This window comes from Mesorhizobium sp. M1403, from assembly GCF_040317695.1.
Lineage (GTDB): Bacteria > Pseudomonadota > Alphaproteobacteria > Rhizobiales > Rhizobiaceae > Mesorhizobium.
In genome coordinates this window covers 1-56,387 of record NZ_JAMYKY010000012.1, presented here as the reverse complement: position 1 = coordinate 56,387, position 56,387 = coordinate 1, and the positions used below count along the sequence as shown (strand labels likewise).

Below are 56,387 nucleotides of genomic sequence, written 5' to 3'. Positions count from 1 at the left end.
TAGCCGTGCACCGCGTCGGCTGCGTCCTTGAGCAGCCGGGGTCGATCGTCGCTGTCGCCATTCTCGCGCAGCCTCGTCAGTGTTTTCTCGACGCGCCGGCCGGCGCGGCCGAGCACTGCCGCCTTTTCGCCGAGGATTTCATGGCCAAGCAGATCCAACGCGCTCTCCTGCGCGCCGGACCGTCCAAAATTCGATGGCAATCTCACCGCCATGATTTCACTCCGGTCTATGGAAAACTACTCCGCCGGCCGGGTCTCGGCCAACGCGCTCTCTTCGTTGAACAGGAAGCCGCCGGACTGCCGTTTCCACAGCCGTGCATACAGCCCGTCGAGCGCAACCAGTTCGTCATGCGTGCCTTGTTCGACGATGCGGCCCTCGTCGAGCACCACCAGCCGGTCGAGTGCCGCGATGGTCGACAGCCGGTGCGCGATGGCGATGACTGTCTTGCCTTCCATCAGCCTTGCCAGATTCTCCTGGATTGCCGCCTCGATGTCGGAATCGAGCGCCGAGGTCGCCTCATCGAGCACCAGGATCGGTGCGTCCTTGAGGAAGACGCGGGCGATCGCCACGCGCTGGCGCTGGCCGCCCGAGAGCTTGACGCCGCGCTCGCCGACAAAGGCTTCATAGCCAGTACGATCGCGACTGTCGCGCAGGCCGAGGATGAACTCCTGCGCCTCGGCCTTCTCCGCTGCCGCGATCACCTCGGCGTCGGTTGCTTCCGACATGCCGAGCTTGATGTTGTCGCGCAAGGAACGGTGGAAAAGTGCCGTATCCTGGCTGACGACGCCGATATTGGCGCGCAGCGAATTCTGCGTGACCCTGGAGACGTCCTGCCCGTCAATGGTGATCTTGCCGCTCTCGAGGTCGTAGAGGCGCAGGATCAGGTTGACCAGCGTCGTCTTGCCTGCGCCGGACGGCCCGACCAGTCCGACCTTTTCACCCGGCCGCACCACGAGGTCGATGCCGTTGAGCACGCCGGACCCCTTGCCGTAATGGAACTCGACGTTTCTGACGTCGATGCGCCCACCGCCAACGAGAAGCTCTTTCGCGTCGGGCGCATCGGTCAGGCCGAGCGGCTTCGAGATCAGCGCCTTCGAGTTTTCCAGCACGCCGAGGTTCCGCAAAATACTGTTGAGCTGCATCATCAGCCGGCCGAGCAGCATGTTCAGCCGCAGCACCAAGGACAGCGTGAAGGCGACGGCGCCGACGGTGATCGAGCCTTCGACCCAGAGATAGACGGCAAAGCAGGCGATCGCCGTGATCATGATCCCCGACAGCATGGTCAGCGCCATGCGCACGCCGGTCAGCCGGCGGGTGAACGGGCGCAGCGCGTCGAGATAGATGTCGAAGCCGTTCCTGATATAGCGGTCGTCGCCATCGGCCGAGAACAGCTTCAGCGTCTGCACGTTCGAATAGGAATCGACGATGCGGCCGGTGATCATCGAGCCGGCTTCGGCGGTGGCCTCGGCATGCTTGCGGATCGCCGGCAAATAGCGTCTGGCCAGCAGGCCGAAGGCTGAGATCCAGATCACCACCAGCACCGCCAGCCTGAGATCGAGCCCGGCGACCAGCGCCAGCGTCGTCACCGTATAGACGACCATGAACCAGACGACCTCGATGAAGCTTTCCATCAGATCGCCGGTCGCCTGCCCCGCCTGCCAGACCTTGGTCGCGATACGTCCGGCAAAATCGTTCTGGAAGAAGGCGTAGGACTGGCGCGACACATGGCGATGCGCCTGCCAGCGCACCAGATTATAGAAACCCGGCGTGATCGTCTGCTCGTCGACCAGCGCCGACAGGCCGACGACGATGGTGCGGATGACCAGCACCACGGCGATCATGAAGACAAGTTCGGGGCCGGCGGCAGTCCACAAGGCATGCCAGCTGCGTTCGCCAGGAAGCTGGTCGAGGATGTCGACCAGCCGCCCGACGAAGTAGAACAGTCCGGCCTCGACCAACGGCGCGATGCCGCCGATCACCAGCATGGCGAAGAAAGCGATCTTCGCCTGCCCGACATAGTGCCAGAGGAAACCCCTGACGCCGGCAGGTGGCCGAAGGTCCGCGGGCTCCCGGAACGGATAGACCCAGTTCTCGAACCAGCGGTAGATGGCAGTCATCATTCGGCGGCTTCACCCTTGGCGAGTGCATCGTTGGCGGCTGCATCGTTGGCAGAGGGGCCGTCGTCGAGCAGGAAGCCGCCCGACTGGCGCTGCCAGAGCTGGGCGTAGAGCCCGCCGCTGGCAACGAGTTCCTCATGCGAACCTTCTTCGATGACGCGGCCCTTGTCCATGACGACGAGCCGGTCCATGGCGGCGATCGTCGACAGCCGGTGCGCGATGGCGATGACGGTCTTGCCTTGCATCAGTTTGTAGAGGTTCTCCTGGATGGCCGCCTCGGCCTCGGAATCGAGCGCGGACGTCGCCTCGTCGAGAATGAGGATCGGCGCGTCCTTCAGCATAACGCGGGCAATGGCAATGCGTTGCCGCTGGCCGCCGGACAATTTGACGCCACGATCGCCGACATGCGCGTCGAAATTCTTGCGGCCACCGGCGTCCGAAAGCCCTGATATGAAATCAAGCGCTTCGGCGCGGCGTGCCGCCTCGACCAGCATCTCGTCACTGGCGTCCGGCCGGCCATAGAGGATGTTCTCGCGCACCGAACGATGCAGCAGCGAGGTGTCCTGCGTGACCATGCCGATCTGGGCGCGCAGCGAGTCCTGCGTCACCGCCGCGATGTCCTGGCCGTCGATCAGGATCTTGCCGCTTTCAAGGTCGTAGAAGCGCAACAGAAGATTGACCAGCGTCGACTTGCCGGCACCCGAACGGCCGACGATGCCGACCTTCTCGCCCGGCTTCACCGTCAGCGACAGGCTTTCGATCACGCCCTTCTGCTTGCCGTAGTGGAAGCGGATGTCCTCAAAACGGATCTCGCCCTTGGTCACGGCAATATCCTTGGCCCCAGGCCTGTCTTCGACGAGGCGGGGCAGCGAGATCGAGCTGATGCCGTCTTGCACCGTGCCGATATTCTCGAACAGCGTGGACATCTCCCACATGATCCATTGCGACATGCCCCACAGCCGAAGCACGAGGCCGATGACTAGGGCGACGGCGCCGATCGTCACGGCCTGGCCGAGCCACAGCCACAGCGAGATCGCCGTGACCGAAAACAACAGCAGCGAATTCAGGATGTAGAGCAGGCCGTAGAGCTGCGTCACCAGCCGCATCGACCGATAGACGGTATCGAGAAAGCCGGCCATGCCTTCCCGGGCGAAGGACGCTTCGCGCCGCGCATGCGAGAACAGCTTGACCGTCTGGATGTTGGAGTAGCTGTCGACGACACGGCCGGTCATGGTCGAGCGCGCATTGGCCTGCTCCTCACCGACCTTGCCCAGCCGCGGGATAAAATAGCGCAAGAGCAGGACATAGCCGGCAAGCCAGACGGCAAGCGGCGCCGCCAGCCGCCAGTCTGCCGAGCCGACGATGAACAGCATGCCGAGAAAATAGACGACGATATAATTGAGCACGTCGATGAGCTTGATGACGCATTCGCGCACCGCGAGCGCAGTCTGCATCAGCTTGGTCGCGATGCGTCCGGCGAACTCGTCCTGATAGAAGCTCATCGACTGCTTGAGCAGATAGCGATGCACCTGCCAGCGGATACGCATCGGATAGTTGCCCATCAGCGTCTGCTGGTTGAGGAGCGAATGGAACCAGACCGTCGCCGGCAGCGCGAAAACCACGATGAAGGCCATGCCGGCCAGCTTCAAGCCTTCGGTCTGCAGGAACGTCTCGCGATTCTGCGCCGACAGCCAGTCGACGATCCGGCCCATGAAGCCGAACATCCACACCTCAGCCAGCGCGATGGCCGTCACCAGCACCGCATCGAGAGCGATGTAGGGCCACGCGCCGCGCGTATAATGCACGCAGAAGGCGATCAGCGTCCTCGGCGGCTCGACCGGTTCCGCAGCCGGAAACGGATCGAGCCTTTTTTCAAACCAGCTAAACATAGTGATGCTCACAATATTGTTTCCGCTCACGCGGCACGGGAACGGACGACGTGCCCAGACCGCATGGCGTCAAGGACCGGCGATACGGAATCGTCCGCCTCGCCGGTCCTGCTTCGCGCTATATAGGTTGTCGCGGGCCTTTCGCCGACAGTTTCGTTTGACGATGCTGACGACGTTTTGACGATCCGGATTTTCGCGCCGGTTTTTGCACCAGGCCGGATCAGCCTGATGATCCGGCGCACCAGCGACGGCCGGCTATAGTCCGGAACGGCATGCGAGAAATCGACGTCCGGCAGCATGCCGCGATGCGGACGCTGGCGGGTCTCGGCGTGAACCGCCGACGAGTAGGTCTCGCCGATTAAAAGCGCCCAAGTCGCGGTTTTGCGCTCGTGCAGGCTTCTTGAGCCGGGTATTCTACAGGGATCGAACATCGGTCCGTCCTCCAGTTGAAGATGCAGATAGAAGGGTGAACCAACCCGGACCGTGGGCACGCGCCGCGCGGCAAGGGTGATATCGGTCGAAGCACGTTCAGGTGGGGCGTTCAGCCCCCTTCGACAGCTTGAAAAACATCGCCGGATTCCTTCGAAGGCCGAAAAAGGTTTCGGCGGGAATCGGTGCGATTGAAGTCTAGAAGTTCAGGAGAATCGTCGTACCGAAACCGCCGTCGGGCTGGTAAGCCCACGAGAGGGGTGGTGGATGTGCATGGCCATCATGAATTACCCCTTCATCGGTTCGGGTTGACAATGCTGGCCGTATAACCGACTTCGCAGAAAATGACCACCCGCCAGTCCAGGAATTTCCAAAACCGCGAGAGCTCTGTGGCTGATCTGCCACTTATTAGAAAGACGCGGAAATGAACGACCGTCTCCGCATTGCGCTCTACCAGCCGGATATCGCCGGCAATACCGGGACTATCCTGCGCTTCGCCGCTTGCCTCGGCCTTGGGGTCGACATCATCGAACCGACCGGCTTCCCGCTCTCCGACCGGGCGCTGAAACGGGCCGGCATGGACTATCTCGAAATGGCGGCGCTGACCCGGCATGTCGACTGGCACGCCTTCGAGGACTGGCGTAAAGGCGAAGCGCGGCGGCTGGTGCTGCTGTCGACCAAAGCCGCGAGCGCCTATACGGATTTCGTCTTCACCGGCGCCGACGTTCTTCTGTTCGGCCGCGAATCCGCAGGCGTTCCGGATCATGTCCACGAGGCGGCGGATGCGCGACTGACCATCCCGATGCAGGGCACCGCGCGCAGCATCAACGTCGCGCTTTCCGTCGCCATGGTGGCTGGCGAGGCGATGCGGCAGCTTGGATAGGATTTGCAGACCGTCGGCGCGCGCGGCGAGTACGGCCGCTTTCTGGTCGACGACTGCGCCCTCTCTTGTCATTCTAACCCAGGCGCACATCGCCTTCTCCTGCGGTTTGCCTATCCAGAATTTCTTCGTTACAAGCTCAACTTAACTTGAGGTCAAGCGGAAAATCGGAGATGGCTGCGGCAACGGAATTGACAGTCGGCCAGGTGGCGATGCGCAGCGGCGTCGCGGTGTCGGCGCTGCATTTCTACGAAGCGCGCGGGCTGATCCGCAGCCACCGTACCGCCGGTAATCAGCGGCGCTACGGCCGCGACGTGCTGAGGCGTGTGGCGATCATAAAGGTGGCGCAGGAGGTCGGCATTTCGTTGGCCGAGATCGGCACAGCACTTCGATCACTGCCTGAAGGCCGAACGCCGACGCGCGAGGACTGGAATCTGCTGTCGACGGCCTGGCGCGACGAGCTCGACCAGAAGATTGCCCAGCTCAAGAAGCTGCGCGACGGGCTGACCGACTGCATCGGCTGCGGCTGCATGTCGATTGACAAATGCCCGCTGCGGAACAAGGGCGACCGGCTGAGCACCCGGGGGCCGGGAGCGAGACGGCTGTTGATCGAGCGTTAATCCGCCGCCGGCAGCCGCCTGATGGTGAATTCGATGACGTCGCCCGGCCGCTCAAACCAGCTCTCGATCTCGGTCCAATAGGCCTGCTTGGGAAAGCGCTCGAACCATTCCTTCGCCTTGAGACGAGCGTCGGAGCGCGGCAGCACGAAGGTCTCGCGCAGAAATCCGTCGCGCGGCATGCGCGCGTTCTCGGCGCGTGAACGGTCGAGCCTCTTCTTCAGGCCATCCAGCGGCGGTCTTGCCGGGGTGCGCACGAAAGAACTCCATTCACACTTGACCCTTGCACCTAAGAGATTAGGGATCGCGGCCGGAAAAGACGAGTCATTTGTCGGGGTACGCCCCGCAACCGGAGACAGGATTTGCAACGACCCGAGATACCGGCGGGGCTGCCAGCCGACATCGAACAGAAGAAGACGAAGGCACGGCTGTGGTTCGAGACGTTGCGCGAGCGCATCTGCGCCAGCTTCGAGCAGATCGAGCAGGACCTGCAGGGGCCGCAGGCCAGCTGGTCGCCCGGTCGCTTCGAAAAGACGCCGTGGCAACGCGATGCCGGCAAGGGCGGCGGCGGCATCATGTCGATGATGCACGGCCGCGTCTTCGAGAAGGTCGGCGTCCACACCTCGACCGTCCATGGCGAGTTCTCGCCCGAATTCAGGAAGCAGATGCCGGGCGCCGAAGAGGACCCGTCCTTCTGGGCGAGCGGCATTTCGCTGATCGCCCATCCGTGGAACCCCAACGTGCCGGCCGTGCATATGAACACGCGCATGGTCGTCACCTCGCGCCAGTGGTTCGGCGGCGGCGCCGACCTGACACCGGTGCTCGACCGCCGCCGCAGCCAGGACGACCCCGACACGATCGCCTTCCACAGGGCGATGCAATTTGCCTGCGAGAAGAACGCGGCGATCGCCGACTACGCGAAATTCAAGGCCTGGTGCGACGAGTACTTCTACCTGCCGCACCGCGACGAGCCACGCGGCACCGGCGGTATCTTCTTCGACTGGCTGCATTCGGGCGAGGACAAAGGCGGCTGGGACGCCGATTTCAACTTCGTCCAGGACGTTGGGCGATCTTTTCTCGTCGTCTACGGACATCTGGTGCGCGCCAACTTCAATGATAACTGGACCGATGGCGACCGTGACGAGCAGCTCATCCGTCGCGGCCGCTATGTCGAATTCAACTTGCTTCACGATCGCGGCACCATCTTCGGGCTGAAGACCGGCGGCAATGTCGCGTCGATCCTGTCCAGCCTGCCGCCTGAGGTGAAATGGCCGTAAAATCTCGGTGAGCGCAACGTGAGCCGCAATCGGGTCCAAATCCCGAGAATTTGACGGCGAATGTGGCGCAACGCGCACCAGAAAATATCTTTTTCGTCTAATATTCTATTGAAAAGATTGGGCTATTTGTCGCGTCGGGCCGGGAAACGCCGGCGGTTCTTTACTCCCGAGCGCCGCGACCCGACGTGACCGGACGGCCCATGATTGAATGGGGCACCTTTCCCAAGCGGGTGCCCGCATTTTCCAGGAGAGCATGCCATGCGCAAGCTTATTATGACCGCAGCCGCTGCTGCCGTTCTCGCCTCTGGTACCGCCGCATTCGCCGCGGTCAAGCACACCACCGGCACGATCAAAAGCTTTGATGGAACGGCGATGAGCCTAGTTCTGGACAACGGAGCCACCTTTACGTTGCCCCAGACCTTCAAGGATCCTGGCCTGAAGGTCGGCGAAAAGGTCCGCGTCACGTGGGATATGAGCGGTAAGGACAAAATTGCCGAGGCAGTCAAGGTCGTGAAGTGATGGCCTGCCCGCTGGAGCAAGACAACGTCTTGCCTCGGAGGTAGCGTAGAGGGCGGAGCAGCGATGCTCCGCCTTTTCGCAAATCCGTACACTAGAACGCCGCTTGTCGGCTTGGACGCGCGGCGCTGTAAGGCAACCAAAACCGTTCGATCGTGTTATGCTTAGCTGGCCAGCGTATAACCCGAATGCCGGAACCCGGTTTCGAGATCATGCGCGAGATCAAAGGTCTGGAGCTGCCGTATCAGTGCGCTGCGCGGCGCTCCAAGGAGGAAATGAGGAGAAGCCGATGAAGGAATTCCATTGCGGGTCGCTCGTACCCGGCTGTGAGTGGCACACACGCGCCGAGGAGGAGGCAGAGGTCATGCGTCGTGCCGTCGAGCATCTGCGCGAGACGCATGGCGAGACGGTGATCCGCGAGACGATGATCGAGGCGATCCGCTCGCGCATCGAAAAGGTCCGCGACGCAGCGTGACGGTTAGGATTGGAGTGCCTCTGCGGCGCGCTTGAGCAGCGCGCCGCGATCAAGCGCAAAACCGGACTCGACCCATTCCTTTTCAAGATTCTTCAACGTTGCACCAAGCTTCGGCCCCGGTGAGGCGCCAAGTGTCGCCAGATCGGCGCCCTTGACCGGAAAAACAGGGCTTTGCCATTTTGCGGCGAAGGCAAGCAGGCGCGAGAAGCCGCCGGCTTCGAGCAGTGCGTCATTGTCTTCGACCGCGCGGGCTCGAGCGGAAGCGAGCGACAGCCGCAACCGATCGACAAAGCCTTGGCGGTCGCCAGAATAGAGCTTTTTCGCCAACTCTCCTTCGGTTGTTTTCGGATCGATGGCAGCTGTCATCGCCCAGTACCGCAGGCGGCTTGCCTCGCTCACGGAAAGCCTCAATCTCTCGGCAAGCGTTTTCATGCGCGCGGCATCCGGCGGCACGATGGCTTCCAGCCTGAGCAGCGGGTCCGGCGCCCAGGCCAGATCCTTCTCGGTCTTGGTCAGCCCGTGGATGGCATCAATGCCCCATTTCTCGCTTTCCGGCAAAACGCCGGTCAGAACGCCGGCCTGGCGCATCCACAGCAGCGCCCGCGACGGATCTGGCGCTGACAGCAATTTCTTCAACTCCCACCAGACGCGCTCGACCGAGAGCTGGTCGAGCCCCTGCTTCAGCCGGGCGCAAGCCTTCAACCCTTCGGCATCCGGCCTGCCGTCCCCATACCAGGCGAAAAAGCGGAAGAAACGCAGGATGCGCAGATAATCCTCGCGGATGCGCGCTTCCGGATCGCCGATGAAGCGCAGCCGCCGCGCTTCGATATCGGCGATACCGCCGACCAGATCGACGACAGTTCCGTCAGCTTCGGCGTAGAGTGCATTGATGGTGAAATCGCGCCGCTCCGCGTCGGCTTTCCAGTCGCGGCCGAACGACACTTTGGCGCGGCGGCCGTCGGTTTCGATATCGGCACGAAGCGTGGTGATTTCATAGGCCTTGCCGTGGGCGACCGCGGTGACGGTGCCATGCTCGATGCCGGTCGGCACCGTCTTGAAGCCTGCCGCCTCGGCGCGCCGGATGGTTTCCTCGGGCACTGTGGTGGTGGCGATGTCGATGTCGGCAACCGGCTGTCCGATAAGCGCATTGCGCACGGCACCGCCGGCGACACGCGCCTCCTCGCCACCGTCAGTCAGCGCGGCGAGCAAGCGCTGCAAGTGGCTTTCGCCGAGCCAGCCGGCCTTGCCCGCGATCGACACCGGATCGCTCACGAATAGAGCCTTTCATAAAGCGTTCGGATGATGCCCGCAGTAACGCCCCAGATGCGCTGGCCGCCATAGGGCATCTCGTAAAAGAACCATTCGAGGTCGTTCCACATGCGGCTGTCCCTGGTGTGGTTGGCGGGGTCCATCAGAAAGCCCAGCGGCACCTCGAAGACGGCATCGACTTCGTCGGAATTCAGCGTCAGGCTGAAACCGGGCCGCACAATCCCGAGCACCGGGGCGATGCGATAGCCGCTGCCGGAGACGTAGTCCGGCATGCGGCCGAGGATCTCGATATAATCCCCATCGAGACCGATCTCCTCGAACGTCTCGCGCAATGCCGCCGCTTCCGGGCTCACATCGGTTGGATCGATGGTTCCGCCGGGGAAAGCCACCTGCCCTGAATGGTTGCGCAGCTTTTCCGCCCGCCGGGTCAAAAGGACCGTGGCCTCGTGGCCATGGTCGACCACCGGGATCAGCACGGCGGCATCGCGCAGCGCCTTGGCCAGCTTCAGCCTGGGATGACCCGGATTGAAGCGGTGGTCGCCAAAATCGTCACCGGCATGCGCCTGCGGCTGCGCCACGACGCGCTGGCGAAACTCGGCGGCGGAAAATGGCACCGGCGTCACCTGATCCATCATAGGCGGTCCATCATGCGCTCAGCCGTTTCAGTTTCTCAGCCGGCATGATCGGATAGACCTCGCCTTTGGAACGGACGGCAAACATCGTCTTGCCGCCGATGTCGATCTCTTGGCCGTGCTCGACCAGCTCGTACATCACCGGCCGTGCCACCAGCGCCTCCAGCCGCCCGCGCACCAGCACATAGGGCTTCAGGCCACCTGTCTCGTCCTCGTCGACAAAGCGCAGCGGATGCTCCGCCCCAGCCTCGACCACATCGCCGACATTGGTGCGAAAGGTGATGATTTGCCCGTCGCCGGCGCCCGACACATCCATCTCGACGGCGATGAAGGGCGCGTCGGCGACGCGGATGCCGACCTTTTCCACCGGCGTCACCAGATAGGTCCTGCCATCGTCATCCTTGCGCAGCACCGAGGAGAAAAGCTGCACCAGCGGCATCCGGCCGATCGGCGTTCCCAGATAGAACCAGGTGCCGTCCTGCCTAATCTCCATGTCGAGATCGCCGCAAAATGCCGGATTCCAGCGTTCCACCGGCGCCGGCCCCTTGCCGGCGCGCGTCGCGCGCGAGACCAGCGCCTCTAGCCCGCGCGCCTCGGTCGCGGCCGTCAGGCTCTCTTCACGATGCACGGCGGCTTCTGTCATGGTCACGAAATAGTCACTGTTGTTCCGCTTGTCAGCCTACGTCTGTGATTTAAGTTCTTTGCAGGCGCCATGCGAGGCCGAATCGCGGCATGCTGCGGCACCCAAGGTGCCAAGCGGTATTTCCAACCAGAAGGATCGATGCTGCATGAGCGTTATGATCAAGGAAAGCCCGATCAGCGAAAAGGACATGGTGGCGCAGGCCGAGAAGGCGCTGGCTGACATTTCGAGGGTCCGCGACGGCGTCGGCCGGGTCATCTTCGGCCAGGAAAGCGTCGTCGAGCGCACGCTCGTCGCATTGCTGGCAGGCGGCCATGCACTGCTGGTCGGCGTGCCCGGCCTTGCCAAGACCAAGCTGGTCGAAACGCTGGGCATCGTGCTCGGCCTCGATTCGCGCCGCATCCAGTTCACGCCCGACCTGATGCCGTCAGACATTCTCGGCTCAGAGGTGATGGAGCAGGATGAATTCGGCAAGCGTTCGTTCCGCTTCATTTCCGGGCCGATCTTCGCGCAACTGCTGATGGCCGACGAGATCAACCGCGCCTCGCCGCGCACCCAGTCGGCGCTGCTGCAGTCGATGCAGGAATACCACGTCACCATTGCCGGCGTACGCCATGACCTGCCGGCTCCGTTCCATGTTCTCGCGACGCAGAACCCGCTGGAGCAGGAGGGCACCTATCCGCTGCCCGAGGCGCAGCTCGACCGCTTCCTGATGCAGGTCGACATCCTCTACCCCGAGATCGAGGCGGAGCGCCGCATCCTGCTGGAAACCACCGGCATCGAGGATGCCAAGGCTGAAAACGTGCTGCAGCCGGCGCGGCTGAAGGACATCCAGACGCTCATCCGCCGCGTGCCGGTGCCTGAAAGCGTCGTCGAGGCGATCCTCAAGCTGGTGCGCTCGGCGCGTCCCGGCCAGGGCAACGCCGATACCGACAAGCACGTCGCCTGGGGCCCGGGCCCGCGCGCCAGTCAGGCGCTGACGCTGTGCGCCCGCGCCCGCGCCCTCTATGACGGCCGGCTGGCGCCGTCGGTCGACGATGTCCGCGCACTGGCCGAGCCGGTGCTGCAGCACCGCATGGCGCTGACCTTCGCCGCCCGCGCCGAGGGCACCACGGTACGCGACGTCGTGGCGAAGCTCGCGAAAGGGATTTGATGGCGCGCATCGGTGAAGCGCAGGCACCGACAGCGACGCGCGATGCGCTCGCCAGAGGCCGGTTGCGGGCTTCCCTGGTGCCGGACCTGCTGGTCGAGGCGCGCCGCATCGTCAACACGGTGATTGCCGGCTGGCATGGCCGTCGCAAGCGCGGCATCGGCGAGAATTTCTGGCAGTTCCGGCCCTATGTCGAAGGCGATTCCTCGCGCATCGACTGGCGCCGCTCGGCGCGCGACGACCACACCTATGTCCGCGACCGCGAATGGGAGGCCGCCCATACGGTGTGGCTGTGGGCCGATCCCTCGCCTTCCATGCTCTACAAATCGACCGGAGCCAGCGTTTCCAAGGAGTCGCGCGCTCTGGTGCTGGCGCTGGCCATGGCCGAGCTTTTGTCGCGCAGCGGCGAGCGCATTGCCTGGCCGGGCCTGACCGACCCGTTCACCGCCCGCAATGGCGCCGAGCGCATCGCGGCGCAACTGATGCACGCCGCCGACCTGCCGGCAAAGCCCGACCTGTCCGGCATCCGCCGCTTCTGCGACATCGTCATCGTCAGCGATTTCCTCGACCCGGTTGAGGACACCATAGCCTGGCTGGACGTGCTCGCCCGCCACGGCGTGCGCGCCCATCTGATCGAGGTCGCCGATCCGGCCGAGGAAAGCTTCCCCTATGCGGGGCGCACCGAATTCACCGATCCTGAGACCGGCGACAAGCTGACCGCCGGCCGCGCCGAAATGCTGGGCGAAGAATATCGCCTGCTTTATGCCGCCCGCCGCCAGGAACTGGCCGCGTGGTGCAAACGGCTTGGCTGGAGCTTTACCGTCAATCATACCGACCGCCTTGCCTCCGAGGCGCTGGTGCGCATCCACATGGCGATGACCGCCGAGGGCGCCTTTGCCGGGAGGGCTCGCGCATGAGTTGGCTGCCGCTCTCCTTCGGGGCGCCGATGGTGCTGTGGGGCCTGCTGGCGCTGCCGGTGATCTGGTGGCTTCTGCGGCTGACCCCGCCCAGGCCGCAAACCGAGGTGTTTCCGCCGCTCAGGATTCTCGCCCGCGTGCTGAGGCGCGAAGAAACGCCGCAGCAGAGCCCGTGGTGGCTGACGTTGCTCAGGCTGCTGATGGCCGCGCTTATCGTGGCAGCACTTGCCGAGCCCGTCTTCAACCCGCGCGAAAAGCTGCCGGCCGAGGGCGCTGCCCTGGCGCTGGTGATCGACAATGACTGGGCAAGTGCCGCCGACTGGGGTAAGCGCGTCGCCACCGCCGAGCGGCTGATCGCCGATGCCAATTCGAACGGTGTGCCGGTGCTCATCGCTTTCACCGCCGAGAAGCCGAATGCCGAGATCGGTCCCTTCGATGCCGCTGCCGCGCTCAACCGGCTGCGCGCGGCAAAGCCGCGCCCGATCCCGACCGACCGCCCCGCCGTCTATGCCCGCGTCGCATCAGCCCTGGAGTCGCTGCCGGGCACCAGCGTTGCCGTGCTCGCCGATGGCCTGGCGGCGCAAGGCGACGAAGCCGCCTTCAACACGCTGTTGTCGAAGAACGCGGCACGCGTCGTCTGGGCCGTCTCCGACCGGCTGTCGCTGACCGGCCTGACCGGCGCCGATAACCAGGTCGACGGCTTCGCCCTGACCGCCATCCGCGCACCGGGCGATCCGGCACCTGCACAGGTGACGGCCGGCGCCTTCGACGACAAGGGCCGCCGCATCGCCGACGCGACGCTGACCTTTGCCCCGGGCGTAACCACCGCCACCGCCACGATGGCGGTGCCGTTCGAACTCCGCAACGACTTCGCCTACATCGCGCTCGATGGCGAACGCCAGGCCGGTGCCGTCCGCGTGCTCGATGAGAGCTCGAAACGCCGCCGCGTCGGGCTGCTGTCGCAGGCCGAGGCCGACCAGGCCCAACCGCTGCTGTCGCCGCTCTACTACATCCGCCGCGCCCTGCAGCCCTTCGCCGATCTCGTCGAGCCGTCCAGCGTCGATCTCGCCGATGCCATCCCGCAACTGCTCGATCAGAAACCGGCGATGATCGTCATGGCTGATGTCGGCACCATTCCGGAACAGGCCCGGGAAAGGCTGGTCGACTGGGTCGACAAGGGCGGCACGCTGGTGCGTTTTGCCGGTTCGCGGCTCGCCGCTGCCGGCAATGACGACGACCTGCTGCCGGTCCGGCTCCGCACAGGCGAGCGCTCGCTTGGCGGCGCGCTGTCATGGACGGCGCCGCAGCCGGTCACCGAATTCCCGAAAACCGGCCCCTTCGCCGACCTCGCGCCGCCCACCGAGGTCACCGTCACCAGGCAGGTGCTGGCCGAACCGACGCCCGACATCGTCGAGCGCACCTGGGCCACCCTTGCCGACGGTACGCCGCTGGTGACCGGGATGAAGAAGGACAAGGGCACCCTCGTGCTGTTCCACGTCACCCCCGAGGCGACGTGGTCCAACCTGCCGATCTCCGGCAGCTTCGTCGAGATGCTGCGGCGCATCGTGCAACTGTCGCGCAACCAGGGCGCGGCTGTCGCCAATGCCGAGGCCGCCGCCACGTCGCTGGCACCCTATCGCATGATCGCCGCCGACGGCACGCTGGTGCCGCCGACGCCGGACGCCAGGCCGCTGGTGCCCGGCGCCGGCCCGCTGCCGGTGACGCTGGAAAACCCGCCCGGCCTCTACGGCTCCGAGACGGGGGTATTCGCTCACAATCTGCTCGGTGGCGACAGCGCATTCACGCCCCTGGCCCGGCCTGAGATCACCGTGCCGGTCACCACCGTCCAGTATGCCTTCGACGAGCAGCGCAACCTCAAAGGTCCGCTGGTCACGGCGGCCTTGGTGCTGATGGTGCTCGACACGCTTGCCGTATTCTGGATGGGCGGCCTGTTGTCGCGCCGGCCGCGCCGTCCCGGCGCTGCGGCGACGGCAGCCATCCTGCTGATTGCGCTCGGCGCCTTGATTGGCCACGCGGACGTCGCGCGTGCCGACGACGCCAAACCGGGAGATACGGAGGCGATCGGGGACATTTCAAAGACCCGGATCGCCTATGTGCTGACCGGCGAGCCGGGTGTCGACTCGATCAGCCGCGCCGGGCTCGAAGGCCTGACCCGCTTTCTCATCGAAAAAACCGCGCTCGAACCCGGAGCACCGGCCGGCGTCGACATCTCGAAGGACGAACTGTCCTTCTACCCGCTGATCTACTGGCCGATCGATCCCGCCGCCCCGATGCCGAGCGAGGCCGCCATCGCACGTATCGACGCCTATATGCAGCAGGGCGGAACGGTCTTGTTCGACACCCGCGACCAGTTCGCCAACGGCATTGGTGCGGATTCGACCAGCCCCGCAACGGAGCGGCTGCGCGACATCCTCGGCAACCTCAACGTGCCACCGCTGGAACCGGTGCCTTCGGACCACGTGCTGACCAAATCCTTCTACATCCTTCCAGAGTTTCCCGGCCGCTTTGCCGGCAGCCCGCTTTGGGTCGAGGCATCGCTCGAAGCCAGCAACACCGAGAACCGCCCGGTGCGCACCGGCGACGGCGTTTCCCCGATCATGATCACCGCCAATGATTTCGCCGGCGCCTGGGCGGTCGACGAGAATGGCGACCCGCTATTGCCGACCGTGCCGTCGGATCCGATGCAGCGCATCTATGCGCTGCGCGCCGGCGTCAACATCATGATGTACATGCTGACCGGCAACTACAAATCCGACCAGGTGCACGTCCCGGTGCTGCTCGAACGGCTGGGGCAATAGACCATGAATTGGTCGCTCGCCTTCGAACCGCTCATCACTTGGCCGCTGCTCGCCGTGGTTCTGTTGCCGCTGCTGCTGCTGGCGCTGGTCGGCCTTTGGTTTCGCCAGCGCGGCGCGATCTTCCGCCTGGCAGCCCTGATTGCGCTGGCTGCGGCGTTGCTCAATCCGGTATTCCTCGACGAAGAGCGCGAGCCGCTGAAAAGTATCGTCGCCGTCGTCGTCGATCGCAGCCAGAGCCAGGATATAGGCGACCGCACCAAGCAGACCGACGCGGCCTTGGCCGGGCTTCAGCAGCGTCTCGGCCGCTTCAAGCAGTTCGACGTCCGTGTCGTCGAAGCCGGCAAGTCCGAAGCCGCCGACGAGCGCACCGAGACGCGGTTGTTTTCCTCGCTCGAAAACGCTTTCCGAGACGTGCCGCCATCGCGCATTGGCGGCGCCATCATGATCACCGACGGCGAGGTGCATGACGCGCCGCCCGGCGCACCCGACTTCAATGCCCCGCTGCATGCGCTGATTACCGGCAACGACCACGAGAAGGACCGCCGCATCCGCTTCGAGAATGCGCCGCGCTTCGGGCTGGTCGGCAAGCCGCTCGACATGACCTATCGCGTCATCGCCACCAACAACGAAACCGGCCCGGTCGATGTCCGCGTATCGGTCAACGGCGAGCAGGTATCGGTCGAGCACGCCAACATCGGCCAGGCGATGCCGCTGCAGGTGACCATTCCCAGCGCCGGGCGCAACATCGTCGAACTCGCCATCGACCACGAACCGGGCGAGCTCACCGATACCAACAACCGCGCCATCGCGCTGATCGACGGCATCCGCGAAAATCTGCGCGTGCTGCTCGTTTCCGGCGAACCGCATGCCGGCGAGCGCACCTGGCGCAATTTGCTGAAATCCGACGCTTCGGTCGACCTCGTGCACTTCACCATCCTGCGCCCACCGGAAAAGCAGGACGGCACGCCGATCAACGAGTTGTCGCTGATCGCCTTCCCGACACGCGAGCTGTTCGTCGAGAAGATCAAGGATTTCGACCTGATCATCTTCGACCGCTATCAGCATCGCGACGTGCTGCCGATCCTCTATTACGACTACATTTCCGAATATGTCGAAAAAGGCGGCGCACTGCTGATCGCGGCAGGCCCCGAATATGCCGGCGAAAGCTCGATTGCACGCACGCCGCTGATGTCAGCGCTGCCGGCAATGCCGAGCGGCGAGGTCATCGACAAGGCCTTCTATCCGCGCCTCACCGATACCGGCCAGCGTCATCCGGTAACGCGCGGGCTCGATGGCTCCGCGACCGAGCCGCCGCACTGGAGCCGCTGGTTCCGCACCATTGGCGTCGAGAATCCCGAGGGCGAGGTGGTGATGAAGGGCGCCGACAACCGGCCGCTGCTGCTGCTCGACCGCAAGGGCGAAGGCCGCGTCGGCATGCTTTTGTCCGATCAGGGCTGGCTATGGGCGCGCGGCTTCGAGGGCGGCGGCCCGCATGTCCAGCTCTACCGACGCATCGCCCACTGGCTGATGAAGGAGCCCGAACTCGAGGAGGAGCGGCTGACCGCCGACGGCCGCGGCATGGTGCTTGAAATTCGCCGCCAGACGATGAGCGACGACCCCGGCCCGGCGCAGGTCATCACGCCGTCCGGCAAGGCACTGATCGTCAGGCTCGAGAAATCCGAGCCAGGCGTCTTCCTCGGCAGCGTCGAGACCAGCGAAATCGGTCTCTATCAGGTCGGCAATGGCGACCTGACGGCATTGGCCCATGTCGGGCCTGTCAACGCGCCGGAATTCACCGACGTCGTCTCCACCGAGAACCGGCTGAAACCGCCGGCTGAGGCAACCGGCGGCAGCGTTCGCCGGCTGGCGCCGGCCTCGGCGATTGGCAATCTCACCAGCACTGTCACGCTGCCCTCCATCGTCCCGGTTCGTGCCTCGGGCGCTGCCTCCGGCAACGACTGGATCGGCCTGCGCACCACCGACGACAGCGTGCTCAAGGCCGTCTCGCGCGTGCCGCTGTTCGGCGGCTTCCTCGGCCTCGGCCTGCTGCTTCTGGCGATGGGCTCGATGTGGTACCGCGAAGGACGGTAGTTCCCTTCTCCCCGTCTTATACGGGGAGAAGGTGCCGGCAGGCGGATGAGGGGCGGCGCCGGCGCCGTGAAACTTTCTTCAGACATTGCGCTGCCCCTCACCTGCTCCGCCCGGCAAGCCGGGGCTTCGATTCCCTCTCTCGTAAACGGGCGAGGGAGGAGCTCTATTCCTCCGGCTCCGTCGTGAACATCAGCGGGTAGCCCTTGGCCTTGCCGGCATCGGTTGCCCGCGCCGCCTTGGTCTCGGCGACATCCCTGGTGAAGACCGCAACGACGCAGACGCCGCGCCGGTGCGCGGTAATCATAACCCTATGTGCCTGGTCTTCACTGAGCTTGAACTCGGCCTTCAGCACCGTCACGACGAATTCGCGCGGCGTGAAGTCGTCATTGACCAGGATGACCTTGTAGAGCTTCGGCCGTTCGACCTTCGGCTTCGTGCTGGTACGGGGTTTTGTCGTGATTTCAGGCATTGGACCGGCAATTGCGTACGACAGCTTTGCGGTCATTTTGACATGGGCAAAAGCGGTCGTCCATTCAACCGCGCGCGATCGGCCGTAGTGTCTGCACGCCAACAAAGATGACCGCTCCAGGCAAATCGCAACTGGAGCGGTCTTCTCATACGGCAGAAGATGTCGCTTGATCAGGCCTTCGGAGCTGCCTTGACCGCGTGCTTCTTGTGCTTCTTGACGGTCTTCTTGGCAGCGACCTTCTTCACGGCCTTGGCCGGCGCAGCGGTCGTCGTTGTCGTCGCAGCCGGGGTGGTGGTCGCGGCATTGGCGCTGCTGGCGCCGAGAACCGGCATCGAGAGGGCCAGCGCGATGGCGAGACCGAGGGCGGAGAGGAGGGACTTTTTCATGGCTTCACTTCCTTTTTGTGCAGATCGGATTGAGTGTCACTGAAGGGGATCGATCGGTGTCACTCCAAGCAGCTTCAAAGCGTTCGCGAGCATCCGGATTCCCTGTGCCTGTTTCTTGTTGGCGCAGAACCGGTTTCCCTTTCTTTGAAGTGCTTTCGCCGCGGTGACCTGCGTTGCCGCGGCATGGGTTTCGAGGGCTTCGTCAAACTGGCGGTTCAGATCGATGCAACGCTCGCTGCGGGTGGTCGCCACCTTTGCATCGGCCGCCTTTGAATTGGCCGCCTTTGCATCGGCCAGCTTTGCATCGGCATGTTCGACCGCAGCCGTGACGAGCGAAATGGAAAGCAACGCACCCATCAGACTGATCGAGAACCTTTGCATTGGTCTGTCCGTAATCCCGTAACGCGTGTCGCAGCCGATGACCCGACCGCCACGGCACCACTTATGCCTTTGATTTTTTTCGGCAGTTTTTCCGGATTGTAGAATTTTGTTTCTGGATTGTTTCTGGGCGGCCGGATCAAGCCGCCGATCTCCACTGGCCAACTTATGGCCTGAATTCTATCGTCTGGCTGACGGCCGAAGCACCGCTTGGGCGATCCACAAATGACAGGTTTCCTGTGAAATCCGACCCCCACATACTGATCGTCGACGACGACAAGGGCATTCGCGACCTGCTTCAGGAATTTTTCCAGAAGCGAGGGCTGCATACATCGGTCGCCGCCGACGGCACCGAGATGGAGACCGTGCTGCGCCGCGCCCAGGTCGACCTGATCGTTCTGGACGTCATGCTGCCCGGCAAGAGCGGCCTGGAGCTCTGCCGCGAGTTGCGCGCCAATTATTCGACACCGATCATCATGCTGACCGCGGTCACCGAGACCACCGACCGCGTCGTCGGCCTGGAGATGGGCGCCGACGACTACGTGCCGAAACCCTTCGATCCGCGCGAGCTGCTCGCACGCATTCGTGCCGTCTTGAGGCGTAATGGCACCGCCGAACCACGACGTGCCGCTTCGCGGCAGATCTACCATTTCGCCGGCTGGACGATGGACTGTTCGCGCCGCCGGTTGATGGCGCCCGGCGACGTCAGGATCGAGCTGACGATGGCCGAATTCAATCTGCTGCAGACCTTCGTCAAGAGCGCGCAGCGCGTACTGAGCCGCGAGCAGCTCATCGAGCTGTCCGGCGGCGACAGCGGCTACAGCTTCGACCGCAGCGTCGACATTCTGGTCAGCCGGCTGCGGCGCAAGATGGAGGACGACCCGAAAACGCCGAAGCTGATCCTGACGGTGCGCAGCGGCGGCTATCAGTTCCTGCCTGAGACGACCTCCGAATGAGACGCATGCTACCGCAAACGCTGCCGGCCTGGGTGCTGCTCATCGTCATCGCCGGCCTGCTGATCAGCCAGATCGCGACCCTCTACATCGTTTCGCGCGACCGTGCCGCCGCCAATGACGTCGTCGATCTCTACCGGCTCAACGACCGCGCCTTCTCGCTGGTACAGCTGATGCATGATGCCACGCCGGAACAGCGCAAGGCGACGGCCTCCGGCTTGTTCAACGCCACTTACGCGCTCACCGTCTCCGGCACGCCCGCTGTTACTTCGTCGATAGCCGGCGACGACGAGCTGGCCGAATTGGAGGACATATTGGTCGGCCGGCTATCGAAGTTCGGCATCACCGACGCGCGGGTCCGCCGTGACCCGGCAACGCACGAAGCCGACGCTCCCGGTGGGACGGTCGCCGGTCCCGATATTGGCCAGGTCGAGCGCGACCTGCTGGTGCTGGCCGCCGATTTCGCCCAGAGCGACAAGCTGACCGCTTCGCTTCGCTTTGCCGACGGCCAATGGCTGAACTTCACCGAACCGAACACGCCGGCTGGGCCGATACTGAGCTTCGATAGCCTGCCACTCTATGCCTTGATCGCCGGGCTGGTGGTGGCTTCCTCGATCTGGTCGCTGCGCCGGCTGACGGCGCCCTACCGGATGATGGAGACCGCGGTGAAGCGGATCGGCGAGGACCTGAAGAGCCCGCCGATCGCCGAGAGCGGCAGCCGCGAGGTGCGTACCGCGGCGAAGGCGGTCAATGCCATGCAGGCAAGGCTGCGCGCCTATGTCGAGGACCGCGAGCACCTCGCTGCGGCGCTCGCGCACGACCTGCGCACGCCACTGACCAGGATGCGGCTGCGCCTCGAACTGCTCAGGAATTCGACCATTCGCGCCGCACTGGCGCACGACCTCGCCGACATCGAAGGCATTGCCAGCTCGGTCATCGACTTCGCCACTTTCGAGGTGACCGAGGAGAAGAGCGAGAGGATCGATTTCTGGTCGCTCGTCGAATCGGTCGCCGACGGCTACAAAGAGGTCTCGTTCGACAATGACGATGCGCGCTCGCGCGGCCTGATCTGCATAGCGCGGCCGGTCGCGCTGCGGCGCTGCGTCACCAACCTCGTCCAGAATGCGGTGACGTACGGCAAGAAGGCGCATCTCAGCCTGCGCCAATCGGACAGGACCATCACGCTGGCGATCCGCGACGAGGGGCCGGGCATACCGCAGGCCGAGCTCGACGCCGTGTTCGGCTCGTTCGTGCGCCTGGAACAGTCGCGCAACCGCCAGACCGGCGGCCTCGGCCTCGGCCTGACCATAGCCCGCAATATCGCCCGCGGCGCCGGCGGCGACGTCAGCCTGTCCAACCATCCCGATGGCGGCCTGTTGACGGAGCTGCGCCTGCCGCTGGCGGTTTAGCTTGCGGTATCGGGCTAAGCTGGCGTTCCTTCGCGCCCCCCCTCTGTCCTGCCGGACATCTCCCCCACAGGTGGGGAAATTGGCTGTCGTCGCCGATTTCGCCAACTACAAACGTTGGAGTGTGAGAGCCGTCTGCGAAACCGCCGATCTCCCCCCAAGGGGGAGATGTCCGGCAGGACAGAGGGGGGCGCGACAGAACTCGGCGTTGGTCTTGGTTCTCTCCCCAAGGAGAAAAACTACCTTCGAAGCACCGCGCTCAGCACATCCCTGACGCCGATGGCACCGACGAAGCGCGACTGATCGTCGAACAGCGCCACCGGTGCAGTCTGCGAGCGATGCATGGCCAGCATCACCGTCTTCAGCGAGGTGCCGGGATTGGCCCAGAACACCTGCGCCGTCTCTTCCGGCTGGGCTTCGACATCGGCGCAGGACACCCATACCGCCGGCTTGCCGTCGCGCTCGGCCGCCGCCACCAGCCCATGCTCGTCGATCTTGAAGCGCGTCGTCTTGCGCCGGTCGAGCCACACCCAGCCGTTCTCGCCGTGCTCGAGGTCGCGGCGGTCGCGCATGACGTTCCAGGCGGTCAGCACCGAGAGCGGGTTCACATTGGCGATGAAGTCGCGGACATAGTCGTTGGCGGGCCGCAGCACGATGTCTTCCGGCGCACCGGTCTGCACGATGCGCCCGCCCTCCATGATGGTGATGTGGGTGCCGATCTTCAGCGCCTCCTCGAGGTCGTGGCTGACGAAAATGATGGTCTTCTTCAGCTCGGCCTGAAGCTGCAACAACTCGTCCTGCAGCTTGGTCCGGATCAGCGGGTCGAGTGCCGAGAACGGCTCGTCCATCAGTAGGATCGGCGCCTCGGTGGCAAAGGCGCGCGCCAGGCCGACGCGCTGCTGCATGCCGCCGGAAAGCTCATGCGCGTATTTCTTCGACCACTGGTCGAGATGAACCAGCTTCAGCTGTTTGCTCACCCGCTCCTTGCGCTCGGCTTCCGGTACGCCGGCGAGCTCGAGGCCAAGGCCGACATTCTCCTCGACGGTGCGCCACGGCAGCAAGCCGAACTGCTGAAACACCATCGCCACCTGCTTTTGCCGCAACCGCCGAAGCGTCGCCTCGTCGCAGGTGACGACGTCGACCGTACCATCGCCGCCCTTGACCAGCACCTGGCCGCGCGAGACGACGTTCAGCCGGTTGACGGCCCTGAGCAGCGTCGACTTGCCAGAGCCGGACAGGCCCATCAGCACCGAAATCTCACCCTCGTGCACGGTGAGGCTGGCACCGGCACAGCCCAGCACGTTGCCGGTCTGTTCGAGGATCTCGGCACGGGTGGCGCCGCTGTCGATCAGCGCCAGCGAACCGGCCTGGTCGGCGCCAAAGACGATGTCGACATCCCTGAAATCGACGGCGACGGTCATTTCTTGCCTCCCACGCCGATGCGCGTCATTCGATCAAGCACGATGGCGAGCACGACGATGGCCAGACCTGCCTCAAGCCCGAGGTCGATCCGGCGCGACCCGAGCGCCCGGTTGATCTCTGTGCCGAGGCCGCCGGCGCCGATCAGGGCGGCGAACACCACCATCGACAGCGACAGCATGATCGATTGGGTCAGCCCAGCCATGATGGTCGGCAGTGCCGAAGGCAGCTCGACCTTCCACAGCAGCTGGCGCTTGGTGGCGCCGAACGCTTCGCCCGCCTCGACGATCGATTTCGGCACCGAGGTGACACCGAGATGGGTGAGCCGGACCGAGGTCGGGATGACGAAGATGATGGTGACGATCAGGCCGGGCGCGTTGCCGAGGCCGAACAGGGTCAGCACCGGGATCAGGTAGACGAAGGTCGGCAGCGTCTGCATCAGGTCGAGCACCGGCAGCATGACGCGATAGATCTTCGGCTTGTGCGCGGCCCAGATGCCGAGCGGCACGCCGATAGCCATCGAGACGGCGGCGGCGGCAACGACCAGCACCAGCGTCTCCACCGTCTGCTTCCACAGGTTCTGGTTGAGGATGAACAGCAACCCGATGAACACCGCCAGGGCCAGGCCTTTCGAACGCTGCAGGAAATAGGCGAGCAAAGCGATCAGGGCGATCAGCAGAACCGGCGGCAGCAACAGCAACCCGTCGACGATGCCATCGAGCAGGAAGTTGAGGCTGTTGGAGAAAGCCCTGAAGACGGTGTCGAAATTGTCGGTGAGAAAGCCGAAAAACGCCTTCCCCCACGCGCCAATGGGGATCTTGTAGCTGACCAGGAATTTGGAGATCGGATCCATCTAGCCCCTCTTCTGCCGGCGCCGTCCTTTGCCGGACGGTCATCTTGTCACAGGATATGAAAAAGGGCAGCCATTTCTACCGTGGCTGCCCCTCGTCTTGTCGTGCAAGCGGTCAGGTCAGCTTCCGAGCGCTGTTTTCACCGCTGCCGCCGCGTCGCCGCCGTCGAAGGTGGTGACGCCGGCGATCCAGGGAGCAACCGCGTCCGGGTGCTTCTTCAGCCAGTCGGTCGCGACCGTATTGGCGTCGCCACCCTTCAGGATCGCGTCCATCATCTCGCCTTCCATGTCCAGGTTGAACTTCAGGTTGGTGATGAACTTGCCGGCATTCGGGCACTCGGTCGTATAGCCCTTGCGCACGATCGTATGCACGGTGGCGGCGCCGAAGCCAGTGTCGCCCATGCCGTCGAGATAGGTGATCTTCATGGCGCCCATCACCGGATGCGGCGTCCAGCCGAGGAAAGCGATCCATTCATTGTTTTTGATCGACTGCTCGGCCTGGGTGAGCATGCCGGCTTCGGAGGATTCGACCAGCTCGAAGCCTTCGAGATTGTCGGCCGGGTTCTTGATCATGTCGAGGATGATGCGGTTGCCGTCATTGCCGGCCTCGATGCCGTAGATCTTGCCGTCGAACTTGTCCTTGAACTTGCCGAGATCTGTCAGCGTTTTGACGCCGGCGTCGGCGACATAGGTCGGCACGACGATGCCGTAGCCGGCACCGCTCAAATTCTCGCTCACGGTCTCGATCGAGCCTTCTGCGGTGTAGTCCTTGATGTCGTTGGTCATCGACGGCATCCAGTTGCCGAGGAAGACATCGAGGTCCTTGTTCTTCAGCGACGCCATCGTCACCGGCACCGAAAGCTGGATTACCTGCGGCTCGTAGCCGAGCGCGGTGAGCAGCACCGAGGCTATGCCGGTTGTCGCCTGGATGTCGGTCCAGCCGACATCGGACATGCGCACCGTCTTGCAGCTTTCCGGATCGCCGGCGAACGCCGCAGTCGTGGTTAGAAAAGCCGCCAGGCCGAGACCGGCGACGAATGAATTCATGCGCGACATCAAAATTCTCCCATTTCAGTTCTCGGTGAAGCGAAGTGGCGGTTTCATCTCCACCTTTGTTCCGTCAGCCAAACACCATTCTGCTGCGGTTTCAAGCACTAAGGCAACCACGATCAACGGCGCAGGCTGGTCGATCAACGACACGCCCGCCGCTTTCCGGATGGAAGTCGTCTTTTCCCGGTGGAATGTAGGCGCTCCCCCTCCCCGCTTTGTTGCAACTCGGCTTAAAAGGACGGCATGGCCAAGCTGTACTTCCACTATGCGACGATGAATGCCGGCAAGACGACGATGTTGTTGCAGGCCTCGTATAATTACCGCGAGCGCGGCATGACGACGATGCTGTTCATCGCCGGCCACTATCGCAAGGGCGATACCGGGCTGATCTCGTCGCGTATCGGCCTGGAGACGGAAGCCGAGATGTTCCGCGACGGCGACGACCTATTCGCCCGGGTCGCCGAGCATCATGACCACGCCACGGTCCATTGTGTCTTTATCGATGAGGCGCAGTTCCTCGAAGAGGAGCAGGTCTGGCAACTCGCCCGCATCGCCGACCGGCTGAACATCCCGGTCATGTGCTACGGCCTGCGCACCGATTTCCAAGGCAAGCTGTTTTCCGGCTCGCGCGCCCTGCTGGCGATCGCCGACGACCTGCGCGAGGTGCGCACCATCTGCCGCTGCGGCCGCAAGGCGACGATGGTGGTGCGCCTCGGCGCCGACGGCAAGGTGGCCAAACAGGGCGAACAGGTGGCGATCGGCAAGGACGTCTATGTCTCGCTCTGCCGCCGCCATTGGGAAGAGGAAATGGGCCGCGCCGCCCCAGACGATTTCATCGGCTTCACCAAAGCCTAAACCAGCGCTATTGCTTTCATCCGACCTCCCGGCTGACATTCGTTCCGCAATCGCGCCATTGCAGCCTTTGTTGAGCGTGCCGCCTATTTTGATCCACTGCCAGAGCCGTCGGGAGTTCCCATGCTTCGAGTAATTTCGTCTGCAACTGCTTTCCTCATCGCCGACGTTGTTGCCGCGCATGCCGACGGCGATGCTGCTCTCGGCAAAAAGGTCTTCAACAGATGCATGGTCTGTCACGAGGCAACGAGCGACCGCGACAAGGTCGGCCCGCATCTGCTGGGTGTCGTCGGCCGCACCGCCGGCACCGCGGACAGTTATCTCAGCCGTTACTCGCAGGCGATGAAGGATGCCGGCGCCGCCGGTTTGGTCTGGGACCAAGCAAACCTTGCCGAATACCTGCGCGCACCCCGGCAGAAGGTCCCCGGCAACAAAATGGCCTTCTCCGGCCTGACCAGCGACGATGACATCGCCAACGTCATCGCCTACCTCAAAGCCGATCCCAAGCCCTGAGCGTCGCTCCCGCGCAAAAGTCCAGCCGAGGCCGAAGCGGTGCCTGACCGGCCGGCAGTTACAGCGTAATCATGGCTTGATTATCCTGCAGTCGCCTCCTGAAATTCTTTGTTTTCCTGTAATCCCATGTCTTCCGTCTTTCATTCGCCAAACCCGGCACATATATTCGCGGCGGTTTGCGAAACGAAACCGATGCCGAAGCGGGAGGCCCCAATGGCGACATTGCAGAATTTCGATGCCGAGATTGCCAAGACCAAGCAGGTCGTGCAGGACATGCGCACCAAGATTGAGCAGTCCGGTGCCGTGCTCGACACGCTCGCCACCGCCGACAAGAGGATCGGCGACGCCAATTTCGACATCGAGAATGCCCGCATCGAGGATGTGCTGAAGCAGCAGAAGGTGATGGAAGGCAATATCGCCGACCTGATCATCGGCCTCGAGGACGCCACCAACGTCTTCGGCGCCGAATTCGAGAGCATGAAGAACTACACCGGCTGGGAAAGTTTCGTCGGCGTCTTCTCCAGCCAGCGCAAGCAGCGCATGCGCACCGACCGCGTCCGCAACATGTCGCTGGCCGGCAATTTGCAGGAACTGCTGGCGAAGTCCGACACCATCGTCGGCATCCTCAAGGCGCAGAAGCAGGTTCTCGACACGCGCTACAAAACCTCCGAGGCCAGCCTGTCGCAGGTGATCGAGCGCCGCAAGACCACGATGTCCAATCTCGAGACCGTGCAGAAGCGCATCGAGGAGCTCAACCCGATGCTGCTCGACATCGAGAACAAGATCGCCGCCTCGACCAGCCAGAAGGAGCGCACGCAGCTTGAAGGCGAGCGTTCGAAACTGGCCACGGAATACAACGAGAAGCAGGCCAAGGAGCAAGAATTGCTGGCCGAAAGCCAGACGCTGGAGCGCTACACCTCGATGTTCCAGACCTTCGTCGATTCGCTCAACAACCAGATCGCGGCGCAATCGACGCTGATCAACAAGCTGACCATCGATACCGAGCAGCGCATCGTGCTGTACAAGGCGCTGGAAGATTCGCTGAAGACCGCCGCCCAACAGGATGTCGCCCACAAGATCAACACGCTGGGCAGCCAGGTCGACAACACCGCCGAAGAGACCATGGCCGGCATTGGTGCTGCCTCGCAGAAGCACATTGGCGATCTGCTTGAAATGCACGAGAAGAACATGGTCGCCACCGCCGACATCCAGCGCCGCAAGAAGCTCGCCGACGATGCCTTCGCCCGCCGCTTCGACGACGTGATGAAGAAGCACAATTCGGCAAATTACGTGCAGTCGTAATTGCTGCACGTGCACTGCTCCCAAGGGCTGGCAGCATGACCCCCGAAAACGAAGCGGCGGCGCGCTATTTCTCGGCGATCGCGGCGGCACTTGGCGGCCTCGAAGTGTTCATGCGCGACGATCGCTCGCCGCTCTACCGGCATGGCATCGTCGCCAAGATCGTCGCCGAATACATCGCGCGGCTCGACAAGTCGTTCTCGTGTTGGCGCTACCGGCTGGGCTTCACCGAGACGTTCCGCATCTCGCGCGCCGAAAGCGGTTTTCCGGTCTTCCAGAACCTGCTCGAGCTGGAAAACGACCGCCGCCAGGCCGATGCGCGCCTCGCCAACCTCCCGTTGGCCGACGAGCTGCGCGAGGAAATGGCGGACTTCATCCTGCGCCACAAGGAATTCCCCGAAGCGCTGCAGAAGTCGATGGCCGAGCGGCTCTACCTCGAAGACGTCAAGAGCGAGACCACCTTTGGCCCGTTCACGCTGGCCCAGACGGCCAAGGTTTCGGTCAATCCGAAGACGTTGCGGCCCTATTATCTGGTCCACTGGGCCTGCTTCGACGGCAGCGCCAACCTGCCGCTGGTCTATATGCTGACGGTCGAGGATTCCTCCGACGACATGATCCGGCAGCTGGTCGACTCCGGCGGCAAGCTTAATGAGAGGGTCGACATTCCGCTGCCGGTCGACGGCTTGCTCAATCCCGAGCTCGCCCACCGTTTCGACGATTTCACCGAGAAGAATTCCGCCTACACGCTGTCGCCGGCGACCATCGCGGTCAACCTCGACAAGGATTTCGAACCGCTGCATCCCAAGCAGCTGCGTCGCGTCGTGCTCGGCCCGTTCTATTCTGCAGGGATTACCGACAACAATTCGACGGTAAGCGAAGTGCTGGCCAAGGTGCGCAAGCCGGAAAACGCCTGGCTGCTGACCTGGACCATCCAGGAGGTCTTTTCCAAGGCCGAGAAGCCAGGCCGCAAGGGGCTGTTCTCGAGCGAAAAGACGACGCAGGAATTCTTCATCAATACCGACGATCTCGAGGCCGCGCGCCAGGGCGTGTCGAGCTATGAGAACCATGCGCTGATCCCGCACGAGGCCTATCAGGCGCTCTATGCCGCCGGCGAGGCGCAGAAGATCTTTTCGGGCTACAAGGTCCACATCCTGTCCAAAGGGCAGGTCATCAGCGACGTCTGACCGTCAAATCGCGGAGCATCTTCCATGGACACCGGCCTGACCACCATCCCGGAAGCGGCAATTGAAAAGCACCGCGCCACTGCGCAAAGTTTCATCACCCGCATCGTCGTGCTGGAAGACCCATCGCGTGAGTCCGGCACAGCGCTTGCGGGCACCAACCGCCGCTTCGTCTCGACCGTCTCGGTCGGCTCGGTTCGCCGCACGCGCGAGGTCGAGCTCGCCAAAACCGTCGCCGCCGTCCATCCCGACGACCAATTGCTGACCATACCGCAGCACATGCTGTTGTTTCGCGCTCGGCGCGGGGCGGCAATAGCGCTAGCCATATCGGATGTCTTCGCCGAAGGCTCGGACCTCGAAAGCCTGCAGGCGAAAAACGCCCGCGCGCCGCTCGAAGGCGACGAAGCTGCCACCTTCAAGAAGCTGCTGTCGGCCTCTGCCTACATCTCCGCCTTCAGCCTCGCCTCCTATTTGTTCCAGCTGATCGACAGCGACGGCGAGGCGCCGAACGACACGCCCGAGCCGGACTTTCTGTTCGACACCCCGCAGGATGCGGTGAAGTCGATCGTGGCCGGGCTCGACAGGGCGATAGCAGGTTCGAAGGACGACGCCGACCTGATGACCCGCGCCCGCGCCTTTGCCCGCGTAGCCATCGACGGGCTGTTGGCGCGAAAGGGCCGCTTCGACGGCATCGGCCCGTTCGAGAACGCCCATATCCGCATCGACGTCGACGATTTTACCCTCGATGGTTTCGACGTCGCCCCTGGCAAGCGGGCAAAACCGCTGGTGATGACCTTCAAGAAACCGGAAGAGGTCGTCGGCAACCACATCGCCAAGTACCAGTCGGTAAAGCTCGCCAAGATGCTGATGGCGTACGACTTCGAGCGCGAGCTGAACCCATTCGTCGAGCTTGGCGGCTTCCTGTTCACGTTTATCGGCGACGGCGCGCCCGGCACCGGCAAGACGACGCTGATCCAGATGATCGCCGGCCTTCTCAACGGCTACTGCCAAGTCGCCGGCTATCCCTTCGCCTACGAAAATTTCGGCGTCGACCAGATCTCCTCCTACCAGGGCAAGTCCGGCCAGAACTGCCGCCAGTTCATCAACAATGTGCTGAACCCGCGCGTCATCGGCTTCGGCACCATCGACGATATCGACCAGGTCGCCGCACGCCGCTCAGACGACCGCGCCTCGGCCGGCCAGCAGGAAATCACCGGTGTGCTGATGGACGCATTTGCCGGCGCGGCAACCGTGGTGCGCGGCAATTGCTCGTTCGGCATGTTTTCCAACTATCCCGAAAACGTTGACGACGCATTGCGCCAGCGCGCCGGCGCCCGCTGGCTGGTCGACGGCCCGCAGAGCCGCGACGACTACATCGACATCTTCGTCCTGCTCGCCGGCAAGAACCACAAGATCCCGCTCGGCGACCACAAGCTCTATGCCGCTCAGGAAATCCAGCGCGCGGTGATGGAGGCTTACGAGGAGCATGAGAAGCCGCAGGAAGACGGGCTGATGAAGGTCTATGAGCGCTACATGAAGGAGAACGGCGCGCCGAAGTCGATGGCCGATATCGGCACCTATCTGCACTTGATCAAGGATGCCGAGCCGCGTTTCACCGGACGCGCCATCAAGAACGTCACCGACGCGATCAAGATGCGCGCCATGGACATCGAATTGCCCGACGAGTGGTTCGAGAAGCGGGAAGCCTTCATGCACAAAAGCTACGACGACAAGAAGGCGATGATCGAGGAACTGCGAGGGCCGTTCTCGATGGACATGGTCATGCAGGAGATCAACCGCTATGCGGATTCCGAATTCCGCTATTCCGACAAGTCGGACGATGCGGCGGTGACCAAGATGATCCGCGACACCCGTCTGCGGGAGCGTGCCGTCCGCGAGATCGAGGAGTTGAAGAAGAAGGGAATGTGGAATGCGTGATCTTCCTTCTCACCGGATAGCACTGTTTCCGGTGCGATGCATAAGCTCCCACAGCAACGCTGAAAGACGTGGCTCAAACGCTGACGCCCCCCTCTCCCCGTTCTTCACGGGGAGAGGGTAAGGGTGAGGGGCAGCGCATGCGTGGGCCAGAAATAGACACAACCAAGCGCGCAAGGCGCCTGCGTCAATCCGACAACGATGCAGAAACCGCGCTCTGGCTGGAGTTGCGCGACCGCAGACTGAACGGCCATAAATTCGTACGGCAGTTGCCGATAGGCTCTTACTTCGTCGATTTCGCCTGCAGAGACTGCCAGCTCGTCGTCGAAGTCGATGGCAGTCAGCATGTCGGCAGCCAATATGATCGAATCCGAGATCGCTTCATCGTCTCCGATGGCTGGTCTATCCTTCGCTTTTGGAACGTAGACGTATTGAAGGAGCGGGAAGCAGTCCTTGAAACAGTGGTGGCTGCGATCGAAGGGCGCCTCGAACGCCATATCGAAACGCGTGATCTTCGATTTGTCGCCGCCAAAGGCTATGGAGAGACATGTCCTTGACCGTTTGCGCTGCCCCTCACCCTTACCCTCTCCCCGTGAAGAACGGGGAGAGGGGGGCGTCAGCGTTGGAGCTCGGTCATCCAGCGCAAGATCCGTTGGGACTACGCGCATGAGTCCTGCCAAGAAACCCGACCTGCTACGCGACAACGAGCTGATCTACGGCCGGCTGCTGACGGTCGACGAGCCGCATCTGATCCAGCGCTACAACAAGGCGATGGTCGCCTTCGGGCTGAAGCCGACCAAGCTGAAAAGCTTCGAGATCGACCGTACCGGCTTTTCGCCGCAGGTCGCCGAGGAATGCGGCGACTACAGCTACCTCGATCCGAACGAGATCAACCGCCGCTTCATCATCCTGACGCCGTCGCAGATCGACCTGCCGGTGGTGCACACGGCTTTCTCCAACACCTCGCTGCTGATGTACGAGTTCATGTCGAAGAACCAGCGCGCCATCGATGCGCTGACAATCAAGGACGTCATCTACGGCGAGATCGAGGATTCAGTCCCCAAGGTCGACGACATCGAGGATCTGCTGTCGATCAATCAGGTCGAGTTCAAGGTGCTGTCGGCCGAGGACGTGCTGGGCAAGGCCGCCGAGCTCGGCAAGCTGGTCGACCGGCTGAAGCAGGAACCGGATGCCTGGCGCGACAATGCCATGCTTGCACACATGGTCGAGCTGGCGAAGGTCTGCGGCGACATCCGCGAGAATGCGCTGGTGCCGGACCAGGTGATCTTCCGCCACAACGCCTATTGGACCAGCCATTTCGGCGGGCTCTATGTGTTCGTCGATCCCGACGTGACGACGGTGATCAGCGACCCGGCAGCGCCCGGCTTCCGCCGCTCGCGGCCGTGGCAGGTGAGCTATCTCTCGATCCATGACGCCGACAAGGTTTTCAAGTTCCTCGCTTCGACCGGCCGCATCGAGCTGCCGCGCGCCTCATGGATCGAAACCTCCGGCTATCTCGAGCATCGCGCCGAAATGGTGGTGCGCGCCCTGATCCGCGACGCCGAGCCCGACCGCAATCTGACCGACGTCGATAAGGTCTGGCTGCAGACCTGGATCCACGGCCACGCCGATCTGATCACCAGGGACGGCGATTTTCCCTTCCTCAACGCCGCCAAGCGCGAGATCGCCCAACTCGGCCATCTCAAGATAGAGGATGTGTTCCCGCAGCAGCGCTTCCTGGTGATCCGCGCCAAGCCGGACCATCAAGACGCCTGGCTGACCAACCAGTTGATCTCGGACTTCGTGCCGCAGGACTTCGTCTCGCGTTACGTCTTCAACAAGCCGGGCTTCTACAGGGATTATGACGGCTTCAGCGACGCTTGGCGATCGCATGTTGTGGACGTTCTGAAAACCACATATTTGAAGGACAAGGTGGCGTTTCGCACACGCCTCTACGGCTTGACTGACTGAGGGGGTGACATCGCCATGCTTGATCCGATCGTGAATTTCTTCACCCGGATTTTCCAGTGGATTGGCCGCGGCATCGGCTTGCTCATCGGCGCGATCCTGTGGCCGTTCCTGTGGGCGGGGCGCTGGTACACGCAACGCGGCTGGATCCTGAAGGCAGTGCTCGGCCTGGCGCTGCTCCTGCTGATCGGCCTCTATGTCAATTTCTTCTACGCCACCCAGTGGTGGAACAATTTCGACCCGAATTACGTCGACAAATACACGTTCGAAAAGCGCAACAGCTCCGCCGGTGAACAGGTCTCTGCAGGCGCCGGCACCGACACGGCCAAGACCTGCGGAAATTCAGCCATTGCCCAGGTTGCGGCCGACCTGACCGACTTCAACGTCAACCAGAATGCCTGGGTGTCGTCGATGATCCTCTACAAGCTCGGCCTGTTCGGCATCGACTGGGACCACACGCCGTTCATGGACAACAAGGCTTCGTTCCAGCGCGGCATCAACCAGGCGGTGCGGCGCACGGCGACCGAGCTTGCCGACAATCTCGGCCGCGTCCGCACCACCTCGCAGATCGACGCCGACCTGCAGGACGCCCGCGGCAATCTGCAGTTCGATGAGGAAACCTGGTACTTCGGCTTGAACCCGTTTGGTCCCAAGACGCCGACGCCGAGCTATTATCGCGACGCGGTGCGCAAGCTGCGTTCCTTCAACGCCCGTCTGGCAGCCTGCCAGGCCACGTTCGATGCCCGCGCCGACAATCTCAAGCAGTATATCGACCGCATCTCGTCCGACATCGGCTCGACCTCGGCGATCCTCAAGGAGCGTGCCGAAAACCACAACAATGGCTGGTTCGACACCCGTGCCGACGACCGCTTCTGGTTCGCCTATGGCCAGCTTTATGCCTATTACGGGCTGATGAAGGGCGCGCAGGCCGACTTCGAGGACGTCATCAAGGAAAAGCACCTGCAGAACCTGTGGGATACGATGGACGCGCAATTCGTCTCGGCGCTGCGCATCCAGCCCTTCATCATCGCCAATGGCCGCGAGGACGGCTGGCTGTTGCCGACACATCTGACGACGATGGGGTTTTACATACTCAGGGTCCGCTCGAACATGGTCGAGATCAGCAACGTGCTGACGCAGTAGCGGATCGTTCCGCGCAGCCGGCGCTGGTGAATTTGCGCCGTTGCTTCTGTCGCTTTTCGCGTATTACGCGGCTGTTTTGAGACGGCGGAACCGCGCCTGCTCTGGCTTCTATACGGCGCGGCGACCGGCGCGAAAAAAGAACCTGTAGCAGGGCAGCCGACCGCAGAGGCACTTTCTTCGTAGGAAACATAGTTGCATGAAAGTTGACGCCGCGGCAGCGACAGGGGTAGAACATGCCCGCGCCTGCAGTGCCGGGCTTGCGACCACAGTAATCGAATCCGTTCAATTCAGAGGGAAGCCGTCATGGCCGAAGTGAAGTCCGACATCGAGATCGCGCGCGGCGCCAGGAAGAAGCAGATCCAGGAGATCGGCCAGAAGATCGGCATTCCGAGCGAACATCTTCTGCCCTACGGCCACGACAAGGCGAAGATCTCGGCCGAGTTCATCAAGTCGGTGAAGGGCAACAAGGACGGCAAGCTGATCCTCGTGACCGCCATCAACCCGACACCGGCCGGCGAAGGCAAGACGACGACGACGGTGGGCTTGGGCGATGGCCTCAACCGCATCGGCAAGAAGGCCATCGTCTGCATCCGCGAGGCTTCGCTCGGACCGAATTTCGGCGTCAAGGGCGGTGCCGCCGGCGGCGGCTATGCGCAGGTCGTGCCGATGGAGGACATGAACCTCCACTTCACCGGCGATTTCCATGCCATCACCACCGCCCATAACTTGCTGTCGGCGCTGATCGACAACCATATCTATTGGGGCAACGAGCTCGGCATCGACACCCGCCGTGTCGTCTGGCGCCGCGTCATGGACATGAACGACCGGTCGCTGCGCGAGATCATCTGTTCGCTCGGCGGCGTCGCCAACGGTTTCCCGCGCGAGGCCGGTTTCGACATCACAGTCGCCTCGGAAGTCATGGCCATCCTGTGCCTGTCGACCGACCTGAAGGACCTGGAAAAGCGCCTCGGCGACATCATCGTCGCCTATCGTCGCGACAAGTCGGCCGTCTATGCCCGCGACCTCAAGGCCGACGGCGCGATGGCCGTACTCTTGAAGGACGCCATGCAGCCCAATCTCGTGCAGACGCTGGAGAACAACCCGGCTTTCGTCCATGGCGGCCCCTTCGCCAACATCGCGCATGGCTGCAACTCCGTCGTTGCCACCACGACGGCGCTGAAGCTTGCCGATTACGTCGTCACCGAAGCCGGTTTCGGCGCCGATCTCGGTGCCGAAAAGTTCTTCGACATCAAATGCCGCAAGGCCGGCCTGAGGCCGGCAGCGGCGGTCATCGTCGCCACGGTTCGCGCCATGAAGATGAATGGCGGCGTCAAGAAGGAGGAACTCGGCAAGGAGAACGTCGAGGCGGTCAAGAAGGGATGTGCGAATCTCGGCCGCCACATCGAGAACATCCGCCAGTTCGGTGTGCCGGCCGTGGTCGCCATCAACCATTTCTACTCCGACACCGAGGCAGAGATCCAGGCGATGAAGGATTATGTCGCCTCGATGGGCGAAGAGGCGATCCTGTGCAAGCACTGGGCTCAGGGATCGGCCGGCATCGAGGAACTGGCCAAAAGAGTCGTGGCGTTGGCCGAATCCGGCGCGTCGCAATTTGCCCCGCTCTATCCCGACGCCATGCCGCTGTTCGAGAAGATCAACACCATCGTCCAGCGCATCTATCGCGGTTCCGAAGCGATCGCCGACAAATCGGTGCGCGACCAGCTCCACGCCTGGGAGCACGCCGGCTACGGTCATTTGCCGGTCTGCATGGCCAAGACGCAATATTCCTTCTCCACCGATCCGAATCTGCGCGGCGCGCCGACCGGCCACACCGTGCCGGTGCGCGAGGTCAGGCTGTCTGCCGGCGCCGGCTTCGTCGTCATCATCTGCGGCGAGGTGATGACCATGCCCGGTCTGCCCAAAGCGCCATCCTCGGAAAAGATCTTCCTGAACGAAATGGGCCAGATCGAGGGCCTGTTCTAAGGATATCAACGCTCGAACGGCAAAGGGCGCCGCAACGCTGCGGCGCCCTTCTGCCTGCTCGCAATAGTCTCCTACGCCGCGCTTCGCGCCAGCGCGCGCTGGTTGGAGGCATAGGGTGTGTCGTGCTGGGGTACCACGCCGGTCTTCAGGCAATCGATCCATTCGGCGGTTTTGAGAACGGCCGCGAAGCGCGACTGCAATACGATCGTCACGACGCGATGGATTTCCTCGCCCGAAGCGTAGCCGGCGCTGTTGGCGTAGGGCAACGACCCCGTCGCGTCCGACAGGAACTCGACCTCAAAACCCATATGCACGGCATGGATGACCGTGGACAGATCGCAATTATGCGTCATGTAGCCGATGACCGTGATCGTATCGATAGAGTTGGCGCGCAGCCACTCCTCTAAATCCGTGCCGGTGAAGGCGCTGGGCAAGTTCTTTTCGATGTAGTGGTCGCGGTTTCGCCTGGCGATTTCCGGGTGCAACTCGGCGCCATGGCTGCCCTTGGCGAAGACCGATGAGGTTTCCGGTGCCAACTGCTTGATGACCACCACCTTGACGCCTGCCTCGGTGGCCGCGTCCATCGCTCGCGCCACATTGACGACGCTCTCGCGGAACGGCGGATGCTGGATGGCGAGGTTGCCGCCGTCATAGTCGTTCTGAACATCGATGACGATGAGGGCGCGGCGTGGAGCTTTGCCTTTGGCTGGGTCCGACATGGGGTTTTCCTTTCCCGTTTGGCATTGATGGGTGGACGATAAGCGCGGCGCCGGATCGCAAAAAGTGTCCCGATTGACATTGTTCGAAAGAATTGGGACAATCGGTGTCACCCTTTGCTGGAGCTCCCATGGCCGATCCTGTCGTTGCCGCCATCGCCTTCGATGGCATCAGCCCGTTTCATCTCTCCGTGCCATGTCTCGTGTTCGGCGCGGATCGCACGACGCTCGGCCTGCCGCGCTTCGACTTCCGGGTCTGCGCGATTGAGAACGGGCCGATCCGCACTGATGCCGGGCTGACCATCAGCGTCCCGCACGGGCTTTCCGCGCTTGATGATGCCGACATCGTCATCGTGCCGAGTTGGAAGGATCTCGGGATCTCACCGCCGACGACACTGATCGAGGCGTTGCTTGGCGCGCACGAGCGCGGCGCGCTGATCGTCGGACTGTGCTTGGGAACGTTCGCTGTCGCGGCGACCGGATTGCTTTCAGGGCGGCGAGCCGCGACGCACTGGGCCTACGCGGATCAGCTGCAGGAACTCTATCCCGACATTCTCGTCGAACCGGAAGTGCTCTACATCGACAATGGCGATGTCGTGACATCCGCCGGCGTCGCCGCCGGGCTCGACTGCTGCCTGCACGTCGTACGGGCTCGTTACGGCGCGGAGGCAGCGCTTCGCCTTGCCCGGCAGATCGTGCTTTCTCCGCACAGGCAGGGCGGGCAGGCGCAATTCATCGAACGTCCCATCGCCAGGACCGGCAATGCGGACCGCTTCACCCAGGCTCTCGAAACGGTGCGCAAAACCCTGAGTGATCCGCACAGTCTGGACAGCGTTGCCGGTCTCGCCGGCCTCACCCGCCGGACGTTCACGCGCCGTTTCCAGAAAACGATCGGCACCAGTTTCGGCGACTGGCTGACCGACCAGCGTGTGCAACTGGCGCAGCGGCTGCTGGAAGCAACGGAAAAATCGATGGATACGGTTGCCTTCGAGGCCGGCTTCGGCAGCGCCACCTCGCTGCGCCAGCATTTCGCAGCGCGGCTCAGAACCTCGCCCGTGCAATACCGGCGCGAATTCTCGAGGAGTGTCGATTTGGATAGACGCGGCGCTTCACGCTGATCCGGCTCACCCGCTCCTGATTACCCGTGCCGGATTGCCGACCACCGTGGTGTTCGCCGCCACGTCGCGCTTCACCACGGCACCGGCGCCGACGATGGCGCCATCGCCGATCCTGACCCCGCCGAGGATGATGGCACCACCGCCGATCCAGGCATTGTCGCCGATCTCGACCGGCCTGGCGATCTCCAGCCCTGCCCGTCGCCCCGCAGCCTCCCTGTGGTGCTCGGCGCAATAGATCTGCACATTGGGGCCGAGCAGCGTTCCCTTGCCGATGCGCACTGGCGCCGTATCGAGAATGGTGCAGCCGGCATTGAGGAAGACGCGGTCGCCGAGAAAGATGTTGAAGCCATAAGCGCAGTGGGACGGCGCTTCGATCCGGGCGCCCTCGCCTGCAGCGCCGAGCAGCGCCCGCAAGGCAGGCCCGATATCGCCGCGCTGTCGTGGTGGCAGGCTGTTGTGCTCGAACACCGCGTCGCGTGCCGTGATCCGCAGCGCCTCCAGTTCCGGGTCGAGGCAGCAATACCACTCGCCCGCCGCCATTTTCGTGCGTTCGCTCCCCGTCATGGCCGCAACTCCAGTCTCAATCTTTGCCAAGCACAACTGGTGAAAATACGGAAGCGCCGGCGGCGACACCACCTCTGGTCAAATACCGGACCTATGGTAGCTTGCTCTCTCGGACCTGTCCCAAGCCGGCCATCGAGGGATCAATCATGCTGTACATTCTTGCACTCCTGATTGGCATCGTTGCCGGGCTTCGCGCCATGACAGCGCCCGCCGCGGTCGCCTGGGGCGCCTGGCTAGGCTGGTTGCCGGTCACCGGCACCTGGGCGAGTTTCATGGGCCACTGGATCGCCGTCGGCATCTTCACCATCCTGGCCATCGCCGAACTGGTCACCGACCAGCTGCCATCGGCGCCGAGCCGCAAGGTGCCGCAGCAATTCGGCACGCGCATCGTCTCGGGCGCTTTCACCGGTGCGGTGATCGGCGCCACCGGCGGCGCCACCATCGGCGGCCTGATCGCCGGCGCCGTCGGCGCGGTGATCGGCACGCTGGGCGGCGCCGAGGCGCGTAAACGCCTGGCCACCGCGTTCGGCAAGGACCCGCCCGCCGCCCTCATCGAGGACGCGGTGGCGATCGTCGGCGGACTTCTGATCGTGGCGGCGGTGGCATGACGGCAAAGACATTCGACGCCATCATCGTCGGTGCCGGGCAGGCCGGCCCACCGCTCGCCGGCCGGCTGAATGCGGCCGGCATGAGCGTGGCGCTGATCGAGCGAAAGCTGGTCGGCGGCACTTGCGTCAACACCGGCTGCACGCCGACCAAAACGATGGTGGCAAGCGCCTATGCCGCGCATCTCGCCCGCTGCGCCGCGGACTATGGCGTGACGCTCTCCGGTCCCGTCGGCGTCAACTACAAGGCGATCAAGGCGCGCAAGGACAAAGTCTCGAACGACGCTCGCGGCAATCTCGAAGACTGGATTGCCGGCATGGACAAATGCACGCTCTATCGCGGCCATGCGCGCTTCGTGACCGCCAATACGGTGCGCGTCGGCGACGATCTGCTGAGCGCCGAAAAGATATTCCTCAACACCGGTGGCCGCGCCTCGGTGCCCGATCTGCCCGGCATCGACGGCATTTCTTACCTGACCAATTCGTCGATGATGGATCTCGACGTGCTGCCGCGCCATCTCATCGTCGTCGGCGGCAGCTATGTCTCGCTCGAATTCGCGCAGATGTTCCGCCGCTTCGGTTCCGAAGTCACGGTCATCGAAAAGAGCCCGCGCCTGATCGGCCGCGAGGACGATGACGTCTCGGACGCCATTTTGTCGGTCCTCGAAAACGAAGCCATTGCCGTCCATCTCGGCGCCGACGATATCCGCTTCGCCAGGCGAGGCAACGAAATCGCCGTGACCTTCTCGCCAGGCAAGGCGGCTGCGGTCGGCTCGCATGTGCTGCTGGCCCTGGGCCGCACGCCAAACACCGACGATCTCGGCCTCGACAAAGCCGGCGTCGAGGTCGACAAACGCGGCTTCATCGTCGTCGACGACCAGCTGCGCACCAGCGTGCCCGGCATCTGGGCGATGGGCGACTGCAACGGCAAGGGCGCCTTCACCCACACCTCGTACAATGACTACGAGATTGTCGCCGCCAACCTGCTCGACAACGATCCGCGCAAGGTCAGCGACCGCATCGAGGCCTATGCGCTCTATATCGACCCACCACTCGGCCGCTGCGGCATGACCGAAGCCGCGGTAAGGAAATCCGGCCGCCGCGCCCTTGTCGGCCAGCGGCCAATGACCCGCGTCAGCCGTGCCGTCGAAAAAGGTGAGACGCAAGGCTTCATGAAGATCCTGGTCGATGCCGACACCAAGGAAATCCTCGGCTGTTCGGTGCTCGGCCCGGGTGGCGACGAGGCAGTGCACTGCGTGCTCGATCTGATGTATGCCAAGGCGCCGGTCAGTACGCTGGCGCGCGCGGTGCACATCCACCCGAACGTCTCGGAGCTTCTGCCGACCATCGCCCAGGAATTGAAGCCGCTGGCATAGGCCGGGCGCAGGCGTTATCTCGCGATCCTTTGAGCGCCAGGCCCGGATAGAGCCGTGCGCCCATAGCGCGAAAAGCTGGACCAATCGACAGTGTATTGGCGAAAGGGCATGTGTTCGGTCTCGTTTCCTGGAGACAGTCCATGCAGAAATCCATCGAACGCATCGCCGGCGACAGCGAGGGCGTTTCCTACGAATTCCCCGTCTTCCGCTTCACCGGAACGGACAAGACAGCGCCTTCGGCCTATCTGCAGGCGGCACTTCATGCCGGCGAATTGCCGGGCGTCGTTGCCATCGATGCGCTGATGCCGATGCTCAGCAGGGCGGAAGCCGAAGGCCGCATCAGCGGCAATATGACCATCGTGCCCTGGGCCAATCCGATCGGCCGCGCGCAATATCTCTATGGCGACCATCAGGGCCGCTTCCATCTGGGGACGCGCACCAATTTCAATCGCGGCTTTCCGCGGCTCGCCGCGCCCGACCTCACGCTCCTGCCGGCGCACGGCACAGTCGATCAGCGGCTGAAGACGCGGCTGCTGCAGCTCTCCATCGGCCACGACATCGTGCTCGACCTGCATTGCGACGATGAAGGCCTCGCCTATCTCTACGTCCACGCCAGCCTGTGGCCGGCCATGGCGGATTGTGCGGCGGCCATGAGCGTCGATGCGGTGATGCTATGGGACGAAGACCCCGACGGCACCTTCGAAGGCGCCTCGATCATGCCGTATCAGAACGTCCCGGCCGACGTCGCGCGCCTCGACCGGCGCGTCGCCACCACCGTCGAATATCGCGGCATACTCGATGTCGACGGCGCCCTCGCCGGCGCCGATGCCGAAGGGCTCTACCGGCTGCTGGTGGCGCGCGGCGTCATCCGGGATCAGGCGCTGCCCGCGCCTGGCGGCTTCGGAGGGCTCGTCGCGCCGATCGAAAACATCGAGATGATGCCGGCGCCCCGCTCGGGCGCGATCCTCTACCACGTGAAGCCGGGCGACCGCGTCACCAAGGGTGCGCGCCTTGCCACCATCGTCCACGCGCCGGGTGAGCCCGACGGTCGCACGGAAGTGTTGGCGCCTCAGGCCGGCCTCATCCTGACACGGCGTTCCCGCCGCATCATCCGCGCCGGCGAAGACCTCTTGAAGCTGGTCGGCGACAGGAAGAGTGCCGATGCAAGGTCGGGGACGCTGGAGGACTGACGCAACCCGCCAGGCTACCCCGAAATCGCCTGTCGCGCCTTGGACTCCAGCCATTCGGCCATCTGCCGGTAAGGCACCGGACCATGGCTCACGCGGGCGACGCCGAGTTCGGCAAGCCTCTGGCGCGGCGGCACATGCGCCAGTGCAATGATGTTGACCGGCAATGCCGTTGCCTGGCAGAGCGCCTCGATCAGGCCTTCATCGGCAAGCCCCGGCGCAAAGAAGCCATGCGCTCCGGCCCTTTCGTAGGCGTGCGCCCGCTCGATCGCCTGATCGAGGAGAGCCTTGTCGTGCGCATCCGGTTTCGCCTTCAGGAAAATGTCGGTTCGGGCGTTAATGAAGGCCGGAATACCCGAGGTCTTCACGGCCGCCGCGGCGGCTTCGATCCGCCTCACCTGTATGGCGATGTCGTGCAGCCCACTGCCGCCGACAATCTGATCCTCGAAATTAAAGCCGACGGCTCCAGCCTGCACGGCGAGCCCCACGCTGCGGGCGACAACCTCCGGAGCGACCCCGTAACCGCCCTCGAGGTCCATGGTTACCGGCAGATCCACCGCCGCAACGATGCGTTTGATGTTTTCGAGCGCCAGTTCCAACGGGATTTTCTCGCCATCGGCGAATCCGAAAGCGGCCGCGACCGGCCAGCTTCCGGTGGCGATGGCCTTGGCCCCTGCTTGCGCGATGATCTTGGCGGAGCCTGGGTCCCAGGCATTGTAGAGGACAATCGGGTTGCCCTTGACATGGAGGGAATGGAACGTCCGTGCGCGGTCGATCTGCTCGGTCATCGATGTTTTCCCGTCTTCCTGCTGTTTGATGCAGAGTCTAGGCAGGACTGCCGGTCTTGGCCATGTGCCATGGGTTGCGAAAGCAGCAGCCACCCCACAGACTTTCAAACCTGTTGCGCATACCGCTTTTCGCGGCTATGGATTTCGCCATGAATATGCGTTCGATCAAGACCATTTGGTGGTGGGCTCGCTGACAGCGGCCTGTTCGAACGCGTTCGCGTGACAATAGAAGGTGGCCGCAGCGGAATGTCCGGGCGGCCATTTGTTTTTTCAAGCCATTCCCGGGTCCGTTGCCCCAAAGACGCTGATGGAGACGGCAATGACGACGAAAATTCTGGAGAATGGCGCCGAGCGCTTCGTCACCGCGGGTGGCGTGGCGATTACCCGCCAGCGCCATGACCGGTCATATGAGGGCGCGATCGACGGCTATGTCGATGGCCTGAATTCGCGCCGCGGCGCCGTGTTTTCCTCGAATTACGAATATCCCGGCCGTTATACGCGCTGGGATACCGCCATCATCGATCCGCCGCTGGTGATCTCGGCACGCGGCCGCGCCATGCGCATCGAGGCGCTGAACCGCCGTGGCGAGGTGCTTTTGCCGGTGATCGGTACGGTGCTTGCTGGCCTTGACGATGTCACGATCGCCGAGACGTCGAACAAACTCATCCGCCTCGAGGTCGCCAAGCCCGGCCGTGTCTTCACCGAAGAGGAACGCAGCCGCGTTCCCTCCGTGTTCACCGTGCTGCGCGCCATCACTGCTTTGTTCAAGACCGAGGAAGACGCCAATCTCGGCCTCTATGGCGCCTTCGGCTACGACCTCGCCTTCCAGTTCGATCCGGTCGACTACAAGCTCGAGCGCAAGCCAAGCCAGCGCGATCTCGTGCTGTTCCTGCCCGACGAGATCCTCGTCGTCGACCACTATTCCACCAAGGCCTGGACCGACCGCTACGACTATTCCGGCGACGGCTTTTCGACCGAAGGCCTGCCGCGCGACGAAATCGTCGAGCCGTTCAGGACCGCCGACCGGATCCCGCCGCGCGGCGACCACGAGCCCGGCGAATATGCCAAGCTGGTGCGCAAGGCGATGAAGAGCTTTGAGCGCGGCGACCTGTTCGAAGTGGTGCCGGGGCAGATGTTCTACGAACGCTGCGAAACCCAGCCCTCCGAGATTTCCCGCAAGCTGAAGAGCATCAATCCCTCGCCCTATTCCTTCTTCATCAATCTCGGCGAGGGCGAATATCTGATCGGCGCCTCGCCGGAAATGTTCGTTCGCGTCAACGGCCGCCGCGTCGAGACCTGCCCGATCTCCGGCACTATCAAGCGCGGCGACGATGCCATTTCCGATAGCGAGCAGATCCTCAAGCTGCTCAATTCCAAGAAGGACGAGTCCGAACTCACCATGTGCTCGGATGTCGACCGCAACGACAAGTCGAGGGTCTGCGAGCCGGGCTCGGTGCGCGTCATCGGCCGTCGCCAGATCGAGATGTATTCGCGCCTGATCCACACCGTCGACCACATTGAGGGACGGCTGCGCGAAGGCATGGACGCCTTCGACGCCTTCCTGTCGCATGCCTGGGCCGTCACCGTCACCGGCGCGCCGAAATTATGGGCCATGCGCTTCATCGAGCAGAACGAGAAGAGCCCGCGCGCCTGGTATGGCGGGGCGATCGGCATGGTCAATTTCAACGGTGACATGAACACCGGCCTGACGCTTCGCACCATCCGCATCAAGGACGGCATTGCCGAGGTGCGCGCCGGCGCCACGCTGCTCTTCGACAGCATACCCGAAGAAGAAGAAGCCGAAACCGAACTGAAGGCATCCGCCATGATCTCCGCCATCCGCGACGCCAAGTCAGGCAATGCCGCCAGCACCGAACGCAGCACCGCGCGGGTCGGCGATGGCGTCAACATCCTGCTGGTCGACCACGAGGACTCCTTCGTCCACACGCTGGCCAATTATTTCCGCCAGACCGGCGCCAATGTCTCGACGGTGCGCACGCCGGTGCCGGACGAGGTCTTCGACCGGCTGAAGCCCAACCTGGTCGTGCTGTCGCCCGGCCCCGGCACGCCGAAGGACTTCGACTGCGCCGCCACTATCAAGCGAGCCCGTGCGCGCGACCTGCCGATATTCGGCGTCTGCCTCGGGCTGCAGGCGTTGGCCGAGGCCTATGGCGGCGAATTGCGGCAATTGCACATCCCGATGCATGGCAAGCCGTCGCGCATCCGCGTGTCGAAGCCGGGCATCATCTTCTCCGGCCTGCCCAAGGAGGTGACGGTCGGCCGCTATCATTCGATCTTTGCCGATCCGGTGCGGCTGCCCGATGGTTTTGTCGTCACCGCCGAGACCGAGGACGGCATCATCATGGCCTTCGAGCACCGCAAGGAGCCGATCGCCGCTGTGCAGTTCCACCCGGAATCGATCATGACGCTCGGCCACAATGCCGGCATGCGCATCATCGAGAACATCGTCGCGCACCTGCCGCGCAAGGCCAAGGAAAAGGCGGCTTAATTCGAGGGCTCAGTGTTGGGATTTCTTCCCCAGTGACCGCGGCAGAAATCAAAGCAGCCGCCAGGCAGAAGGTCGCCAGCCTCGCTTTCTGGTCGATCGTCGTCGCCTTCGTCGTGCTCGGCCTCAAGCTGGTGGCCTGGTACGTCACCGGTTCGGTTGCGCTTTATTCGGACGCGCTGGAATCGATCGTCAACGTCATTGCCTCGGCCGCCGCCTATTGGGCGATCCAGGTCAGCTACAAGCCAGCCGACCAGGACCATCCGTTCGGCCACCACAAGGCCGAGTATTTCTCGGCCGTCCTGGAAGGCGTGCTGATCGTGCTTGCCGCCCTGCTGATCCTCAATGAGGTCTGGTGGTCGTGGCAGCATCCGGCCCCGCTCGAACAGCCATGGACCGGCCTTGCCGTCAACGGTGTCGCAACCGTCATCAACGCCGTCTGGGCCTTGACGCTGATCCGCACCGGACGGAGTGAAAAATCACCGGCGCTGGTTGCCGACGGCAGGCATATCATGACCGACGTAGCGACCTCGGTCGGTGTGTTCATCGGCCTGGTCGGCGCCGTGCTGACCGGCTGGCAGGTTCTCGATCCGGCTCTTGCGGTGATCGTGGCGCTGAACATCCTGTGGCAGGGCTGGCACGTCATCGGCTCGTCGATGAACGGGCTGATGGACCGCGCCGTCGACACCCAGGAACATATCCGTATCCGCGACATCATCTCTGCCAATTGCAAGGGCGCGCTCGAGGTCCACGACCTGAAGACGCGCATCGCCGGCCGCGCCACCTTCATCGAGTTCCATCTGGTCGTCGACGCCGACATGTCGGTCGGCGCCAGCCACGTCATCTGCGACCGCATCGAGGACGCACTGCAGGCAGAGATCCCTTCCGTCCGCGTCATCATCCATGTCGAGCCCGACGACGAAGCGAAACTGCCCAAGGGCACGACGGCCGTGCCGTTCGCGTGAAGCAATTCGCGCAGAAAAATCGCTCAGTCGTGATCCTTCGCGCCCCCCTCTGTCCTGCCGGACATCTCCCCCACAAGTGGGGAGATTGGCCGTCACCGCGGCTTTTGCCAATAGCCATAGTCGCAGGAGTGAGTGACGCGAGGAAGCTGCCGATCTCCCCCCAAGTGGGGGAGATGTCCGGCAGGACAGAGGGGGGCGCGAAGGATCGCTGTAGCCCTCATTCCGAGCCGCTGCGCGCCATGGATTCGAGGATCTGATCCGACGGACTTTCCAGAGCCGCCTCCGCGAAATCGTCATCAAGCGGACCGATCACTCTGTCCAGCCAAGCCCAATCCTGCGCAAGAGGCTCGATATGACGCTCTGGCCGTGGCGGCTGATGAAAACCTCTTTGGTGTCGAAACGGTACTCCTTTGGCAAGCACACCGCCTGCGAGCGGCCGGACCAAAACACCCTTGTCTTGCGCATGGCATCCACCTCCTCGTCACATGATCAAGGCCCGCAGGCGGCCTGCGGCATCGGCTCCAGCCGGTAGACCTTGTCGTCGGAGCTGGTGTCGCCTTCCGCCGCTTTCGAGCACAGATCGATGATCGGCAGGCCGCTGTTTGGGTTGGCCAGCATCATCGTGCCGTTGGCGCCGCGGCGGAGGAAAATCTCCTTTTGCGCGATATCGCAGGGGGCACCACCCGTCTTCGCGCTCGCCGCGCAGCGCCACTGGTCGCCCTCGCCCTGGCAGTTATAGACCTGCGTGACCTTGGCCGATTTCTGCCGTGTGGTGACCGAAACGGCGATATCGGCGCCGCTTGGCCAATTGGCCGGATCGCCAGCCCCGGCGAAAGACGCCAGCTCGACCGGTCCGCGATAAACCCGGATCGTCTGCGTCAGCTGATCGGGATGCGAGCCGAGATGCGCGGCATCGTAGTCGCGCCCGTAGCAGAAGGCCTGGTCCGGCTTCAGTCGCTCGCGCAATGGCGGGCCAAGGGCCGGGTCGATCGGGTCGATGCGGGCGAACTCCGCCTTGCAGGTCGCGGCCGGCATCGGGTCGAGCTTGAAGCCGTTGTCGTCCTTGCCCAACGCCTGCCTTTCGTACTCCGCCTTGCCGAGCTCGTCTTCCGATCCGGCGTCGAGATAGAGATCGGGCTGCACGTCCGAGACGATCAGCCGGCCCTTGTCGTCGACCTTCAGCGAAGCCATGGTGCGATCGCAGTCCATGCCGCAACGGATCGGACCGGTTTTGCCGTCCTCCGATTCATGGCTGCACCAACCGCCGAGCCATTCCAGCGCCTTGGCGCCGCGTACCGTCGTCGCCATGAAGCCATTGTAGGAGGAATCGATGCCGGTGCTTGGCTCCTCGTTTGGCCGGCTGACCGGATCGCGGCCGTAATAGAAGAAGATGCGCGCCACCTTCTGGTGCGGATGCGACTTGAGATGCACGGCGTCGTAGACGCGCCCGAAACAGGCGTCCTTGCCGTCGGGGCTGAGCTCGGTGAGTTTGAGCGTGTCATCGGCGAAAGCAGCGCCGACGACGGCGGCAAGCAAGGCAAACCCAAGCCCGGCGCCCACAATGGTCCCCATTATGGTCCTCGACGTCATGCTACCCCTCCATTGCCCCGACAAGACGTGGCTTCAATTTATGCTAGGATCGAGGCCGAGGCCACGCAATTTGCGCGGGCCGGCTAAATGGGAGATGAAGCCATGCGACGCCGCGATATTTTCCGCGTCGGTCTTGCCGGGGCCGCCGGGCTTTTCGGGCTGCGCCCCACCAAGGCGGCAGCCATTGAAGTCAAGCCCGTCGAAGAGGAAAGGCAAAAGGTCGCCTATCACCTCAGCGATCTCGACAAGGTCAATTTCGTGCTCGGCAACATCAAGAATCACTTCGAAGGCACCGACGGCAAGGTCGACATCGCGCTTGTCGTGCACGGCCCAGCACTTGCCGCCTTCAAGTCGAAGGGCATATCCGCCGCCATTTCCGGGCGTTTCGCCGGCCTTGTCCAGGATGGGCTCAGCCCGCACGCTTGCGCCAACACCATGCACGGCATGGATATCGGCCTGGCCGACCTGCTCGACGGCTTCCATGCCGCCGACAGAGGCGGTGTCGTCAAGCTCGCCGAATTGCAGCGCCAGGGCTACGCCTATCTCAGGCCATAGGCTTTTACGGACTTGAACGCGAGGACTGGGAGGGCCTACGAAGAGCAGGCCGAGTCCCCCGGAGGAATAGACGTGCCAGCCACCACCACCCTTGTCAGCCCCTCTCTGGTCATCCCCGACCTTGCCGGAAAGGCGGTGCTGGTCACCGGCGCCTCGACCGGCATCGGCGCGGCGCTTGCACTTGCCTATGCCGCGCAGAAATGCCGCGTCGCACTGCACTACAATTCGAGCCGGGTGGCTGCCGAAAACCTGGCGGCGACCATTCGCAACGGCGGCGGCGACGTGTTCCTGACCCAGGGCGATTTCTCGATCCCCGCCGATGTCGAGCGTGTCGTCGAGGACAGTGCGCAACATTTCGGCCGGCTCGACGGCCTCGTCAACAATGCCGGCGGCATGCTCGGCCGCGTGCCGTATGCCGAGCAGACCGAGGCGCATTACGACGCGGTGATGGACCTCAACGCCCGTTCGGTGCTGACAGCTTCGCGCAAGGCGATCCCATGGCTGAAGCGGCAGGGCGGCTTCATCGTCAACACCTCGTCGATCGCCGCGCGCAACGGCGCCGGTGGCGGCGCCGGCCTTTACGGCTCCGCCAAGGCCTTCGTCTCCAACGTCACGCGCGGCATGGCCAAGGAGCTGATCGGTTTCAACATCCGCGTCAACGCGGTGGCGCCCGGCACGATCGCGACACCTTTCCACGAGCGCTACTCGACCGACGACCAGATGAAAGGCATGATCGCCACCATCCCACAGGGCCGCGCCGGCACCGCCGAGGACTGCGTTGGCGCCTATCTGTTCCTCTCCTCCGATCTGTTGAGCGGCTACATCACCGGCCAGGTGATCGAGGTGAATGGCGGCCAGTTGATGCCGTAGACGGCGAACTGCATACTCCTGGTTGCGTAATCTCAACGGAGCAAAGCGAATGTACGGACTGATCGGCAAGATGCGGGCGACGCGCGGCCAGCGCGACGCGGTCATGGAGGTCCTGCTCGCCAGCACCGGCGCCATGCCCGGCTGCCTGAACTACATCATCGCCACCGACCCGGCCGACGCCGACGCGATCTGGGTGACCGAAGTGTGGACCGACGCCGAAAGCCACAAGGCTTCGCTGCAGCTGCCCGAAGTCCAGGCGGCAATCGCCAAGGCACGGCCGATCATCGCCGGGTTCGAGTTCCAGGTGGAGACGCGTCCGGTTGGTGGGTTTGGGTTGCCGGCGGTGAAGGCGGGATAGAGGAGAGGCCGGCGGGACAGCGCCCCCCTCTGGCCTGCCGGCCATCTCCCCCTCAAGTGGGGAGATTGGCAGCTTCGCCGACAGCTCTCTTTTTGGAGATTGGCGAAGGCCGACGTGACATCCAATCTCCCCACTAGAGGGGGAGATGTCCGGCAGGACAGAGGGGGGCGCGAAGGATCGCTACGGATGGCTGGTGCCATTACCACCCAAGCCCTTTTCCCCCGCAAAAAGGTTCGCATTTTTCCGCGACCGGTCTAAGAGCCGATCTATGGATTCTTCCCCGAACCCGCCGGCCGTCGAGCACCTGGGGCGGATCCACAAGGGCTGGCAGTGGCCGGTCCTGGTGGTGGTCTCGGTGCTGTTTGCCGGCGCGCTGGAACTCGCCGCCCTTCCCGCAGCGCTCTTGATCGGGCCGATGCTGGCGGCCATCGTCGCCGGCACCAACGGCGCCACGGTGCGCGTGCCGCGGGTTCTGTTCGGCTCAGCCCAGGCGGTCGTCGGCTGCCTGGTCGCCAGTTCCATCTCGGCCGATATCTTTCCCGTCTTCTACAAGGAATGGCCGCTATTCCTCGGCGTCGTGATGGCGACGGTCGCGGCATCCAGCCTGCTTGGCTGGCTGATCAGCCGCTGGCGCATCCTGCCCGGCACCACCGCCGTCTGGGGTTCGTCGCCGGGCGCCGCCACCGCCATGGTGCTGATGGCCGGTGCCTTCGGCGCCGACCAGCGCCTCGTCGCCTTCATGCTCTATCTGCGCGTCATCTGCGTCTCGATGACGGCAGCCCTGGTGGCCAAGCTTTGGGTCGACACCTCAGGCATCGAGGTGCCGGCCATCGTCTGGTTCCCGCCGGTCGACCCGCAAGGCTTGGCCGCGACGTTCGGCGTGGCGCTGGTCGGCGGCCTCGCCGGAAAGCTTTTCCGGCTGCCGTCGCCGTTCTTCCTCGGCACCTTCATTTTCGGCACCGTGATCCATCTCGGGCTCGGCGTGACCATGCAGCTGCCGCCCTGGCTGCTCGCCTTGAGCTATACGATGATCGGCTGGAGCATCGGCCTGAATTTCACCAGGGCCATCTTGCGCCACGCGGCCCGCGCGCTGCCGCAGATCGTCGGCTCGATCATTGCCCTGATCGTCTTTTGCGGCGGCCTCGCCTTCCTGATCAGCCGCCTGCTCGGCATCGATCCGCTGACCGCCTATCTGGCGACCAGCCCCGGCGGCATGGACAGCGTCGCCATCATCGCCGCCGCCGCGCAGCATGTCGACATCTCCTTCGTCATGGCGCTGCAATCGGCACGCTTCCTGATCGTGCTTCTGGTCGGCCCAAGCGTGGCGCGGCTGGTGGCGAGAAGCCTGCGGGAGTAAAGACCAGCCGGGCAGTGCGTCAGCTGATCACCAGGCCCGATATACGCTCGCCGTCCAGCGTGAAGACCATATCGCCGTCGCCGTTGAAACCGTTGCCTTCGACGGCGATGCGAACGCGGCAGGTGCCGTCCTTCGCTGCGATGCCGAGGATGCGGAGCCTGGATTGCACGCCGATATTGTCCGACTGGTTCCAGCGCGCAATCTGCTCGCGGCCCTTGAACGACCGGCCCCAGTCGCTCAGGAAGGCGTCGGGCGTGAAACTGTCCAGGAAGGCTTCGCTATCGCCGGCATTGGTGGCTTCGACAAAGCGGCGGATCGGATCGGGTGTGGTCATGTTTCCTCCTGGGAGGTGCCGGAAATAAAAAACCCGCCTCGACGGCGGGTCCTCGGCGCCAATCAGCACCATACCCAGATTAGTAGCATAGCTGCCGGCACAAAGCAAGAACAAAGTTGCCCCACCCTCAACTTTGAATGTTGGCGAAAACCAAGGCGACATCCAATCTCCCCCTTGCGGGGGGAGATCGGCAGCTTCTGCGACGGCGAGGCTCCCACTTGCCTCGCTTTGCCCGCTCCTGTATGAAATCCGCCATGAGCCCGCGCGCCACCTCTTTTGCGTCCCGCCCGACCGGCATTGCCGGCCAGACCGTTCGCGCGCTTGCCTCCACCCTGCTGCTTCTCGGCCTTATCGGCGATCGCCGGGTTCGCTGAAGGAGCGCCCGGCGGTCGAATTGCCGCTCACGCGCACGCTCCTTGGCCAGTCACAAATTGGCACGTCACATCAAGCGAACGAAATTCTGGTAAAGGCGCCGCTCGCCACCAATCCGCCTGAAGCTGGATCCGCGAGCCGCCGGGAGAAACGACGATGAACGCACGAGAAGATATCCGCCTGAATGTAGAGGAAATCAGCAAGCCTGCGGTAAAGGGCATGCCGGACGCCGCCCGCAAATACCAGCCCTATCCGACCGTCGGCCTTGCCGATCGCACCTGGCCTTCGAGAGTGATCGACAAGGCGCCGATCTGGTGCTCGGTCGACCTGCGCGACGGCAACCAGGCGCTGATCGATCCGATGGGCCAGGAACGCAAGGCGCGCATGTTCGCCCTGCTGCTCGACATGGGCTTCAAGGAGATCGAGATCGGCTTCCCGTCGGCCTCGCAGACCGACTTCGATTTCGCCCGCTGGTGCATCGAACAAGGCAACGTGCCCGCCGACGTCTCGCTGCAGGTGCTGGTACAGTGCCGGCCGGAACTGATAACCCGCACTTTCGAGGCGCTCAAGGGTGCCACCAACCCGATCGTCCATTTCTACAACTCGACCAGCGAGCTGCAGCGCCGCGTCGTCTTCGAGAAGGACGTCGCCGGCATCAAGCGCATCGCTACCGATGCGGCCAAGATGATCACCGACATGGCGGCGAAGGCCGGCGGCGGCTACCGTTTCGAATATTCGCCGGAGAGCTTTACCGGCACCGAGCTCGACGTGGCGCTGGAGATCTGCAACGCCGTCACCGAGATCGTCACGCCGACGGCTGAAAACAAGCTGATCATCAACCTGCCCTCCACGGTCGAGATGTCGACGCCCAACATCTATGCCGACCGCATCGAATGGATGTGCCGCAATCTCGACAACCGCGAGAACCTGTTGATCTCGCTGCATCCGCACAACGACCGCGGCACCGGCATCGCCACCACCGAACTCGGCCTGATGGCGGGCGCCGACCGCGTCGAAGGCACGCTGTTCGGCAATGGCGAGCGCACCGGCAATGTCGACATCGTCACGCTGGCGCTCAACATGTACACGCAAGGCGTCGATCCCGGGCTCGACTGCTCCGACATCAACCGCATGAAGGACGTCTACGAATACTCCAACCAGCTGAAGATCCCCGAGCGCCATCCCTATGTTGGCGAGCTCGTCTACACCGCCTTTTCCGGCTCGCACCAGGACGCCATCAACAAGGGCATGAAGGCGCTGCGCAAGGCCAACACGCCGCACTGGGAGGTGCCCTACCTGCCGATCGACCCGGCCGATGTCGGCCGCAGCTACGAAGCCATCATCCGCATCAACTCGCAGTCCGGCAAGGGCGGCATCGCCTATGTGCTGCATGCGGATTACGGCCTCAACCTGCCGCGCAACCTGCAGATCGAGTTCAGCCAGGCCATCCAGGCGATCACCGACGCCGAAGGCAAGGAGGTGCCGGCCAAGCGCATCTACGAGCGCTTTCTCGACACCTATGTCGACCAGCCCGGCGCGCGGCTGAAGTTCCTCGACCACCACACCTACCCCGACACCGAGGTCAAGGGCCGGCGCGTGGTCGAAGCGGTGATCCTCGACGGGGGCAAGGAGGTGACCATATCCGGCACCGGTACTGGCCCGATCGACGGCTTCGTCGATGCGCTGTCGCGCCACGTCGGGGTGCCGATGTCGGTGCTCGATTATTCCGAGCATTCCATGCAGCGCGGCTCGAATGCCTCGGCCATTTCCTATGTCGAGATGGAACATCCGGGCGGCAAGCTGTTCGGCGCCGGCATCAACACCAATATCGTCGCCGCCTCGCTCGAAGCCGTGGTTTCGGCCGCCAACCGCATCGTCGGCCGGAAGGGCGGCTAGCCGAAACTGCCAGGCCCGCGCCATCAGCCACCGGATATTTATCCGGTGGGTACGCTATCGCACCATAAGCACATGCTTGTAAGGCGGCGCCAGCGCTATATGATCGTACCTCAACCTGTGCCGAATTCGAAGGGATCGACACTTGCAGCATACCACGCCTGCCGCCCCCGCAGTGCGCGAAACGTTGGAGCGATTGCTGGCCAGCGAAACGTTCGGACGATCCGAGCGCGCGCGCAAGCTGCTCCGCTACCTGGTCGAGCGCGAGCAGGCAGGCGAAGCCGACCGGCTCAAGGGCTTCTCCATAGCGATGGACGTTTTTGGCAAGGACGGCGATTTCGATCCGTCGACCGATGCGGTGGTGCGGGTGCAGGCCGGCAGGCTGCGCGAGCTTCTACAGCAGTACTTCGCCAACGAGGGCGTTGCCGAACCGGTCCGCATCGCCATTCCGCGCGGCGGCTATGTTCCATCCTACGAACTCAATGCCATTCGCTTGCCGGCGGAGGCCGAGGCAGAGAGCAAGCCGCAGCCGGCGACAGAGGACGCGGCGACGAGCGCCCCTCCCGGACCGCTGGAGGATGCCCGCAACCGGGCACATCCGGCTGCGTTGCTGAGCGTTCCAGCGCTCACCCCCGCCGCACCGTCACTGCAGCGCCATTTGCAGTTCTTCTGGCTGGCGATCGCGCTGGTCATCCTCATGCTGGGTGTGCTGATCCTTCGCCAGGGCAGCGTGGTATTGCTGACCGGCGGCGACACGGCGGTCGAGACCGCGGTGGCGACCGGCAGCATAGCGGCCCCTCCAGTTGAAAACCTCCCCCAAATCTACATCGCCATCAAGGCCGACAGCGACCTGGCTCGCCGCATTGCCGCATCGCTGCGCGCCGGCCTTAGCGGCTTCGATACCATCAACTTCATCGGTCGTGATGCCGACAGCCCGCCCGATCCACTTACCGACGCCGCCAGCTTCGTGTTCGATGTCCTGCCCGGGCCGCGCAGCGGCGACACTATGCTCGAGCTGCAGAGCGTGGCGACCGGCCGCGTGCTGCTGTCACGCAACCTGACCGCCGGCGACAGCGCAAACACCGCTATCGAGGACCAAATCTCCGGCATTTTGAGCTCGGCTCTTCCCGCCTCGGGCACGATCTACAATTACATCGAGCAGAGCGGCATCCAGACCGGGCTGACGGCGTGTCTGGTGCTCAACGGCAAATATTATCTCGACCAGAACGCGCAGACGCACGAAGCCGCCTACCGCTGCCTCGAAGATCTTGCCAACCGGGAGGCGAAGTCGTCGCTCGTCTATTCGGAACTCGCGTCCTTGCATCTGGAGGCGGTCACCGACCATTACCCCTACCCCGCCGACGCGACGATGGAAAAGGCGATGATGTTTGCCCATCGCGCCATCCAGATGGGCCCCACCAGCCCCTATGCGCACCGCGCCCTTGGTTATCTCAATTCGCGCATCGGCAATTCCGAGGAATCGATCCGCTGGATGCGCAAGGCCTACGAACTCAATCCTTACGATCTCGCAATGGCCGCCGCCTATGGCTACGGGCTCGTTTTCGCCGGCAGGTACAGCGAGGGCACCCCGATCCTTGCTCACGCGGTGGATATCGCCAGCGCCCATCCGACATGGTGGGATTACGGGCTGTTCGCAGGAGAGTTCATGATGGGCGACATGAACAAGGCGACGCTTGCCAGCGACGGCTTGCGAACGACGGAAATGAAATCGCATTATCTGGCGGCGCGGCTGATCGGTGCCAACGCTGCCGGCCGCGAAAAGCTGGCAAGCAGGCTGCTGCAGGAATTGACCACAAAATTCCCGAAATTCGCAGCCGATCCGCGTGCAACGTTCGTCGAGCGCAGATATCCCGCCGATCTGACCAACCGACTGGTAGAGGCCCTGCGCGCCGCCGGGCTTGGCGGTGCCAGCTGACGTCTTCCGGCGCGCGAACGACGTCAGCTGATCGCGAAAATTTTACTGGCCATCCGCACGGCCAAAGCGCAATTCAGACACGATTGAACCGCCCCAAACCCATCGCGGCATAAAGACCAATCGCGGCACAAAGACTGATCCCCCCGGCATCCGGACTGATCCCGGCACAAACCCATTAAGTTTGCATGACCCGATCCCTTTACGCTGCCGAACGGGGCACCGGCCCGACGACGATTGTCTTCCTGCATGGCTTCGGTGGCTGCCACGACGACTGGCGCGATGTGGTCGCGCCTCTGGCTCCGGGCGCGCGGACCTTGGCCTATGATCTGCCGGGTCATGGCTTGTCGTTCGATTTTCCGGGCGGCGGTCCGGCCAGGATCGCAGCCAGTGCCGTCCTTGCGGACCTTTCCGCACGCGGGATAAAGCGGGCCCATCTCGTCGGCCATTCGATGGGCGGCGCCGTGGCCGCCCTGATGGCATTGAGCGAGCCCGAAAGAATGGCTTCGCTGACGCTGCTGGCACCGGGCGGTCTTGGTCCTGAGATTAATGGCCCGCTGCTGCGCCGCTACGCCGCCGCTGCCGGCACCGACGAAATCCGCGCCTGCCTTGCCGCCATGTCGGGACCGCAAAGCCAGCCCCCGCAGCACCGGGTCGATCTCCTCAACGAGATGCGCCAGCGTCCCGGCCAGTTGGGGACATTTGTCGAGCTCGCAGCCGCCATGACCAGGGATGATCGGCAAGGTGTCATCCCGAGCGAGCGGCTTGAAACGCTGAACATGCCGGTGATGGTGGTTTGGGGGACGGACGACGCGGTGCTGCCCGTCAGCCAAGCGGACGGCCTGCCGAAGCGTTTTCATCTGCACCACGTGCTGGAAGCCGGCCACATGCTGGTCGAGGAAGCGCCCGGCCTGGTCGTCGAGGCCGTCCGTCGCAATATGAGGCGCCGCGGCAGGCGGCTTCGTCCGGGATTCGCTGCTGCGGCGAGCTGATCGGTCTTCGCACAGGCACCGCGGCGGCGCTGGTGCTGCTCCAGCGAACCCTTGCCCACCCATCGATCTCGCAAGTGCATTTTGCCGGCGGCTGTGTTAATTCGGTGTTAACCAAACCCGCGAGGCAACGCCGATGAAGGATGCAGGCGAGAACATCACCCAGATCGATCAGTCGCGAAAACTGTCCGATGCCATTCGCGACGTCAAGAACGCCTTCGCCGACCGCGACGACGTCGTCGTCGACATGCGCGAGGCGCATCGTATGCGGCTCGATCTGCTTGCCGCCGAACTCGCGCCGGTGTTCGGCGACGTACCCACCGACATGGACAGTTTCGACTTCGCCGTCTCGTCCGGCCTGCAGCCAAGGCTGTGGATCGACGCCGTCAGCCATGTCGCCATGGGACGCGACCGCCGCACCTACCGCTTTCTCAAGGACACGCGCATCGGCCGCGTCGTGCTCGCCGAGTCGACCGAGATGAAGGTCGTTGCCGATCAGGTGACGCGCTATGTCGCCGAGCGCGTCGTCGAACGCCAGAGGATGATGGAAGGCGGCATCGAGCAGGCCGTCGCCGGCCTGAAACGCGCCCTGGTGGCGGAGGCCGAGCCGCCGCTGCATGTCCCTGCGCGCAGCAACGGCTGGTCGGCCTTCTTCTCGGGCCTGGGCCTGATCGCCGCCGGCGCCCTGGTCGGCCTGGCGATTTCGCTCGTGCTGTTCTGGGACCGCATCGTCGCAATGAAAATCAGCTTCTAGAGCCGTTACGCGTTGGACCGGCCCCCTGGGCGGCACCGGTCTCGTAGTCACATA

At 63.6% G+C, this 56,387-nt stretch carries 54 protein-coding genes (1 of these 54 running past the window's edge); 34 read left to right on the top strand and 20 right to left on the bottom strand.

The genetic code is table 11. From position 1 onward, the window contains the following. The 4 genes in view from NKH01_RS19700 to NKH01_RS19685 are tightly spaced (at most 26 nt apart) and all read right to left on the bottom strand, a layout consistent with a single transcriptional unit that may run on beyond the window. A protein-coding gene (locus NKH01_RS19700; RefSeq protein ID WP_353021847.1) for a DUF6665 family protein crosses the window boundary here: on the bottom strand, positions 1–212 show its 5' portion. 103 nt of this gene lie to the left of the window's left edge; the window shows 212 of its 315 coding nt (coding positions 1–212); the start codon lies at positions 210–212; its stop codon lies off the left edge, out of view. A 24-nt stretch (positions 213–236) separates the two neighbouring features. Next, entirely contained in the window at positions 237–2,120 is a 1,884-nt protein-coding gene (locus NKH01_RS19695) for an ABC transporter ATP-binding protein (protein WP_352546823.1), read from the bottom strand. Beyond that, positions 2,117–4,006, bottom strand: a complete 1,890-nt coding sequence (locus tag NKH01_RS19690; RefSeq protein WP_352482081.1) for an ABC transporter ATP-binding protein — start codon at positions 4,004–4,006, stop codon at positions 2,117–2,119. The genes NKH01_RS19695 and NKH01_RS19690 overlap by 4 nt, the downstream gene beginning before the upstream one ends. Positions 4,007–4,032: 26 nt before the next feature. Continuing rightward, on the bottom strand, positions 4,033–4,437 hold the full coding sequence (locus NKH01_RS19685) for a hypothetical protein (RefSeq protein WP_353021844.1): 405 nt from the start codon (positions 4,435–4,437) through the stop codon (positions 4,033–4,035). Between the two features lie 422 nt (positions 4,438–4,859). Here NKH01_RS19685 and NKH01_RS19680 point away from each other — a divergent pair, with 422 nt between their 5' ends. Then, positions 4,860–5,318, top strand: coding sequence for a tRNA (cytidine(34)-2'-O)-methyltransferase (locus tag NKH01_RS19680; protein ID WP_023719212.1), 459 nt, complete (start codon positions 4,860–4,862; stop codon positions 5,316–5,318). A 170-nt stretch (positions 5,319–5,488) separates the two neighbouring features. Further along, complete coding sequence (gene soxR, locus NKH01_RS19675; RefSeq protein ID WP_023719213.1) at positions 5,489–5,935, top strand: redox-sensitive transcriptional activator SoxR; 447 nt, start codon at positions 5,489–5,491, stop codon at positions 5,933–5,935. Here the strand turns inward: soxR and NKH01_RS19670 are convergent. After that, positions 5,932–6,189, bottom strand: a complete 258-nt coding sequence (locus NKH01_RS19670) for a hypothetical protein (RefSeq protein ID WP_023679487.1) — start codon at positions 6,187–6,189, stop codon at positions 5,932–5,934. The genes soxR and NKH01_RS19670 overlap by 4 nt on opposite strands. Before the next feature lie 105 nt (positions 6,190–6,294). Between NKH01_RS19670 and hemF the strand changes: the two genes are divergently transcribed. The 3 genes from hemF to NKH01_RS19655 all read left to right on the top strand — a co-directional run bounded on the left by hemF (position 6,295) and on the right by NKH01_RS19655 (position 8,200). Then, complete coding sequence (gene hemF / locus NKH01_RS19665; protein ID WP_352787757.1) at positions 6,295–7,209, top strand: oxygen-dependent coproporphyrinogen oxidase; 915 nt, start codon at positions 6,295–6,297, stop codon at positions 7,207–7,209. 258 nt (positions 7,210–7,467) lie between these two features. Continuing rightward, on the top strand, positions 7,468–7,728 hold the full coding sequence (locus tag NKH01_RS19660) for a DUF1344 domain-containing protein (RefSeq protein WP_352846573.1): 261 nt from the start codon (positions 7,468–7,470) through the stop codon (positions 7,726–7,728). Between the two features lie 286 nt (positions 7,729–8,014). Beyond that, the gene (locus tag NKH01_RS19655; RefSeq protein WP_023679490.1) at positions 8,015–8,200 is read left to right on the top strand and encodes a DUF1059 domain-containing protein; all 186 of its coding nucleotides are present in this window, start codon (positions 8,015–8,017) and stop codon (positions 8,198–8,200) included. 3 nt (positions 8,201–8,203) lie between these two features. Here NKH01_RS19655 and NKH01_RS19650 read toward each other — a convergent pair whose 3' ends face one another. Genes NKH01_RS19650 through NKH01_RS19640 form a run of 3 tightly spaced genes read right to left on the bottom strand, consistent with a single transcriptional unit; the run spans position 8,204 to position 10,744 of the window. Continuing rightward, complete coding sequence (locus NKH01_RS19650; protein ID WP_353021839.1) at positions 8,204–9,472, bottom strand: CCA tRNA nucleotidyltransferase; 1,269 nt, start codon at positions 9,470–9,472, stop codon at positions 8,204–8,206. After that, a complete protein-coding gene (locus tag NKH01_RS19645; protein ID WP_352496081.1) occupies positions 9,469–10,101 on the bottom strand; it encodes a CoA pyrophosphatase in 633 nt (210 codons plus the stop codon). Before NKH01_RS19645 ends, NKH01_RS19650 begins: the two co-directional genes overlap by 4 nt. A 13-nt stretch (positions 10,102–10,114) precedes the next feature. Continuing rightward, positions 10,115–10,744 (bottom strand): DUF1285 domain-containing protein, encoded by a 630-nt coding sequence (locus NKH01_RS19640; RefSeq protein WP_353022024.1) that lies wholly within the window; start codon positions 10,742–10,744, stop codon positions 10,115–10,117. A gap of 145 nt (positions 10,745–10,889) precedes the next feature. Here NKH01_RS19640 and NKH01_RS19635 point away from each other — a divergent pair, with 145 nt between their 5' ends. Genes NKH01_RS19635 through NKH01_RS19620 form a run of 4 tightly spaced genes read left to right on the top strand, consistent with a single transcriptional unit; the run spans position 10,890 to position 17,718 of the window. Next, a complete protein-coding gene (locus NKH01_RS19635; RefSeq protein WP_353021836.1) occupies positions 10,890–11,894 on the top strand; it encodes an AAA family ATPase in 1,005 nt (334 codons plus the stop codon). Further along, positions 11,894–12,808 carry a DUF58 domain-containing protein gene (locus tag NKH01_RS19630; RefSeq protein ID WP_352546818.1) on the top strand — a complete coding sequence of 305 codons (915 nt, stop codon included), beginning with the start codon at positions 11,894–11,896 and terminating at the stop codon, positions 12,806–12,808. The genes NKH01_RS19635 and NKH01_RS19630 overlap by 1 nt, the downstream gene beginning before the upstream one ends. Continuing rightward, a complete protein-coding gene (locus NKH01_RS19625; RefSeq protein WP_352846566.1) occupies positions 12,805–15,627 on the top strand; it encodes a DUF4159 domain-containing protein in 2,823 nt (940 codons plus the stop codon). Before NKH01_RS19630 ends, NKH01_RS19625 begins: the two co-directional genes overlap by 4 nt. Positions 15,628–15,630: 3 nt before the next feature. Beyond that, complete coding sequence (locus NKH01_RS19620) at positions 15,631–17,718, top strand: hypothetical protein (protein WP_353021832.1); 2,088 nt, start codon at positions 15,631–15,633, stop codon at positions 17,716–17,718. A 163-nt stretch (positions 17,719–17,881) separates the two neighbouring features. Here the strand turns inward: NKH01_RS19620 and clpS are convergent, their stop codons facing one another. The 3 genes from clpS to NKH01_RS19605 form a co-directional block, all read right to left on the bottom strand. Next, positions 17,882–18,187, bottom strand: a complete 306-nt coding sequence (clpS, locus tag NKH01_RS19615) for an ATP-dependent Clp protease adapter ClpS (protein ID WP_023719223.1) — start codon at positions 18,185–18,187, stop codon at positions 17,882–17,884. 170 nt (positions 18,188–18,357) lie between these two features. Further along, a complete protein-coding gene (locus tag NKH01_RS19610; RefSeq protein ID WP_023719224.1) occupies positions 18,358–18,573 on the bottom strand; it encodes a hypothetical protein in 216 nt (71 codons plus the stop codon). Between the two features lie 36 nt (positions 18,574–18,609). Further along, positions 18,610–18,954, bottom strand: coding sequence for a hypothetical protein (locus NKH01_RS19605; RefSeq protein ID WP_353021827.1), 345 nt, complete (start codon positions 18,952–18,954; stop codon positions 18,610–18,612). A gap of 236 nt (positions 18,955–19,190) precedes the next feature. Here NKH01_RS19605 and NKH01_RS19600 point away from each other — a divergent pair, with 236 nt between their 5' ends. Continuing rightward, positions 19,191–19,907, top strand: coding sequence for a response regulator (locus NKH01_RS19600; RefSeq protein ID WP_023719226.1), 717 nt, complete (start codon positions 19,191–19,193; stop codon positions 19,905–19,907). Beyond that, the gene (locus NKH01_RS19595; RefSeq protein ID WP_353021824.1) at positions 19,904–21,313 is read left to right on the top strand and encodes an ATP-binding protein; all 1,410 of its coding nucleotides are present in this window, start codon (positions 19,904–19,906) and stop codon (positions 21,311–21,313) included. Before NKH01_RS19600 ends, NKH01_RS19595 begins: the two co-directional genes overlap by 4 nt. A 236-nt stretch (positions 21,314–21,549) precedes the next feature. Here the strand turns inward: NKH01_RS19595 and choV are convergent, their stop codons facing one another. From choV to NKH01_RS19575, 4 genes are all read right to left on the bottom strand, one after another. Then, complete coding sequence (gene choV, locus NKH01_RS19590; protein WP_353021821.1) at positions 21,550–22,731, bottom strand: choline ABC transporter ATP-binding protein; 1,182 nt, start codon at positions 22,729–22,731, stop codon at positions 21,550–21,552. Then, positions 22,728–23,582: a choline ABC transporter permease subunit gene (choW, locus tag NKH01_RS19585; RefSeq protein WP_023719230.1), complete on the bottom strand. Its 855-nt coding sequence runs from the start codon at positions 23,580–23,582 to the stop codon at positions 22,728–22,730. The genes choV and choW overlap by 4 nt, the downstream gene beginning before the upstream one ends. A 117-nt stretch (positions 23,583–23,699) precedes the next feature. Continuing rightward, on the bottom strand, positions 23,700–24,635 hold the full coding sequence (locus NKH01_RS19580; RefSeq protein WP_353021818.1) for a choline ABC transporter substrate-binding protein: 936 nt from the start codon (positions 24,633–24,635) through the stop codon (positions 23,700–23,702). A 15-nt stretch (positions 24,636–24,650) separates the two neighbouring features. Beyond that, positions 24,651–24,779 (bottom strand): hypothetical protein, encoded by a 129-nt coding sequence (locus tag NKH01_RS19575; RefSeq protein WP_353021815.1) that lies wholly within the window; start codon positions 24,777–24,779, stop codon positions 24,651–24,653. Between the two features lie 93 nt (positions 24,780–24,872). Here NKH01_RS19575 and NKH01_RS19570 point away from each other — a divergent pair, with 93 nt between their 5' ends. The 9 genes from NKH01_RS19570 (at position 24,873) to NKH01_RS19530 (ending at position 35,503) form a co-directional block, all read left to right on the top strand. Beyond that, entirely contained in the window at positions 24,873–25,484 is a 612-nt protein-coding gene (locus NKH01_RS19570) for a thymidine kinase (RefSeq protein WP_023719232.1), read from the top strand. A 120-nt stretch (positions 25,485–25,604) separates the two neighbouring features. Then, positions 25,605–25,994 carry a c-type cytochrome gene (locus NKH01_RS19565; RefSeq protein ID WP_353021811.1) on the top strand — a complete coding sequence of 130 codons (390 nt, stop codon included), beginning with the start codon at positions 25,605–25,607 and terminating at the stop codon, positions 25,992–25,994. A 213-nt stretch (positions 25,995–26,207) separates the two neighbouring features. Further along, positions 26,208–27,296 (top strand): hypothetical protein, encoded by a 1,089-nt coding sequence (locus NKH01_RS19560; protein WP_352715467.1) that lies wholly within the window; start codon positions 26,208–26,210, stop codon positions 27,294–27,296. 35 nt (positions 27,297–27,331) lie between these two features. Beyond that, positions 27,332–28,477 carry a hypothetical protein gene (locus tag NKH01_RS19555; protein ID WP_353021808.1) on the top strand — a complete coding sequence of 382 codons (1,146 nt, stop codon included), beginning with the start codon at positions 27,332–27,334 and terminating at the stop codon, positions 28,475–28,477. A gap of 24 nt (positions 28,478–28,501) precedes the next feature. After that, positions 28,502–30,412, top strand: a complete 1,911-nt coding sequence (locus NKH01_RS19550) for an AAA family ATPase (RefSeq protein WP_353021806.1) — start codon at positions 28,502–28,504, stop codon at positions 30,410–30,412. 137 nt (positions 30,413–30,549) lie between these two features. Next, a complete protein-coding gene (locus tag NKH01_RS19545) occupies positions 30,550–30,966 on the top strand; it encodes an endonuclease domain-containing protein (protein WP_084642682.1) in 417 nt (138 codons plus the stop codon). Between the two features lie 109 nt (positions 30,967–31,075). After that, complete coding sequence (locus tag NKH01_RS19540; protein WP_353021804.1) at positions 31,076–32,380, top strand: DUF6638 family protein; 1,305 nt, start codon at positions 31,076–31,078, stop codon at positions 32,378–32,380. A gap of 15 nt (positions 32,381–32,395) precedes the next feature. After that, positions 32,396–33,520 carry a DUF2333 family protein gene (locus tag NKH01_RS19535; RefSeq protein ID WP_352978778.1) on the top strand — a complete coding sequence of 375 codons (1,125 nt, stop codon included), beginning with the start codon at positions 32,396–32,398 and terminating at the stop codon, positions 33,518–33,520. Positions 33,521–33,823: 303 nt separating this feature from the next. Continuing rightward, on the top strand, positions 33,824–35,503 hold the full coding sequence (locus tag NKH01_RS19530) for a formate--tetrahydrofolate ligase (RefSeq protein ID WP_352494783.1): 1,680 nt from the start codon (positions 33,824–33,826) through the stop codon (positions 35,501–35,503). 71 nt (positions 35,504–35,574) lie between these two features. Here the strand turns inward: NKH01_RS19530 and NKH01_RS19525 are convergent, their stop codons facing one another. Continuing rightward, positions 35,575–36,222: a cysteine hydrolase family protein gene (locus NKH01_RS19525; RefSeq protein WP_352482061.1), complete on the bottom strand. Its 648-nt coding sequence runs from the start codon at positions 36,220–36,222 to the stop codon at positions 35,575–35,577. A 128-nt stretch (positions 36,223–36,350) separates the two neighbouring features. On the opposite strand from NKH01_RS19525, the gene NKH01_RS19520 reads away from it, so the two are divergent. Next, the gene (locus tag NKH01_RS19520; protein WP_352894603.1) at positions 36,351–37,337 is read left to right on the top strand and encodes a helix-turn-helix domain-containing protein; all 987 of its coding nucleotides are present in this window, start codon (positions 36,351–36,353) and stop codon (positions 37,335–37,337) included. Between the two features lie 6 nt (positions 37,338–37,343). On the opposite strand, the gene NKH01_RS19515 is transcribed toward NKH01_RS19520, so the two are convergent. Further along, the gene (locus NKH01_RS19515) at positions 37,344–37,901 is read right to left on the bottom strand and encodes a sugar O-acetyltransferase (RefSeq protein WP_352787774.1); all 558 of its coding nucleotides are present in this window, start codon (positions 37,899–37,901) and stop codon (positions 37,344–37,346) included. Between the two features lie 146 nt (positions 37,902–38,047). On the opposite strand from NKH01_RS19515, the gene NKH01_RS19510 reads away from it, so the two are divergent. From NKH01_RS19510 to NKH01_RS19500, 3 genes are all read left to right on the top strand, one after another. Then, complete coding sequence (locus tag NKH01_RS19510; protein ID WP_352640755.1) at positions 38,048–38,509, top strand: DUF4126 domain-containing protein; 462 nt, start codon at positions 38,048–38,050, stop codon at positions 38,507–38,509. Continuing rightward, positions 38,506–39,882 (top strand): FAD-containing oxidoreductase, encoded by a 1,377-nt coding sequence (locus NKH01_RS19505; protein WP_353021800.1) that lies wholly within the window; start codon positions 38,506–38,508, stop codon positions 39,880–39,882. The genes NKH01_RS19510 and NKH01_RS19505 overlap by 4 nt, the downstream gene beginning before the upstream one ends. A 140-nt stretch (positions 39,883–40,022) precedes the next feature. Then, positions 40,023–41,072, top strand: a complete 1,050-nt coding sequence (locus tag NKH01_RS19500; protein ID WP_353021797.1) for a M14 family metallopeptidase — start codon at positions 40,023–40,025, stop codon at positions 41,070–41,072. A gap of 14 nt (positions 41,073–41,086) precedes the next feature. Here the strand turns inward: NKH01_RS19500 and NKH01_RS19495 are convergent, their stop codons facing one another. Beyond that, on the bottom strand, positions 41,087–41,857 hold the full coding sequence (locus NKH01_RS19495; RefSeq protein ID WP_023719246.1) for an isocitrate lyase/PEP mutase family protein: 771 nt from the start codon (positions 41,855–41,857) through the stop codon (positions 41,087–41,089). Between the two features lie 319 nt (positions 41,858–42,176). Here NKH01_RS19495 and NKH01_RS19490 point away from each other — a divergent pair, with 319 nt between their 5' ends. Continuing rightward, positions 42,177–44,366, top strand: a complete 2,190-nt coding sequence (locus tag NKH01_RS19490; protein WP_353021795.1) for an anthranilate synthase — start codon at positions 42,177–42,179, stop codon at positions 44,364–44,366. A gap of 32 nt (positions 44,367–44,398) precedes the next feature. Beyond that, on the top strand, positions 44,399–45,328 hold the full coding sequence (locus tag NKH01_RS19485) for a cation diffusion facilitator family transporter (RefSeq protein ID WP_502897764.1): 930 nt from the start codon (positions 44,399–44,401) through the stop codon (positions 45,326–45,328). 489 nt (positions 45,329–45,817) lie between these two features. Here the strand turns inward: NKH01_RS19485 and NKH01_RS19475 are convergent, their stop codons facing one another. Then, a complete protein-coding gene (locus NKH01_RS19475) occupies positions 45,818–46,918 on the bottom strand; it encodes a hypothetical protein (protein WP_353021793.1) in 1,101 nt (366 codons plus the stop codon). 102 nt (positions 46,919–47,020) lie between these two features. Here NKH01_RS19475 and NKH01_RS19470 point away from each other — a divergent pair, with 102 nt between their 5' ends. From NKH01_RS19470 to NKH01_RS19455, 4 genes are all read left to right on the top strand, one after another. Beyond that, on the top strand, positions 47,021–47,473 hold the full coding sequence (locus NKH01_RS19470; protein ID WP_023719252.1) for a DsrE family protein: 453 nt from the start codon (positions 47,021–47,023) through the stop codon (positions 47,471–47,473). 72 nt (positions 47,474–47,545) lie between these two features. Next, positions 47,546–48,343: an SDR family NAD(P)-dependent oxidoreductase gene (locus tag NKH01_RS19465; protein WP_023719253.1), complete on the top strand. Its 798-nt coding sequence runs from the start codon at positions 47,546–47,548 to the stop codon at positions 48,341–48,343. Positions 48,344–48,392: 49 nt separating this feature from the next. Beyond that, positions 48,393–48,701, top strand: coding sequence for a putative quinol monooxygenase (locus NKH01_RS19460; protein ID WP_352494776.1), 309 nt, complete (start codon positions 48,393–48,395; stop codon positions 48,699–48,701). Positions 48,702–48,969: 268 nt separating this feature from the next. After that, complete coding sequence (locus NKH01_RS19455; protein WP_353021790.1) at positions 48,970–50,058, top strand: AbrB family transcriptional regulator; 1,089 nt, start codon at positions 48,970–48,972, stop codon at positions 50,056–50,058. A gap of 19 nt (positions 50,059–50,077) precedes the next feature. Here the strand turns inward: NKH01_RS19455 and NKH01_RS19450 are convergent, their stop codons facing one another. After that, positions 50,078–50,392: a nuclear transport factor 2 family protein gene (locus NKH01_RS19450; protein ID WP_352846535.1), complete on the bottom strand. Its 315-nt coding sequence runs from the start codon at positions 50,390–50,392 to the stop codon at positions 50,078–50,080. 591 nt (positions 50,393–50,983) lie between these two features. On the opposite strand from NKH01_RS19450, the gene leuA reads away from it, so the two are divergent. From leuA to NKH01_RS19430, 4 genes are all read left to right on the top strand, one after another. After that, entirely contained in the window at positions 50,984–52,660 is a 1,677-nt protein-coding gene (gene leuA / locus NKH01_RS19445) for a 2-isopropylmalate synthase (RefSeq protein WP_352919018.1), read from the top strand. 142 nt (positions 52,661–52,802) lie between these two features. Beyond that, positions 52,803–54,593 carry a tetratricopeptide repeat protein gene (locus NKH01_RS19440; RefSeq protein WP_353021788.1) on the top strand — a complete coding sequence of 597 codons (1,791 nt, stop codon included), beginning with the start codon at positions 52,803–52,805 and terminating at the stop codon, positions 54,591–54,593. A gap of 185 nt (positions 54,594–54,778) precedes the next feature. Continuing rightward, entirely contained in the window at positions 54,779–55,582 is an 804-nt protein-coding gene (locus tag NKH01_RS19435; protein ID WP_353021786.1) for an alpha/beta fold hydrolase, read from the top strand. Positions 55,583–55,715: 133 nt separating this feature from the next. Continuing rightward, positions 55,716–56,333, top strand: coding sequence for a hypothetical protein (locus NKH01_RS19430; protein ID WP_352494772.1), 618 nt, complete (start codon positions 55,716–55,718; stop codon positions 56,331–56,333). Positions 56,334–56,387 lie beyond the last annotated feature (54 nt).

Coding starts and splice junctions, on each gene's coding strand:
- NKH01_RS19570 (WP_023719232.1), top strand. CDS start 24,873: ATGGCCAAGCTGTACTTCCACTATGCGACGATGAATGCCGGCAAGACG.
- NKH01_RS19655 (WP_023679490.1), top strand. CDS start 8,015: ATGAAGGAATTCCATTGCGGGTCGCTCGTACCCGGCTGTGAGTGGCAC.
- NKH01_RS19555 (WP_353021808.1), top strand. CDS start 27,332: ATGACCCCCGAAAACGAAGCGGCGGCGCGCTATTTCTCGGCGATCGCG.
- NKH01_RS19495 (WP_023719246.1), bottom strand. CDS start 41,857: ATGACCGAGCAGATCGACCGCGCACGGACGTTCCATTCCCTCCATGTC.
- choV (WP_353021821.1), bottom strand. CDS start 22,731: ATGACCGTCGCCGTCGATTTCAGGGATGTCGACATCGTCTTTGGCGCC.
- NKH01_RS19545 (WP_084642682.1), top strand. CDS start 30,550: ATGCGTGGGCCAGAAATAGACACAACCAAGCGCGCAAGGCGCCTGCGT.
- NKH01_RS19620 (WP_353021832.1), top strand. CDS start 15,631: ATGAATTGGTCGCTCGCCTTCGAACCGCTCATCACTTGGCCGCTGCTC.
- NKH01_RS19680 (WP_023719212.1), top strand. CDS start 4,860: ATGAACGACCGTCTCCGCATTGCGCTCTACCAGCCGGATATCGCCGGC.
- NKH01_RS19685 (WP_353021844.1), bottom strand. CDS start 4,437: ATGTTCGATCCCTGTAGAATACCCGGCTCAAGAAGCCTGCACGAGCGC.
- NKH01_RS19460 (WP_352494776.1), top strand. CDS start 48,393: ATGTACGGACTGATCGGCAAGATGCGGGCGACGCGCGGCCAGCGCGAC.
- NKH01_RS19500 (WP_353021797.1), top strand. CDS start 40,023: ATGCAGAAATCCATCGAACGCATCGCCGGCGACAGCGAGGGCGTTTCC.
- NKH01_RS19435 (WP_353021786.1), top strand. CDS start 54,779: ATGACCCGATCCCTTTACGCTGCCGAACGGGGCACCGGCCCGACGACG.
- NKH01_RS19610 (WP_023719224.1), bottom strand. CDS start 18,573: ATGAAAAAGTCCCTCCTCTCCGCCCTCGGTCTCGCCATCGCGCTGGCC.
- NKH01_RS19605 (WP_353021827.1), bottom strand. CDS start 18,954: ATGCAAAGGTTCTCGATCAGTCTGATGGGTGCGTTGCTTTCCATTTCG.
- NKH01_RS19490 (WP_353021795.1), top strand. CDS start 42,177: ATGACGACGAAAATTCTGGAGAATGGCGCCGAGCGCTTCGTCACCGCG.
- NKH01_RS19645 (WP_352496081.1), bottom strand. CDS start 10,101: ATGGATCAGGTGACGCCGGTGCCATTTTCCGCCGCCGAGTTTCGCCAG.
- NKH01_RS19625 (WP_352846566.1), top strand. CDS start 12,805: ATGAGTTGGCTGCCGCTCTCCTTCGGGGCGCCGATGGTGCTGTGGGGC.
- NKH01_RS19635 (WP_353021836.1), top strand. CDS start 10,890: ATGAGCGTTATGATCAAGGAAAGCCCGATCAGCGAAAAGGACATGGTG.
- NKH01_RS19455 (WP_353021790.1), top strand. CDS start 48,970: ATGGATTCTTCCCCGAACCCGCCGGCCGTCGAGCACCTGGGGCGGATC.
- NKH01_RS19595 (WP_353021824.1), top strand. CDS start 19,904: ATGAGACGCATGCTACCGCAAACGCTGCCGGCCTGGGTGCTGCTCATC.
- NKH01_RS19540 (WP_353021804.1), top strand. CDS start 31,076: ATGAGTCCTGCCAAGAAACCCGACCTGCTACGCGACAACGAGCTGATC.
- NKH01_RS19450 (WP_352846535.1), bottom strand. CDS start 50,392: ATGACCACACCCGATCCGATCCGCCGCTTTGTCGAAGCCACCAATGCC.
- NKH01_RS19565 (WP_353021811.1), top strand. CDS start 25,605: ATGCTTCGAGTAATTTCGTCTGCAACTGCTTTCCTCATCGCCGACGTT.
- NKH01_RS19660 (WP_352846573.1), top strand. CDS start 7,468: ATGCGCAAGCTTATTATGACCGCAGCCGCTGCTGCCGTTCTCGCCTCT.
- clpS (WP_023719223.1), bottom strand. CDS start 18,187: ATGCCTGAAATCACGACAAAACCCCGTACCAGCACGAAGCCGAAGGTC.
- NKH01_RS19640 (WP_353022024.1), bottom strand. CDS start 10,744: ATGACAGAAGCCGCCGTGCATCGTGAAGAGAGCCTGACGGCCGCGACC.
- leuA (WP_352919018.1), top strand. CDS start 50,984: ATGCCGGACGCCGCCCGCAAATACCAGCCCTATCCGACCGTCGGCCTT.
- soxR (WP_023719213.1), top strand. CDS start 5,489: ATGGCTGCGGCAACGGAATTGACAGTCGGCCAGGTGGCGATGCGCAGC.
- NKH01_RS19470 (WP_023719252.1), top strand. CDS start 47,021: ATGCGACGCCGCGATATTTTCCGCGTCGGTCTTGCCGGGGCCGCCGGG.
- NKH01_RS19515 (WP_352787774.1), bottom strand. CDS start 37,901: ATGACGGGGAGCGAACGCACGAAAATGGCGGCGGGCGAGTGGTATTGC.
- NKH01_RS19510 (WP_352640755.1), top strand. CDS start 38,048: ATGCTGTACATTCTTGCACTCCTGATTGGCATCGTTGCCGGGCTTCGC.
- NKH01_RS19430 (WP_352494772.1), top strand. CDS start 55,716: ATGAAGGATGCAGGCGAGAACATCACCCAGATCGATCAGTCGCGAAAA.
- NKH01_RS19695 (WP_352546823.1), bottom strand. CDS start 2,120: ATGATGACTGCCATCTACCGCTGGTTCGAGAACTGGGTCTATCCGTTC.
- NKH01_RS19580 (WP_353021818.1), bottom strand. CDS start 24,635: ATGTCGCGCATGAATTCATTCGTCGCCGGTCTCGGCCTGGCGGCTTTT.
- NKH01_RS19505 (WP_353021800.1), top strand. CDS start 38,506: ATGACGGCAAAGACATTCGACGCCATCATCGTCGGTGCCGGGCAGGCC.
- NKH01_RS19535 (WP_352978778.1), top strand. CDS start 32,396: ATGCTTGATCCGATCGTGAATTTCTTCACCCGGATTTTCCAGTGGATT.
- NKH01_RS19550 (WP_353021806.1), top strand. CDS start 28,502: ATGGACACCGGCCTGACCACCATCCCGGAAGCGGCAATTGAAAAGCAC.
- NKH01_RS19525 (WP_352482061.1), bottom strand. CDS start 36,222: ATGTCGGACCCAGCCAAAGGCAAAGCTCCACGCCGCGCCCTCATCGTC.
- NKH01_RS19530 (WP_352494783.1), top strand. CDS start 33,824: ATGGCCGAAGTGAAGTCCGACATCGAGATCGCGCGCGGCGCCAGGAAG.
- NKH01_RS19520 (WP_352894603.1), top strand. CDS start 36,351: ATGGCCGATCCTGTCGTTGCCGCCATCGCCTTCGATGGCATCAGCCCG.
- NKH01_RS19690 (WP_352482081.1), bottom strand. CDS start 4,006: ATGTTTAGCTGGTTTGAAAAAAGGCTCGATCCGTTTCCGGCTGCGGAA.
- choW (WP_023719230.1), bottom strand. CDS start 23,582: ATGGATCCGATCTCCAAATTCCTGGTCAGCTACAAGATCCCCATTGGC.
- NKH01_RS19560 (WP_352715467.1), top strand. CDS start 26,208: ATGGCGACATTGCAGAATTTCGATGCCGAGATTGCCAAGACCAAGCAG.
- NKH01_RS19630 (WP_352546818.1), top strand. CDS start 11,894: ATGGCGCGCATCGGTGAAGCGCAGGCACCGACAGCGACGCGCGATGCG.
- NKH01_RS19475 (WP_353021793.1), bottom strand. CDS start 46,918: ATGACGTCGAGGACCATAATGGGGACCATTGTGGGCGCCGGGCTTGGG.